This window comes from Endozoicomonas sp. (assembly GCF_051008435.1).
Lineage (GTDB): Bacteria > Pseudomonadota > Gammaproteobacteria > Pseudomonadales > Endozoicomonadaceae > Endozoicomonas_A.
Genome location: NZ_JBPCXO010000024.1, coordinates 1 through 44202 on the forward strand (window position 1 = coordinate 1; position 44202 = coordinate 44202).

Genomic DNA, 44202 nt, shown 5'->3' on the forward strand with positions numbered 1-44202 from the left:
GATTAAATAGGTCAACTATTCTCACGAATCCATCGAAGCTGTCTAGAACGCTCAAGACTGTCGACTCGTTCTACTGACTCTTCAATAGAGAGTATGCTCGAAAGCATAAGTCCGACAGGCTCCTAGCGGCCAATAGCACATATGTTCTAACCATTTTGGATATTTTTAAGGCAAATTCAGGTTATCTATTGGCAGATTGACTGCTTAAATAGCATACTCTAGAGGTTGCAAAGCCTATACAGTGATTACGGAGTGGCAAATGGAAAAAACCCAAACCCGTCTTTATCCTGAAGATCAGGCCAAGGTTGACCGCTTTCTCAGTACCGGTATCAATGCTAATGAGCGCAACCGCTTTAGACCTTTAAAACTGATGTTCTGGCTGGCACTGACTATTGTCATTCTCGGCGTTTTGAGTCGCCTGATAGGCGTCTTTATTCTGGGCTGATTTCAGCCCGGATCGCCACAGGGTGTGTTCTCAATCAGTTTTCCCCTTCTTTAAACAGCATTTTGGTAAGAGAGTTGGGCCCCTCAGACTGATTCAGAACACTCCTTTATAAAAATAGAGAGAATAAAGTGACTGATCAGCCTCATAAAATTGTGATTGTTGGAGGAGGTGCCGGAGGGCTCGGGTTAGCAACCAAACTGGGAAAGAAACTGGGTAAGAAAAAGAAAGCCCATATCACCCTGGTGGATGCTCGAAAGACGCATTTCTGGAAACCTCTTTTGCATGAAGTAGCCGCCGGCTCTCTGAATGCTTTTGAAGATGAACTCAGCTATCTGGCCCAGGCCAAGTGGAATCATTTCCACTTTTTGCCCGGTAGAATGTCCGGATTAGACAGAGACAACAAATCCATTACCCTCGCCCCCATCAATGATGAAACCGGTGAAGAGGTCGTTCCCGAGCGCAATCTGGAATACGATGATCTGGTAATCTGTGTAGGCAGCACCGCCAACGATTTTAACACCCCCGGCGCCGTCGACCATTGCCTTTTCCTGGATAACCGGGAAGAAGCCGAAAGAGTCCACACCACCCTTTTGAATCACTACCTCCATGCCCAGGCCTCCAGCGAAGAATCTCCTGAGTTAAATATTGCAATCATTGGGGCTGGTGCAACCGGTGTTGAATTGGCTGCAGAGCTTCACCATGCGGCAATTGAGCTGGCTCGATATGGTCTGGACGCCATCAAACCCAACAAAGTTAAAATAACCCTCATTGAGGGCAGTGATCGTATACTCCCAGTCTTGCCCATCCGTATAAGCAGCAGTGTTCATAAACAACTGCAAAAAATTGGCGTCGTGATTCAAACCAATCAACTGGTCAGTGAAATCACTCACAAAGGTTTGAATACTAAAAGCGGTGACTTCATTGCTTCTGATTTAAGTATCTGGGCGGCCGGCATCAAAGCTCCGGCCTTTCTGAAAGGCATTTCAGGCCTTGAAACCAACCGAATTAATCAGCTTCTGGTCAGACCCACATTGCAGACCACTCTGGACGACCACATCTACGCCCTGGGTGACTGCGCCAGCTGCACGCTGAAGGATAATAACGACGAGCCTATAACTATCCCACCCAGAGCCCAGGCAGCTCACCAGCAAGCCGAGCTGCTGGCTAAGAGCCTCATAGGAAATGTTCAGGAGGGTCAAGCGCCTTTAACCTTCACCTACAAGGATTATGGCTCTCTGATTTCCCTGAGCCGCTTTAGTGCAGTAGGCAATCTGATGGGAGCTATTACAGGAGGCGATATGATGGTGGAAGGTATGATGGCCAAAATGTTCTACATCAGCCTTTACCGAATGCATCAAGTAGCGCTGTTTGGACGATTCAAGACAGGTGCTCTTATTCTGAAAGACTTTATCGGGAAAACCACACGTCCCCATTTAAAGCTGCATTAATCCAGTTTCAGAAAGCAGAATGCAAAAAAGCCGGTTCAATGAACCGGCTTTTTTGTTGATATGGTGGGTCGTGTAGGATTCGAACCTACGACCAATTGGTTAAAAGCCAACTGCTCTACCAACTGAGCTAACGACCCGCTGCTTATTCAGACATTCAATCTGATCAAGCTTTACTCTTTTGAGCTTTCAAATTTTAATGGTGGGTCGTGTAGGATTCGAACCTACGACCAATTGGTTAAAAGCCAACTGCTCTACCAACTGAGCTAACGACCCACAATGCTTTAAGAACACGCAGTTCAAAAAACAGACTCTTGCTTAAGAGTCAGAAGATGGCTCCCTGAGCTGGACTCGAACCAGCGACCCAATGATTAACAGTCATTTGCTCTACCAACTGAGCTATCAGGGAATAAAGAATGGTGGGTCGTGTAGGATTCGAACCTACGACCAATTGGTTAAAAGCCAACTGCTCTACCAACTGAGCTAACGACCCACTGTGCTTGTCTGGATACGCGATCCAGAAAGCAAACTCTTGTTTAAGAGTTTAAATTGGCTCCCCGTTCACAACTCACTGCGAACCAGAGCGGCGCTAATATTACCCATACCTCACCACCTTGTAAAGCCTTCTAAAAAGCCTTTTTCATCAGTAAATACCGCATAACAGTGACAGGTCGCTCCCTTTATATGTCGCCCCTCATCGTGAAACCATGACCCAATGAAACCAGTGCCTGTTGAGCCAGCGGGATCGGTTACTTTTCGCTGTGCTGATTGTGAACATACTTTCGACGCCAAACCGACACGCACGGAATCTGCTCCGGAGCGTGCGCATCCTTTTCGCTATTTTTCAGACTGTCCGCATTGTGAATCAGAATGCTCTCAGGTTCCCTGGCAAGTAGGTTTGTTTAATGCTCACCTGAAAGCCACTGGCCCCAAAACAGCTGCCGGAAAAGCAGCATCAGCCTCAAATCTGGCTGGGCACCCCACGCCAGAAGAAGCCAGAATTACCCGTTTTAATGCCATGAAGCATGGCGCGTCAGCAAAAACAGCCATGTATTTTCCTGCGCGTCCTGACAAGTATCCGCACTGCAAAACCTGCGATATAGATCGGGATTATTGCGCTGCCCAGGTTGCGTGTTTGAAGCGTTCGGATTTAATGCTCCGCTGTCTGGTGGCTATTGAATCTGGAGACCCAACAGCCCTTCAGGATCTGCATGCTATTAACCAGGCCAACTTCATGGCCATCATGCAAGACATGATGCAGGCTTTGATTTCTGATGGTGTCACCCTGCGCAGTCCAGTTTATGGGTTTGATAAAGAGGGCGGCTTCAATATTGGTCGTTATGTCGACCCTGAAACAGGGGAATGGATCACGGTTGAAGATGTCAAAGCTCACCCATTACTAAAACCCATGATGGATATGATCAGTCGCAACAACCTCTCTCTGGCTGATCTGAACATGACACCAAAAATTCAGGTAGACCAGGGAATACAGCAAGGACAGCTGCAGCAGGAAGAGGAAGAAAAAGAATCGGCGATTGAATACCGCGATCAAATGCAAAAGCAAGTCTCTGACCTGCGCTCCATGATCGGGCGCTCTCAGTTACGGGCAAAGCAGGACCCTGTATTGATAGAACATCAGCAGGAAGACGGTGACGAAGAACCCGAGGATATAGAAGCCGAGGTGCTGGATGAAAAATAAAAAAACGCAGTTGAAAGATTCCAGATTAGAAAGTTATACTGAAAATGCACTGGCAAAATCCAGTGTCGGGATTGGTACCCCGGTTTACTCAAAGGAGCACAAGTCGCTCTATCTCATTGCGGCTTTTTTTGTGCACAGCACCTGTATTTGCCTTTTTATGGTGGGTCGGGTGGGGCAGCCTTTTGGCTGGCCGGTATCCTTTGAGGCCGGTAGTACCAACCCCAGCCGATCCGCCTCCATCATGAGATTGGTACCTCTGGGAGGCGGTTTAGAAACCGACTCAAAGGAGGCCATGATGGCTAACAATATCCTCTCTCTAACCGGTATTCCTGTTGATACCTGCCCTCCTGATTACATACGAGATGCTGATGATATAGATGTCATCAATCAACTCTCTCAACAAGTGATCTCATTTCAAAGTGAAGTTGGCAACCTACATCAGTTCAGCCAGCTAATGGATGAGCATGGTGATGACGTTCTACAAGGCGTAGCTCAACAAATAGCCGTGTATATGCGCCACTTCGATACACGCCTGAATGAAATCGAATCGCTCGTAACAGAAGTGCGGGGAAGGCTGAATGGCTGAGCTTACCCGATTTGAAAAGCGTGCTTTGGAGAAGGACCGAGAGGTCCTTCGTATTCTTGACACGGGTCGTTATCGAGTAATGGCAGATGGAACGATCATTGATACCAATTGGCGATTAACTGGGAAAGAAAAAGCTATTGCGGTTCGAACGAGCGTGAGCGGTTACTTAATAACCAATCTGTCAACAGGGCTTGAAAAACCAAGACAGATAACAGTCTCTGTGCACAGAATAGTAGCATTAGCACTACTCCCCAAGCCAAAGGGTTACCGCCAAGTAAATCATAAAAATTGTAACAAACTAGACAACAGACTTTTGAATCTAGAGTGGGTTGATCGTTCTCAAAACATGAAGCATGCCTCTGCGGAAGGGAGGCTAAATATCTACCAAGGTCAAGAACATATCAATTCAAAGTTAGAAGTGTCTGACGTTATCCAGATAAAGAAACTTTTGGTAGATGGAATTAGCCCTACAAAAATTGCCGCAGAATTTCATGTTAGCAGGGCAACAATTCGAAGCATCAGATCTGGTAAAAACTGGAAACATGTAAGGGTTGAGTCAGATGGCTAACCGAATTTCAGCCTCCCAAAGACTGGAACTGCAAGCCGTCGCTGAACGTGAAATAAGACGGTATGAAGATGATCATGCCATGTGGCACAAGCATGTACATAACGTTGAACTGGACGCTATGCAGCTGCTCAAGTGCCAGGTGATGGATGAAGACTGGAATACCATAGACTTCTCCTGCCGACGAACAGGCAAGACCGCGATTAAAGAACTGTATCTTTTAAAATTTCTCGCAACCCACGAAGATCAGGAGTTGGGTATTGTTGCGCCTAGAGAAGCACAGAGTCTGGTTAATCTGTCCTATCACACCGATGCTATAAGGCGTTCTTCCATACTGGAAAACCATATTCTCTATAAGTCAGGCAGACGTCAGCTTTCTGATACCAGTTATCAATTTGCTAATAGAAGCCGAGCGGGTGCCTATGGAATCATGGCACAAATTGATGGCTCAGATTTAACTGCTGCTTCCATTGAAGAGTTGGATGATTTGCCTCCAGAGCGTATCTATTCCCGCTTTCTACTCACCATGGGTTCTACTCGTCGTCTAGGTGCTAAAAAGAATGCTCTGAACAAACCACAAATCCGTATCACCGGAGTGTTCAAAGGGGCAGACACTCTTTCCGAAATGGTGGACTCCGGTAAATACTGCATTTTGCCTATTGTGGACTGTTACCTGGGCATAGAGCTCGGCATTCTCAACGAGCAATTCATCATGGACATGCGCGACCAGCTGGCCCCCGAAGAGTTTATCCGGCAGCTGCTCTGCAAAAATGTCGCGGCCCGTAACCTGATCTGGGATAAATGGCTGCAAAAAGCCAAGGTTCGGGGCGTGGCTGCCCAAATCAAGATCGAAGAAGCCATACCAGGCATTCAATACAAAAAACGGGGCCTGATCAGTTTTGGTTACGATGCGTCTGGTCATGGTGAAGATCCGGCTGCTTCAAAACATGCCCTGGTCGTGGGTGAAGAAATTTCCGGTTTTGTGGTACCCATTTTCTGCCGTACCTGGGCACCGGGTACCGATGAAGCCACTGTAATGCAGGATCTTGTCACACTCTGGAAATACTTTATGCCTGACTACGGGCTGGGGGATGCCTACGGCGTCGGCATGCTGACCGCACTCTGTGACCGTCTTTTCTTTGAGGGCTTAACACCGGTAGATCGCCGTGCCATCGGCGAAGGTGAATCAACCGCCAGCACTTGGCCCGAGTGGCCTTTCTCTCCCATTCGCTTTGAAGGCATGACCAAACACCAGATGGCCTCAGCGGTTCGCAGTTTGTTCAACAATGGTCGGGTAGCTATTCCCATGGTGGACGACGAACCCAGTTCAGATCCGGTAATGGCCGATATGCAGCTGCTGTGCCGACAATTGACCAACATCAAATCAGTTCCGACTAAAGGGGCTTATGCCAGTTACAAAATGGTGAAACGCTCAATAGGGGATGACCTGTTTGATGCTTTCATGGCCATGATCTGGGGCTTTGTCACCCGGGGTGAGTGTCATGTGCAAACGGTGATATCAAACCGCACACAAACACGGGAGCAACTGCTGGGGCAGTCGCCTCTTGGAATCATTGGAGGCCTGCAATGAAGCTGCCCAAACTGTTCAAACGCCAGCAAAACGAAGAGAGCGCCCTGTACCAGGAAGCTCTGGCCATGAATGCAGAAATAGACCGGCACAGGAACGTACAGGGCCGAATTGCAACACCTGAAAACAGTATCAAACATGTTTATAACCAGATGCATGTGGACCCTGATTTGCGTCAGGCCATTCTGCACCTGCGCTATATGGACAAGGTGGATGGCCGTATCAAGCAGATTCACAAGCGCATGGCCCGCGATGTCACCAAAGGCGGCCTGATGCTGAAGTGGAAAGGCTCACAAAATAAAAAAGTGACACAACTCTGGAGCCAGTTCTGCCAGCGTTTGCAACTGAATAACCGCAACAAACTGTTTTCCGATGCCCGTGGAGCCGCGATGGAGGGCAACCTGCCCTTACAATGGGTGTTGAGTGATGAGCGGCATGTTTGCGGTGGAATCCGTATGCCCACCGAAACCATTGTGCCCCGAGTAGACGCGAATGGTCGTTTCAAAAGCATGGCCGAAGCCTATAAACAAGTAGACCCTTTAACCTGGAGGGAGCTGACCCGCTTCTCTCGCTGGCAGCTGACATTGGTGAGGCTAGAACCAGACAACTTTGATGATGTAGGGTGCTTGGGTCGTCCGTACTTAGATGCAACCCGTACCATCTGGCAAAAACTCACCATGACCGAAGAAGACCTGGTGATTCGTCGTCGACATCGAGCCCCGCAAAAGCTGGCTCATATTCTCGAAGGCTATACCAAAGAAGAGATGCAGGCGTATGAAGCCAATGTGAACAATAATGCAGGCCAGATACAGACCGACTTCTTTATGAACAAAAAGGGAGCGATCAATGCTATCCAGGGTGACGCTGCTCTGGATCAGATTGCCGACGTTTCCTACCTGCTAGATACTTTTTTCTCAGGTTCTCCCGCCCCGAAAGGGCTGTTCGGTTATGTAGAAGGCCTGAGTCGTGATGTGCTGGAAGACCTGAAAGGTGATTACTTCCAGGAGATTGACAGCCTTCAGGATATGATCAGCCAGGCGTATCAGGAAGGCTTCAGGCTGGAGCTTTTGCTGCAAGGCATGAACCCTGATGCCTATGACTTCACTATCGAGTTTGCCGAACGCAACACTGAAACCAAAAACCAGAGAGCGGATCGGGCACTGAAACTTCAGGCTCTAGGTATTCCTCAGGAATTGGTCTGGGAAGAAGCCGGGCAGGACGTATCCAGAGTCAAAGCCAAGCGGGATGAAGAGGCTAACAGCAACGACCCTTACCCAACGTTTGAGGAAGAAGGTAGCAATAAAAAGCCAAAAGTCAGTGTCACACCCAGCAACGCTCCCAAAGGTGAAAGTGCCACCTCCATCTCGACCAGGAGCGGTGGGTAATGTCGCCAGAGGAAAGAAAACGCGCCATTAAACGCGCCAGTGCTATAGCACGAAAAGAAGCAAACAGACTGGACGGTCGGGCACTCAAAGAGCTGCAGGGCATTTATAGACAAACCTCTGAAGAAGTACGTCTGCGTATTACCATGATGGCCGGATCGGATGGCACGATCAGGCTGGATAATCTGCGTCTATTGCGCACTCAGATAGATGAAGTGCTGGCGCAACTGGCACAATTGGAAGAACAACTGTTAGCCCGCTATCAGAATCATGCCAGTATATTGGCCACAGACGCCTTTTCAGCCAGTTTTCTGGCAGACCAATTAAAAGACCTGGCGGGTGAGGCCGTAAGAACAGCCAGAGCCTTCCAGGCGGCCGACGGCCTGCAACTGTCCGATAGATTGTGGCGAGTCAATAACCATGCTCGCGAAGTCGTAGGCCGTGCCATCGAGTCAGCCATTATTCAGGGTCATAGCGCTAGCCAGGCAGCTGAAGATTTTATCCGTCGTGGTGCGCCTGTTCCGGCAGAGTTGCAGAAGAAAATAAAAATGGCCAATGCCTCCGGTATTGGCAGGGCGACAACCAGCGAACTGATGACCGGTAACGGCTCCCCCTATCACAATGCCCGGAGACTCTTCAGAACAGAGATCAACCGAGCTCATGGCCTGGCCTATCAGACCACAGCCTTTGAGGACAGGGATGTCATCGGTACCCGTTTTCTCCTCTCTCCGGGGCACCCCGAGCCCGACATCTGTGACATGCACGCCAAGGTTAACAAATACGGCCTGGGCAAAGGCGTCTACCCCAAAGGAAAAAGCCCCTGGCCTGCACACCCCAACACCCTGAGTTATGAAGAAGTTGTGTTTGCTGATGAGGTCAGTCAGGAAGATAAAAAAGATAAAGAAAGCTCTGTTGATTGGCTGAATAACCAACCGGGTACGGTACAATATCAGGTACTGGGCAGTCAGAAGAAAGCGCAGGCACTCAACGCAGGTCTGCTTCAAGAAAAAGATATCGAGCGTCCATGGAAGGACATCCGGCATAAATATGAGGATGGAATTTCATGAGCTCAGTGATCAGTGAAAAGTTGTCAGTGGACAGTAAGAAGGATGTTGATACAGTGACCTGCACCTGTGGTCATAAGATCTTCGATGGGGTCGTGATTCGCTCACGGTGTGTAAAAGTGTTTGAGGGTAAAGCATTGTGTCGATGTAAGGTTTGGGTGACGGTACCGGTTTGCTTCTTGCCTTATTAGATGAGTAGCCCGATTACTGGGCTACTTACAATAGTCGAAAATATTTAGTACCACTTTGACGACTGCATCTTATTACTTTCCCGTTTTGAGGTAACAACCTCTTTAATGGGCTTGGGTACGTTATCTGTTGGACTATCAAGTATTTTGGTTACATACTTAGCTGACAGGAGAGCATCTGTCTCGCTTCGATAGTTGGTTTCTTTAAGGTGTCCAGATACTTTGGATACATTATTTAACGCCAGATAAGCTCTATGTATATAATCTTCCATACCTGAACAAGGGCTTTTCAAAGCTTCTAGTAATGTCGTTTGACCCTTTATCTCTGCCTCAAGAACGACTATCAGCTCATCCCAAATCATCTTATTTACTCCATTCATTGACTGATATTTGTTGAATTGGATTTTACAGGTTTGGAGGAAAAAGCGCAGTTGAAATTAAAATCAATTTGCCGCTATACTGACCATGCGCTGGCAAAATCCAGCGCCGGGCGTGGAAACCCGAATTGAGATACCAGACGCACAAGTCGCCCTGCGGCTTTTTTTGTGCTTGAACGACCTGTTACCCTCTTTATGGCAGCCGGTCGGGGCCAGCTTCGGCTGGGCCAGTAATCCTGGTATCGCTGGTTTTCCACCCCCGTCCGGTCTGCCTCCAGTAGCGTGGAAACTCCTGATGGCAGATAGAACAATCTGATACCAGGAGCACTGCCATGAAAGGCCATACCCCCGCTCAAGACCTAGCTGCCCAAACAGCCCTCGAACTGATTCAACTCTATAACCTGATCCAGACCGAACAGGACAACGTCCGCCGCCTCGCCCTGCTATCCTGTTGGCGCATGAAGGTGCAGCACCTGGCACACAGACAGCCTCGCCTTTATTTAATGCATACACTGCCTGAAGAGTTTCAGGCGGTGTTGGATGATTTGTAAGGGGGCGGTGAAATACCGCCCCCCTCTAAGCTGGACACCAAAACTGTCACGAAAGGTGACGTTTTTGGCAGAATAGGGGTGGACAAGAAGGTAATAAATATGAAGCCAGTTCAGTTATTCGAGCATGAAGAGTTTGGGAAAATCAGGGTTGTAGGAGAGAAGGATGGTGAACCTTGGTTTGTTGCAAAGGATATTGCTGTTAGCCTGGGATTTAAGAACATTAGTGATGCTCTCAAAAGACATTGTAGGGGGGTCGTGAAACACGACCTCCCCTCCTCAAGTGGAAATCAACAATATTCCATAATTCCTGAGGCTGACGTTTACCGTCTAATTATGCGTTCAAATCTTCCAAGTGCTGAACGATTCCAGGATTGGGTCTGTGAGGAGGTATTACCCAGCATCCGCAAACACGGCTCCTACTCCATGAAGCCGACACCAGGCGAAAAACAATTAAAAGCCTATGCCCTGTTTGAAAAAGCTATGTCGGCGGCCAAGAAGCTTGGACTACCTACTCATGAGGCTGGCTGGCGAGCTATTCACTCTGTGAAAGAAGCGGAAGGGATAGACCTGCACGATACTTTGGGCTTTGGTCCCGTCGGCAAACTGGAGACCTTTATCGACGGCAGAGCCAACCCGACCATGAAAGCCCTGCTCACGTTCTACCAGGACCTCAAGGCCGGGCAGGTGTCTTTTCCAAAGTACCCGGCCTTTATGGATGACGAACGTATTTACTTCAGCTCGACAGCGATCCGCCAGTACCTGAAGGTGAATCACAAAATGGGGACCCCGCACAAAATCAACAGCGAGCTGGTGAGTCTGGGCGTGGTGGAAGAACAGGATAAAGAGCGAGCCTATCAGGGCAGGCGCTGCGCTCACCTGACCATTATTCTCAGAAGTCAGCTGGATAAATTACTGCCTTGATTCAACGACACCCTGCCCCCTTTAGATGTCGCCCCGAACCTGAGATTCTGATACCTACCCACGAAGGCATTTGAAGCCCGGTAAACCTCCACTCCCTTGAGATGAGTGCAGGTTTACCGGGCTTTTTTTATTACCGGCAGAAAGGGCTTGAACGTGTGATTTGCCAACCCAGACGCATCCAGCTCAGTGAACAGAACGAACTCAGTAAGCGCATACGGATTCTGACCGATGCGCTTTCGCTGCCAGAGCCAAAAGAGTCTGCAGAAGATAGTCCTCAATCCTGGGTCACACTGACCCGTACCGGCAGCTTTTATCACCCTCAATACGGCCGTTTTGAACACACTCGGCAGCTGCTGGAAGACCTGATCAACAATTTTAACGGCAACGTCTACGGGCAGGACATCGCTATTGATGTAGCGCACAAGCCTGAAGACGGTGCCGCTGGCTATGTACGCAAACTGTCGCTGGATGGCGGCAAGCTGCGGGCTCTGGTCGAGTGGACCCCCTTCGGCGTGGACGCGGTGAAGAACAAGGGTTATCGCTACCTCTCGGTGGATTACACCGAAAACTACATCGACAACGAACAACGGAACGAACATGGCCCCCTGCTGTTTGGTGCTGGCCTGGTGGTTCGTCCTCATGTGAAAAATCTGGACCGGGTGGTGCTGGCGGAAGATGCCGACAGTGATATTCCCACCATTGTTCCGGAACGAATCGCCAAAAAGCTCCAGGAGGAGAACACCATGAAATTTGCACAGCTCATCACCGCTATGATGGCGGTCTTTTCAGACAAAAAACTGGCTGAAACCATCCAGACTCAATTCAAACAACTGGCTGAAGCTATGCTGGCCGGTGTGGAAGAAGAAGCCAAAGCCAAGCTTATTATTGATACGCTACAAACTGGCGCTATCAAACTGGCGGAAGAACACTCTCAATCAGGTAAGGGCGGTGATTTCACCATCAAACTTGATGAGGCTTTCCTGAAAGCTGCAGGTTCAGGTGGTGCTGATAACCCCGATGATAAAGACAAAACAAAAACACTATCGGAAGCAGACGTTAAACGTATTCTGAAAGAAGCCTCCGACGCTGAAGCGGAAAAGACCAGGAAGCTTCAGGAAAGCAAAGCCAATAAACAGAAGATTCTCAACGAAGCCGTTGACGGGGCTGAAGGTCTGGACGACGACGTCAAAACCACACTCAAAAAAGAACTGTCGGAACTGATCACCTCAGAAATGTCTGACGATCAGATCCGCACTCTGGCTGAGCGTGAAATCAAACACGCCAATGACCAGGCGGCAGCCCGTAAACTCAGTGAAATGGGTTTCCCTGTGAATACTCCTGCAGGCCGTGTGCAAGTATCCAATGCTCACTCAACTGAAGCCGCTCGCCTACAGTCTCTGCAACATGAACACTTGCGTAGCACCAGTGCTTACCTTAACGGTGATATTCGACTGTCGGAAGATAAAGATCTGCCAGCCTTCACTCAGGAAGTACTGAAAGTTTTTGACTCTCAGCATGGCACTCAGATCAGCAGTGCAGTTCGCACTCTGTCCGAAGGTGGTCCCACCAATGTGAATCACGTGGATCTGCCAGTAGGCTTCCAGCGTGAAGTCATTCGGGAGTCATTGTCTGACCTGAACGTTCTGAGCCTGGTCAGTACTTTTGTGGACCCTTCGGCCACTGTTGCCACCCAGATTCCTTACGAACAGCGTATGACGGGCGGTGTCCGCCACGATGGCATTGTCTTCGAACGTGGTGCCATTCCTAAAGCCGGTGTCCGCCAGAAAATGTACACCGCTTATATCAATGCCGTGAAACTGGCTATTGATGTCTCCAACGAAGTCATGCACTTCAGTAAAAGTTCCGGCATCAACTGGGACGCATGGGCTCGCAACCTGGCCAGCGCCTCCCGTCTGATGCGTGAAATCCTCTGCCGTCGCATCGCCAACGAAATGCAGAGAGCAGCCGATGCCTTTAATGCCCAAAACGTTGCTGATGAAACGGTCACTCTGACTAACGGTGTCTACAAGACAGCCCAGTTCCCCATCGTGCGTGAAAAGCAGGTGTTTGACCTTCAGGGTAATAGCATTGGCGATGCTCAAAACCCCATTGTGGTCAAAGATGGCAGTAGCCCTCTGAAGCCTTTCGACGGTTCCGGTAAACAGGAACCTGGCACGTATTACGCGATTGCGAATTACAACCTGGGCTACCTGGTTCTGGTTGATCAGCTGGGTGCAGCTAAAGCGGCAGCCGGTACAGTCACTATCAGTTACAGCTCGGCTACTAACGTTAAGAAAGTAGACGCTGACGTCCCTGATGGAATGAGTCAGGAAGTCCACCTGAACAAGCTGATTCAGGCCATTGGCAGCCGCAAAGCCATTATGTCGGGCGAGCGTTTTGTTCAGCCTAACTTCTTGCTGATGAGCCCAACCCTCAACGACACCTGCACCAATGCTGAGCAGTTCACGTACCAGGCCAAACGCAACGGTTCAGACACCAGCAGCGAAGGCGATCTGACCACAGTGAAGGCTATTACTGCCTTTGGTACCAATGCCCCCGGCATTGATCTGGGTGACGAGCGCATTCTCATGGGCCAGCGGGGTATCACCAGTTACACCGTCGCCAAGCCCTGGATGATGTCCGAACCCGTAGAAGCCCGTGACGAAAATGGCAACCTGACCGGTGCCAAAGAGAGCTATGGCGAAGAGTACAACGCCATTGATACACCGCCAGCACTCTACGAGCGTTTTACGTCGGTGCTCTTCTACAGCTTCAGTAATCGTTAACTACCCCAACACCAACGGACTGGTTTGATCACCCAACCCTGTCTCCCTGCAGGGTTGGGCATTCTCTGAACGCATAAGGAGCCCGAGCTGCATGAACCCTAAAATCCCTTTTCACAATAAAGAAAAAAATCCTGTTCATATCGGAGCTGTCACTGTGCCTGCCGGTGAAACCCGCATGGTTGAAGCAGCTTATGTTCTGGCCCGTGCCGATCAGCAAGGCCGACAGCCTCAGTCATCAGAATCCACTGAATGGAGTCTGGAAGCTTTCGTCAAACTCAAGCAGGACGAAGAAATCAAACAGCTACCCGAACTGACGGATGATCAGTTTGCTGCTGTCGCTGAGTATTACGAAAACAACCAACCACCTAAGAAGCTTGAGAAAGCTTTGCCTATCGAAGCCGGCGCCCGTGCCGCCCAGAAAGAAGCCGATGACTATGTGGCTGCATTGGATGCAATGAGCAAGGAAGAGTTGCAGGCAGAACTGCTGGTTCAAGCGGAAGACGAAGGTCGTCTGGCTCTGGCTCAGGCTGAGCTGAGCAAAAGACAGTCCGCTGAAGAAGGCGAGGAGTAATCAGAATGAGTATTTCGCCCTGGCCTAACTTCACCTTCCGCGAGCTGGCTTGCAAATGCGGTCAATGCTCTGCTGTCAGTGGCAGACACATCAGTCCGGAGTTGATGGGCCAGGTGCAGATCCTCAGAGATGCATGCGGATTCCCCTTTGAAATCAGTTCAGCTTATCGCTGTAAAAACCACCCTGCAGAAGCAAGAAAAAAACAGCCAGGTACCCATGCAAAGGGATTGGCGGTAGATATCCTGGTGAATGGCTCCCAGGCTCACCATCTTCTGAGTCAAGCCTTAAAACTGGGAACTTTTACCGGCATTGGTATCAGCCAGAAAGGCGATCACCACAGACGTTTCATTCATCTGGATATTTCCCGTGCCGGTAATCGACCCTGGGTATGGAGCTATTAAAGGAACGAGTGATGGACTGGAAAGGTATCTCTCAATTAGTGGGCAAAGCGGCACCTGTTCTCGGGACGGCCCTCGGTGGCCCAGGTGGTGCCATGCTGGGCAGTATGGTGGCTACTGTTCTGGGTGTTGAGGAAACCCCGGCAGCCGTTGCGCAGGCCGTTAAAAATAATCCTGAAGCCCTGATCAAGCTCAAACAATTTGAGCTGAAAAATGAACAGCAAATCAGAGAAGTGGCTTTCAAAACATTGCAGACTGAACTGTCTGACAAAGCCAATGCCAGAGCTAGCCATAAAGACAGTAAGATGCCAGCCATTATTGTCTGGCTACTGACGGCCATTGTCGCCGGTTTGCTTTTTGCCCTGTTCAAGTTTGAGATCCCTGAAAGTAACCAGGACGTGGCATTTTATCTATTTGGCCAGGCTGTCACTCTCTGGGCTGCATCCATTACCTATTGGGTAGGAACCACCCGCTCCAGCGCTGACAAAAACCGATTAATGACGGGGCCGCGCTGATGGATTTATGGGACGCTCTGAAAGCTTTAATGCCTCTGATTCTCTTTCTTATGGGTTGGTTGATGATCTGGAACATCTTTCTGTTCACTCAACTCAACAACCTGAAAATGAAAGTGGCGGAAGAGTACATCCCCGAAAAGAAAATACGGGCCATGCTCAGTGATATGGAAAGCAGGATCGAAGCCAAAGCTGGATCTGGTGTTGAAAACACTGGGGGCCCGGCATGAGTGATATGAGCCTGGCTGCTTTGAAAAAGGATCTGATCCTGTCATTAACCGACAGTGCAGAATATCTGGATGATCAGCTGGATCAGCTTTTAAACATTGCCGCCATTGAACTGGCACGATTTAAACGGCGTCCAAGAAATGTGCGCTTGATGCTCCAGGCTGATGAGAGTGTTTATGACGCTCCTGCGGATCTGGTGGAATTCAAGGCTCATGCCTGGGGCAGAAAACAGAGGTCAATGAGTCAGCCCTGGGAGCCTGGTTATCCTCGTATGCTGCCAACGGTTTCTGTCACCGATGGCAACCCAAAACAGCTTCACCTGTCTTTTGCTCCCACGGCTCAGTTGATTGCCCAGCTGGGGAGTGTATTCAGTTTTACTTATTACGCCCGTCACACCCTGGGGGATACATCAGAAGACACGACAGTTCACCCATCAGACAGAGACCTGCTGTTGCTCCGGGCTCAGGCAGAAGCCATGAAAGTGCTGTCGATCCGATATGCGGATAAAACCATTAGCAGTAAACAGATGATCTCAGGTGCAGCCCGGATCGGAACCCCAGCCGCTTTGTATAAAGAATTCCTCTCTGAGTTTGAGCGGAGGGCAGCATGCTAAAAAAGCTGGATATCCAACTGACCGGTGACAAAGCTCTAATGAGGGCTCTGGAAAAAGCCCCCGGCGCTTTGTTCAAGCATCTGAAAAAATCGGTATCCCGTGGCGGTTCAGAAGCTGCCCGGGAAGCAAAACGCAGAGCACCCAAAGCACACAGCACATTGGTCAACAGTATTCGCAGTGTTCGGGACGGTGATCTTTCCGCTCTGGTCGCACCTCATACTGATTACGCCGGGTTTGTGAACGATGGGACTGAACCCGGAGGCTTTCCTTCTCTCCAGGCCATCAAAGATTGGCTCAGCGTCAAGAACATTTCTCCTCGTAACCCAAAACACGACCTGGATGACCTGGCCTATATGGTCAGCCGTTCCATTGCTCGAAAGGGTACCCCACCACAACCGTTTATTGACGACACTGCCGACAAGATCAAGCCCCGTGTTGAACAGCTGATGCGTCAGGCAGTGACTAACAGTTTGGCGGAGGTCGGGCTATGAGTGTTTCTGATCAGATCATGAATGAGCTGCGTCAGGCTTTTCAGGAATATGTAAAAGTCAGTCACCCCAAAAGAACAGTGACACGGCAGTGGCGAGAGCGGGACGACTATTCAAAACAGGATCGAGACAACGGTATTCACGCCCTGCTTTATCGGGGAGAAATGCCCACAGATAACCCTTGCATGGGCATTGTCCGGGTATTGTTTTTAGGCCTGATTCGGGTTCATTCCCGCAGCGGTAACGGGTTGGAATTAGAACAAAAAGAACTGGAAATGCTGGAACAGCTCAAAGGCTTCAGCCAGACCAACGAAGGCGCTTTATTGCATGTGAACAACATTGTCACCAGCCTGCAGGTGGAATGCCCGGAAGGCTGGTACATGGCTGAATGTGAATACGGCCCGGTGGATCTCACTATAGAGCCGAATCGCTGGGACGATGGGCGACAGTTCACCGGCGATATCTACATAGGATGTGCTCCTGAAATCGGAGCAGATCACCAGGACGACTATACAAAGCTTTCTATTAATGAAGAGGGTCTGGAGGATGAGGATGCTTGATCTGGCCAGCCTGAACCATTTATTGCAGAAGTTACTCCAGACAGGAACGGTTGAAGAAGTTCAGCTGAGCCCTTTGCGCTACCGGGTGAAGTTTTCAGAAGACAGAACCAGTTACTGGCTGCGTCATGGTTATGCCCGCATGGCGGATTCGGCCAGCTGGGACCCCTATCAAGTAGGAGAGCAAGTACTTTGTGCACTGCCCGGTGGCGGTCGTCAAGGGGTGGTGGTTTGTGCCATAGACTCCAGTCAACATCAACAACGCAGCAGCAGTGCAGATGTGTATCGTCGTGATATGCCTGACGGTGCTGTGTTTGAGTACAACAGCAAAACCCATCAACTTTTGGTTTCTTTGCCATCCAGTGCAAAAACAACGGTGGATAGCCAGGGGGGGAGCACACTGATCGGTGATCTTGCTGTCATTGGCGGCATTACTGCCACTGAAAACATCAGTGCCACCAAGAACGTAACCGCTGGACAAAATGTGTCAGACAAGACCGGCAGCATGGACAAAATGCGTGACACCTATAACAACCATGCCCAGAGTCGTCATTCACCCCCAGCTCCGGAGATGAACTAATGGGCATAGGCACCCACGAAATCACGGGCAAAAGACTGGAAGGCTTACCCGAGCTGCAACAGCGCATCCAGCGTCTGTTTCGGACTCGCAAAGTCGCCCTGGTGATTCGTCGTGCTTATGGATCCAACCTGCCGGAACTGATTGATAAAAAAACGGTGCCAGGCTTCCGGCTGGATGTGTACGCAGAAACAGCGGAGACATTGGCAAACCCTGCCAATGAAATTCATGACGAATTCAAACTGCACCAAACCCTGATGAATGTTGACCATGAAAGCGGTGAGATTGAGTTGACCCTGTTGGGAGAATACCTGGTGGATGGTGACGTGGTGAAACTGGAGGGCATTACCTTATGACGACTTACACGGTAAGCACCCTGTCCCAACTGACACCGCCGGAGTTTGTCGAAGACTATTCGGTAGAGGCTATTTTTGCACAGCGGCTGGCCGAGCTGCGCAAGCTGGATCCTGAGCTGGCTGATAGCTTGCGGGTGGGCGATCCCACATATAACAACCTGCTCCAGGGCTCAATCAGGGAAGCCAAACTTCGCCAGAGAATCAACGAGGCCGGCAAGGCGATCTTGCCCGCCTACGCCAAAAACTCAGATCTGGATCAATTAGGTGCCCGGTATAAAGTGTTCCGGCAAGTCATTGATGCCGGTGACCCAAACGCTACGCCGCCCATTGATCCGGTCATGGAAGAGGACGACCGTTTCCTGGAACGCATTATGCTGTCCATGGAAGGCCAGACCAACGCCGGTACCGAAGGCTTTTACCGCTTTCATGCCCTGTCATCGGATCCTGAGGTGCTCAATTCAGCAGAGAAAAGCCCTGCAGCAGGTCAGGTATTGATCAGCATTCTATCCCGTACAGGAGATGGGAGTGCCAGCCCGGAACTGTTGGGGCGGGTCAGGTCTTACTTGATGAGCCCCGAACGAAGGCAAATGACCGATGAGCTGACTATCCAAAGTATCAGTGTCTCAACCTACCGTATCGAAGCCGTACTGACTGTTGAAGCAGGTCCTACAGCCGGGCTGGCGCTGGAAGAAGCCAGAACCGAAGCTCAGGAATACGTCAATTTGATGCATCGCAAAAAAGCCGTTGTTTCTCTGTCTGGTGTTTATGCAGCGCTTCAACAACCCGGTGTTGTGAGCGTCAATCTGATTTCACCCTCCACCAATATCAACCCAGGTGATACCGGTGCGGCCTATTGCTCCGCCATTGAACTGAGTTCGGAGGTGGCTAATGGCTGACCTGCTGCCTTCATCGGCGACCCCGCAGGAAAGAGCGATTGCCAGTCTGGACGACCGGCTGGATAACTTACCCGTGCCCTTTCGTGATTTCTGGGATCCTTACCAATGCCCATTACCATTGTTGCCCTATCTGGCGCTCCATTATTCAGTGGATCAGTGGAACGACCACTGGCCCGAGCATATCAAGCGCCAGACGATTGAAGACGCCCTCTACCAGCACCGAATCAAAGGCAGTCGCCTGGCAGTTGAAAATGCCATTGCCAGCTTCGGAACGACAGCCAATATTCTGGAGTGGTGGGAGAAAAGCCCGAAGGGAAATCCTCATACCTTCAGTGTGACGATATCGGCTCAGGATAATGAGCGGCAGTTGCCGGTTTATGAATTATCAGAAGATAAGAGCATTCATACCAGTGAAGCAATCCCAGTAAACACCAGTCGTGTCTATCGCATTCGATTTAAGGTCAGGGCGCTTTCAGCTACTTCTGAGAATAATGAAGTAGTGGCGGGTGTAGCTTGTCTGAATAGCAATTTCGGGAGCGCGTTACATAGACAGGCTGCTATCAATGGAGGGGCGGAAGGAAGACCTAAGCCAGAAAATGGATGGTTGGTTTTTGAGGGGGAAATTACTGGTTACGGAAGTACATCGGACACTTTCACAGAAACAACCCAGTACATCCGGCCCTATTTCAGAGTGAACAGAACAGGTGGCAATAACAAGATTCAAGTAGCCGAACTGGAATGTTGGGATCTGTTCGAAAATAGACAGCTGATAGAAAACCCTCACTTTGAACAGGGTCTGAAGGGTTGGTCAACATCGCTTGTTGGTGAAGATATTTCAGACAACGCCCCCGGCACAATAACCACCGCTGCTTTCAGGCCCGACGCTGATCTGCAAACCGATATCATCAAGGCCATTGAACAGGCTAAACCCTTGCGCTCACACTTTGATTTTACGGTGGGCACAATTCATCCAGGAACACTTCACCTTCGGTCAGATATGCACCAGGTGATCATGAGCAGGGAGACATGGGAATGAGTCTGACGATTCATCAATCGGGCATTGATGCAGCTATTAATGCCCAGGCCAATGGCTTTGATGGGGTGAAACTTAACAGAGTGGATCTCTACAACGGCTCCACGAAAATCAAAAGTTTGAATCTGACTGGGGTGCAGGTAATAGAACCGGGTCGTATTTATGTTGTGGCTCAGGATTCCACTACCGACGCGTACGACGTGCAGAAAATGGAATTCTACACCGATGGTAATGTGAAGTTTGCCACAGCTCAAAATGCTGACAGCTCTATCGTACAAAGCAAAGCGGTCAACTCTACCCTGCTGCTGGCTCATCAATTAGTACTCAGTGTGGCACCGGGAACGGTGGCACCTTCGGGTGATGTTTCTATTTTCATGCCCCAGGCCACTGAGGCGTTATTGGGTGGTGCTGAGATTGCGACTCAGTCCGAAGTCAACACCGGTACTGATCACACCCGATTCGTTACCCCTAAAACATTGAAAAGCCGCCTTTCTTCTTTTGTTCGAAACGCCACCGAGACCGTCAAAGGCTTTCTGGAAATTGCCACCCAGTCAGAAGTGAATGCAGGCACCGACCACACCAGGGCAGTGACCCCGAAAACATTAAAAAGCCGCTTAATGTCATTTACGATGACGGGCGATTTAACCATGGCATCGGGTGCTGATATTGTATTCGAAGATGGTCATCACCGAATTACCAATAATGATGGCTTGGGTAATTTCAACCTGAGGGTAGGGCATGACTCAGGCGAAAAATATACCCACACAAGCGGTGCTATCCATGTTGAATTCAGTCATGAAACGGCTAGCCCTGCTGTTTTGTTCCATCTTTCCAGTGGAGGGCAGGAAAAAGTTGTAGGCGATCCTGTCAGTTGGGCAGCAAAGTTTGAATTCAAACAAGATGGGCACATCGAAACCAACGGTAAAAAACTGTTTGGTGAACACCATTATCCGGATTGGTCTGAAATTGCGAACAAGCCAAATGCTTCAACCACAGTTTATGGACAGACAAAGCTCAACAGCGCCATTAATAGCACCAGTGAAGTCTTAGCCGCTAATTCCAAAGCCGTAAAAACCGCTTACGATGCGGGCACTCGTTCAGCCACGGAAAGCCAGAAAGGTCAGGTGGAGCGGGCGACACAGTCAGAAGTGAATACAGGTACTGACGACATTCGTTATGTGTCGCCCAAGAAACTGAAAGCCTGGGGGGCGGCTTTTGTTCGTAATGCTTCTGAATCCATTAAAGGGTTTATTGAAATTGCGACTCAGGCTGAAGTGGATGCCGGGACGGATGATGTTCGGGCTGTGACACCGAAAAAAATGCGGTTTGGTTTGTCATATTTGTTTGCACAGAATGGCTTTATTATTTTTCCTGGCTGGTTAGGCAGCTGGGTTGTTCAGTGGGGGGCGTTCAATTTTTCCGGTAATGCACAAATCCAAGTGTTCTTCCCTACCTCATTTATACAGAAATGCTATGGGGTTGTAGCAACTCAACATTCTAACTCGGTGCCGCAGATTTGTTATTTATCTGAACCCGGTGGAACGGCTCTGCCACGACTCACTGATTTCAAAATAAGTTCAGATTCACCAACAGCCAACAGTGCGTTTTGGATCTCATGGGGTAAATAATATGCAATTTTTTGTTTTGCACGAAAATAATAGATTACTTGGATTCAGTAACAGTGCTCAGGGCACCATTCCCGCTGATGCAATATTGTTGTCAGCAGAAGAGCACCAAAATGCACTGATTGCTTTGAGTAAAGGTGAGGAACCTTATTTAGATAATGGGCAACTCTTATTTAAGTCAAAAATAATTCCGGCTACTGAGCGTCGTCTAACAGCCTGCATCACAATAGACAACACTGCAGGCCAAGCCCGCGCCCGATTCGCCACCGACAGCCCGTTCATAGAACCCGAATACGAACTGTCCTACAAAGAAGCCGTCGCCTTTATCGAGGCGAACTATCAAGGCGAATGCCCCGAAACAGTCAAAGCCCATGCAGAAGCCTATAGTGTCACAGACCAGGCGGCAGCGGATGAAATAAAGCTCATGGGGGATCAGTGGTACAACGTCCTCAGAGCCGTTCGCAGAATCCGACTGGCTGGTAAACGAGCCGTAGAAACAGCAGCGGACGACGCAGATTTTATGGCCGTGGCCCAGCCGTTTATTGACCAACTCAACGCTTTACAGCCTTAAAGCTCTTAAAACCTGAACCCCAGAGAAAAAGAATGGACGCATTGCAAAAATACTTCTGGAATCTGCTGATTGCTATCGACCAGTTAGGCAACACGATCCTGGCGGGTGACCCTGACGAAACTATTTCCAGCCGAGCTGCTAAAGCAGCTCGATCTGGAAAGCGCTGGGGTTGTGTGCTTTGCAAGGTGCTGGATGCGATCGATAAAGATCATTGCAAAAAATCAGTAGAGGAAGACGAAGGGAGTCGGGCTCTCTAGCCCTCAAGCTTTCCAGCCTTCAAGCCTTTGAAACAAGCCGTAGCAGTAACCACCATGACTAAATCATGGTAAATTAAACCAAACCCGCAGAAGCCGCCGAAGGTATTGCGATTTTCATTTCCAACAGGAAAAGGAGAATCACAATGCCACAATTTCGACACGGCATTTATGGAGCGACCAGCGAAGCCGGTCCCCGCCCCGTTCCCATTGCCCCTACAGGCACTATCTGTATTGTCGGTACTGCCAAGGATGCTGATCCTGCGGTCTTTCCGCTGAACACTCCAGTACTGATTGCCGGCTCTCCACTCAAGGCGGCCAAGCTGGACACTAAAGGAGATCGTGCCGGCACACTCTTGCCAGCGGTTGAAATGATCCTGGCCATCACCGGTGCCATTGTGGTGGTCATTCGGGTCGATGAAGGGGCTGATGCTGCTGCCACAGTCACTAATGTTTTGGGCGCTACCTCCGCAGAAGGTGCCCGTTCTGGATTGGATGCTGTTTACAATGTCCAGGCCATGCTGGGTCATAAACCTCGCATTCTGATTACTCCCGGTTTTTCCGATCAGCAGACCGTAGCCACCAAACTGCAAACCATTGCTGAACGTCTCAGAGCTTTTGCCTATGTTGATGCGCCCGGCACCACGGAGACAGCCGCCAACACCTATCGGCAACTGTTTGGTTCTCGTCGTGTAGAGGTCTGCTGGCCCCGCTCCATCAACACTAAAGCAGAACTGGTGCCCACCTCAGCCGTGGCCGCTGGCCTTCGGGCAAAAATGGACAACACGCCCTGGCAGGAGTATTCCGCCAGTATTTCCAATCAGCTGGTACTGCCCATTATCGGTACCGAATTTCCGGTGGATTTTCAGGACGGTGATAGCAGCTGTCTGGCCTACATTCTCAACAGCAACCAGATCAGCACCATCATCAATGATGGTGGTCTGCGTTACTGGGGCAACCTGAACTGTTCGGATGATCCAAAGTGGCAGTTCTCTACCCATGTGCGAATCAACGACATCATTCTGGACAGCTCAACCGCTGCCCTGAAATGGGCCCGGGATCGCAAGATCAACAAAACCTTTGTGGAAGACGTGCTGGAAACTCAGAACAACTTCCTGGCTCGTGAAACACGCGCCCAGAATCTTCTGGGTGGTCAAGCCTGGGCCGATCTGGAGCTGAACAGTCCTGACGTTATTCTGGCTGGTGAATTCTATATGGATTACGACTTCACTTCGCCCGGAATTGCTCAGGCCATCACGGTCACCAGTCATTTTGTTAATGACTACGCCAAAGCCATTTTCAGCTGAAGCCTTTTAACGCTGAAAGCCATTACTAAGCAAAAAAGGAGAAAGCAACTATGGCAACCCCAAAAGTCTTAGTGGATTACAACTGGTCAGCTGATGGTGTCGGCAAGATCGGTCTGGTCCCGAAAATCAAACTGCCCGATTTCACCAAAGTCATGGAAGAGTATCAGGCTGGCGGTATGGCTGCGGCCATTGAAATCTTCATGGGCATGATCGAGCTGCAAACCATGACCGTCACACTGGCCGAGCCCGATCCCCAGGTACTAAAGCTGTTCAAATTCACCAACGGTGCTGAAAAGCAATTTACCTTCCGTTCGGCATTGGCCGGGCGTGGCAGTGCCGAAGGCTTTGTCGTTCGCTGCCAGGCTCAGCTGAAGAGTTTCAGCATGGAAGAGATCGAACGCAAAAAACCATCCACCTGTGACTTTGAGCTGTCTCTGGTCACTTACAAGCTGGAGCGAAACGGCGAAGTGCTTTTCGACATCGATGCCGAAGGCGGGACACTGATTGTTGATGGTGTTGATCTACGGTCAGATATCAACGGACTGATCGGTAACTGACGGGGGCTTGCTCCCGTTTTTTTACTTCATAACAAAAACAAACCATTAGAAAGCAGAGCCAGATATGAACTCTAAAAAAGAAATTAACCTCCATTTCCCCATCCAACTGGATGGAAAAAAAATTAATAAGCTGACTATGCGCCGACCAACCGTTCGTGACCGTCTGCTTGCCGCTAAAGACGAGGGAGCCAGCCCGGATGAAGTGGAAGTCAAAATGTTTGCCATTTTGATGGATATTCCTGAAGAAAACCTTCACGACATGGACCTTCTTGATTATGAGCAGTGTGCCAGGGCTGTGAATGATTTTTTAAAGAAACCCGGCTCTCAGTCCGGGACCTGAAAAAGGGGATCTACCTCCTTTCAAAAGACTCTGGTTGGTCGAGAGACGACATCATGAACATGAGTGAAGTTGAACTTTTGGACTGGCTGGAAATTGCTTGCAGTATTCGTAAAGAAGCCCAGAGGAAAGGCTGATGTCAGAGAACAAAGAACTGGGAATACGCATTACTGCACAGCTTGACCCAGCGGTAAAAAAATCTCTGGGCATTATGGCCCGCGATACCAAAAAAGCGGCCAAAGAGAATAAAAAAGCGGGGAGAATTGTTGGCAGCCTGGGCAGAACGTTCAAGACCAACCAGAAGATTACCGATCGCCTCAGAACGTCTACCTCAAGATTTCAAAACTCATTAAAGCGAACCACCCGAGCCACCGGTGATTTAAAAAGAGAACAGGATTCACTGGGGCGTTCGATCCGCAATAACGAAAGACGGATGAAACGCTTTGCTGCCACCAGAACCCGGCTGCAGAACAGTGGCCAGGCTTTGTCCGATCTCAGGGGAGAGGCAGGCGGAGTCATTGCCGGGGCAGTGACTGCAGTCGCCCCCATTATTTCTGCAGCCAGGAATGAAGAGCAGGAAGTACGACTGCGTACCGTGATCAACAGCAAGGATGTGGACGATGCCATGAAGAGCTCCAGAGATAAGGCTCGCACCATGGCGAAAGAAGGGGTCAGTACCATCGCCGAAAGCTTCCAGATTCAATACGCCCTCAACTCTGCCGGCTTAAATGCCAGAACCGCTTCTGCAGGTTCTTCAGTGGTAGCTCAAGTAGCCAGAGTAACAGCCGGTGATGCCGAGAGTGTAGGCGAAGTTATGGCTACAACGTTCAATAACCTGGGTTCAACCCTTCAAGGAACAACAGAAGAACGCTTTAGCAGGATTGGGGATCTACTGACCAAGACACAGCTCAAATTCCAGATCCGAAACTTCCATCAACTGGGCGAATCCATGAAGAATGCTGCAGGTCCAATGTCAGCATTTAAAGTACCCATTGAACAAGGCTTGACGTTGCTGGGTCAGATGAATAACGCCGGTACCACAGGCGCAGAAGCTGGTACGGCCTTTCGAATGATCATGAACCAGATGAACAAGGCTTCTCAGTCACTGGATTTTGACATGGTCAGGGACTCAAACGGCCAGCTGGATCTGGTAACCACCCTGAACAACCTTGATAAGTCATTACAAGGGATGGATACCGATGAGCGAGCAGTCACCCTGCAGAATGTTTTTGGGGATGATGCTTCCAGCCCAATTACTTTGATTCTGGGCAGACTGGAAATGCTGGAACCTGCTGTAAAAGATGTCGATGAAGGCAGTAAAGGCTTGGTGAAAGACAGTTACCAATACTTTGAACAATCCACTTCAGGCCAGTGGCGAAAGCTTATGTCCAGCTTTGGCACCCTGGCAGACTCGATTGGCCGTGTACTGTTGCCGGGTGTCAATGCCGTGATTGGCCCTCTGTCTGTTATGGCAGGCTATGTTGCTGACCTCGCTGAAAAGTACCCGGAACTGACCACATTGATGGCCGGGGCTGCCGTAACACTCATGGCCTTTAAAACGGCTGTACTGGCTGCAAAGGTAGCCACCCTGCTGTTCGGGAAAAGCATGAAACTTACAGGGGCTAACCCAACCGCTCAAAAAGCATCAAAATCCAGCTGGTTATCCATGAAAGGTATGGGGGGGCTGTTGGTAGCCACTGGCGCTTTATCCATTGGCTCAACGCTGATGGATAACCAACTCAGCAAAAAAGAGAAAACCCAGTCCATCGCAACGGATGCTGGCGGTATTACCGGTGCATTGTCGGGAGCGGCTGTCGGCGCGGCATTAGGTTCTGTGGTTCCCATTATTGGCACCACCATTGGCGGTATTGTTGGCTCCATAGTGGGCGGTATGGGAGGCAGTTGGCTGGGAGGTAAAACCGGTGAATGGCTGGTTGAAGAGAATGATAATAAAACCGTCTCACCCGACGCGTCTGCAGGCCCCATGCAAACCTTGATTGAACGAATGCACGAAAAAGAAACCCTGGTTCAGGAAAAGGCCGCCGCCAGTGCCGCTCCCATCAAAGTTGAAATGGGTGATATCGTTTTGCAGCAACAGCAGGGTGAACGGGACGAAGATTTTCTGGTGAGAACCCGGTCGATCATTCGTGAAGAAATGGAGCGAGCCGCCGAGAAACTTCGCCGACAGCAGGAACGCTCACTGACAGACAATACCGGAGGCGCTTATGGTTGAGCCACAACTGGCTTTAGGGGAATACCGGTTCAGTGTGGCAACGGCAGCACTTCAGGAGCTGGAGAGAACCTCTGAATGGCGCTGGGCTGACAAGGATGTGATTCAGGGTAAACCCCAGTCTGACTTTATAGGCCCAGGGCTGGACACGCTGGAACTGAATGGCGTGATCTTTCCCCATTTTCGGGGAGGCCTGGGACAAGTAGACGCCATGAGGGCAGAAGCCAATAAAGGGGCTCCTCTGCGATTGGTTTTAGGCACCGGGCAAGATATGGGCCTGTGGACCATTCGACGGATTCAGGAAACCCAGCGCCGACTCTACGACCGGGGGATTCCCCTGAAAGTGGAATTCAGGCTGTCACTGAAAGAGTACCGGGGGAGGTAAGGCAATGGCTAAATACACCACCAAAGACGGCGACATGCTCGATGCTATTTGTTACCGCCACTACGGCAACCTCAACGGCACGGTTGAGCGTGTTCTGAATGCCAACCCAGGACTGTGTGAAAAGCCGTTGGTGATGCCTGCCGGTATAGTGATCGACCTGCCTGTTCTGGACTCTGCCGAAGTGAACGATGCCATTGATTTATTTGAGTGATCTCTTTGAGTAATCAACATGACTCCTGACTTCAAAGTAACGATTGGCGGCAAAGACAAAACGGCAGCAATCCGCGAGCGCCTGATCAGCCTTTCTATCACCGATGAAGCCGGGCACCGATCCGACAGCCTGATTCTGGAGCTGAACGACGACGGCAAGCTGTCATTCCCTTCCAAAGAGCAGGACATCAAAATATGGACCGGATACCAGAACCCCGCAACCGGCAAAAGTAACCTGGTCTTCCGGGGCAATTACCGGCTTGATGGTGTTGAGTTCCCCTTTCCTGAAGCCCGAATGATCATCTCGGCATCCGGTGCCCGGTTGAGAGGTTCCTTCACAACGCCAAAAGATGACGTATGGATCGAAACCACTCTGGGTGATATGGCTCTGACCATCGCCCGTCGCCACGGCTTTGACCTGGCTATGTCGGATCGTCTAAAGGCCATAGAGATTTTTTATGAAGACCAGCAGGCCCAAAGTGACTCCGACCTATTGACTCGGCTGGCGAGGCGCTACGACGCCACCATGAAACCTGTGGGGCATAAGCTGGTGTTCTTTGAAAAAGGGGATGGCCGATCCGTCTCGGGGCAGGCTTCAAAGCCAGAACCCATTCCCATTACCGAAGAAACACGAGGCACTGTAAAACTCAGCGGCCGTATTCGACAAAAATCGGTCCGGGCCAATTACCGGGATCTGGATGCAGGTTCCATAGGTTATGTCGAAACATCCAGCGAGCAACCTCAAACAGTGCTGGGCACTTTGCACGATTTTGAAGTGGATGCTCGTCAGGCAGCCTTTGCCGAGTTGCACGAGATCCAGCGGCAGCAATTTGAATTTATCATGAGCCGGATGCCGGCTAACTCTGCCCTGAGAGCAGAAGGCCTGGTGAATATCACCGGGCACCCCCGCCCCCAGGCCAATGGTGAATGGGTGATCAAGAGTCTGACAGAAACTCTGGATGAGCAGGGGCTCTGGCAGAGTTTTACGGCCAGCTATCCCAAGCAGAGAGTGAATAGCTTGCCTGACCCGGTAGCCAGTTGATTGAACTTTTGCTTTATTTGCCCCTCTATCTATGCTTGTAATATACTCAGCTGCCTGCCGATAACTGCAATGTTATAGGTTGTCAATCATGCCAATATAGGAGGAGTTTTTGAGCAAGACTACCGCTAAAAACGTTGCTGATTTTTTTCTGCACAAGATCCATGCCCATGGCGACGTGATCACCAATAAAAAAATTCAAAAAATGGTTTTTTACGCCCAGGCTTGGTATCTGGCTTGCTACGATGAACCCCTCATTCCAGAAGATTGCGAGGCCTGGGTTCATGGCCCCGTGTATCCGAAGCAGTATCACCGTTTCAAGTCTTATACCTGGAACCCTATTTCATTGAATCCGGATAAGCCTGATTTACCGGAAATCGTCGAGCAACATCTCATCGAAATCTATGACACTTTTGCCAGCTTCACCAGCTACCAGCTGGAAATGATGACTCATCAAGAGGCGCCCTGGCAGGATGCCAGAAAAGGACTGGCTTCAGATGATTTCTCTACCGCCATCATAAGCAAAGAATCCATGAAGCACTTTTATCGAAAGATGTCAGAAGACAATGCCGAAGAAACACAACATACGACCCACTAAAACGCCACGAAAAACACCAATCCCGACAACTCCAATCAAAGAGAAACATGTCAGCTTTTCATTCAAGCACCTGGATCTAAGTAATAATAAGTTTTCCATCTCGGGTAAAAATGCCCAGTATTTTTACAAGGTGTTGGAACGTTTAAAGAACCTGTCTGAACTGCTTCCCGGAGAGATACAACAAAACCGCTCTAATGCACTTAGAGCTCACCCTATAGAATGGAAACAAACCAGCGAACGTAAAGGATTTACAACGCTGAATACACAGCTTCAGGGGCAAAAGCCCTATCAATTTCAAGTTAGCGCCAACGAGCATGGACGTATACATGGGTTCTTCATTGGCCCTGTTTTCCATGTGGTGTGGCTCGATCCAGATCATAAACTTTACTCCTAGCCTTTGGGGTAAAGAGTTTGCCGAACCCAGTTACTTAAGTGTCTCAATAAAATCCGCTAAGGCATCCAGTTGTTGGGAATTCAACCGGGCTACGGCTTCTATCACGGTGACCAGCTTATCCGAGAGGGGTGCATCGTTGCGAAACATCGGCTCCCGTCCCTCCAGATACCAGTCAGTGGTAATGCCATACAGGCGGCACAGTTGAATCAGATCAACCTGTGTTTTCGGTCCTGCGCCACCATCCGTTTCCCAGTTTCTCACGGTACTTAATCCTTTACCCAGTGCCTGGGCTACTGTCTGAAGCGACAGTCCGGAAATAGATCGGGCCATTTTGCATCGTCGGTTTCGGTCTGCTGGGTGACTTGGCTTTTTCAACGACATTAACAGGTCATCCAGAGCTCTATTGATAGCGGTCAAGACTAGGTAGGGTTGGTATTGTCTACCCACGTAATCCTCAGTAAAAGATTACGTGGCACTCTTGCAGTTGCCAGACAATAGCCTTATTAATATACTGTATTTATATACAGTAAAAATCAGGGAAGTCAGAGGTCACCATGGCAGAAGAAGTCAAAGAACCAGCCAGAGTGCAAAGCAAGCAGTACATCTTGATCGATGCGGCAGAGCTCGAAAAACTGAAGCGGGCGCGTCAGTTGATATTAAGAAGGGTAGAGGCCGAGCAGGAATCCAGACCCGAGGCCAGGCTGAAAAAGCTGGCCATCATCCGGCTGGATACGTTGGAGTGGTGTAAGCAGGAAAGCGCCTGAATCAGTTCCGGGCTTGGGGGATCAGCTGGCGGATCAGCAGTTCCAGCTGGTCAAAGCGTTTGTCCACTTGGTCAAAACGGTTGTCCACCTGTTCAAACTGCTTATCCACCTGATCAAAGCGGGTTCGGTTTTCCATATCCGTCTGGTCAAACCGCTTCTCCAACTGATCAATGCGGGCATTGGTTTCTTTGTGTTGCTCATCGCAGCGCTTGAAACCTGCCATAGTGGCCTGAACCAACGCAGCAAGATCAGACTTTACGGACGAAACATCAATCTTCAGACCCGCAATATCATGCTGGTTGGTCAGCGCAATATTCTTGATATCGGCACACACCTTTGCCAACCCGTGCTGGTTGGCGTCCAGCTGCCTGTGCTGCTCTTCCAGTTTATCCAGTCTCGACTCGACCGACATAATTACACCTCATGTTGTCGTTGCGTTTCTCAGCATAGCAGAGTCACTGGGGGTTATTTCAACACTTCAAGAAGGCTTAAAATATTGGAGCTATCGAGATCCTTAGGGGCCAACCCTTTGCGTTGGGCATGGCGGTAGGCAGAGGTATAGGTTCGGGCTCTTTGGTCCACCGACAAAATAATGTTTTCAATCATTGCCGTTTCATCAACCTGGGTAATCACCGCTCGCATCAAATCCATACTGACTTCCCCTGCGGGTTCGGGCTCATAGCAAGCATCAAGAATACGAATCAAGTCGTCTTTTGTATCAAGAGACAAGGGCTCAAGCTTCCCAGGTATTTTTTTATCACCATAGAGGGAGAAAGGACCCAGAAAGCCAATCCGTAATACATCCAGATACTCTGAATTAAGGTAACTTTCTTGCCAGCGATCAGGGTTCTGCTGGTATTTATCTAACAGCAGATTTCTTGTTGCATTGCCTACAGGCCCTGTCAGGTACTCTCGATACATGAATTTAACAGGCTTGTCTTTGTGCAGATATTCAACAGGATGACTCAACTCAACAACCAGCCTGGGACCATCATGGATCAGGTTGATGATACTGCCCTCAATATTAATATGAGCCTCTAGATGCTCGGCCAGCTCACTATCAGAATCGCAAGTATCTATTAGAAAAGGTGCGCCAATATCTTCCAACAGCCAGTTCAGGCTAACGTTCTCGGTCCGGCAAATAGCTATAAGAACCTCAGATCCAGGAACACTTCCTTTATTGATATGTTCGGTTACACCTCTTGAAAAGCCTAAAACCCTGATAAATGGAGTAATTTTTCTACCATTCAGCAGATAGTTAAGTCTTTCTTGAAATTTCTGCATAAAAAAATAACGTGATATTATTGACTATCATAAATATATGACTTAATTTGAATATCAATCGCTAAATAATCACATATTAATGACATTTTGTCGATTGTTAACAAATCACCCAAAAGAGGATTAAACCATATGAGGGAAAGCAAAAGCACCAAAATCATCGGCATTCGTCCTACTGACAATATTTTGAGCAGACAGATAGAGCGCCTGGCAACGTTAGAACGCCGTACATTCTCACAGATGGGTCGAATTCTGTTGGAAGACAGGGTGACTGAGATGGAAAAGGAGCTGGGTTTGCCCCCCATTGAAGAGGCAGAAGAAGGTGGTAACGAGACAGGTCATGCGGCCTGAAAAAGAAAACCCCGCTGTTGGTAGCAGCAGGGCTGATATATGAAATCAATTATCGAACAAGGCTAAGAATATGAAATCATTGATCGAATTGCAAATCGCTGTACTGGGTGAAGATCAAGCAGGCATTCAGGATTATCTATGCGAAATCGACCGTAAAACAGAATCAGAACTGTTTCAGCGTGCTGGTGAACATTTTGGGTTTAAGACTGTGGTCGTTGAAGGGCGAGCTTGCGCAAACCGGGCGACTATTTCTTCAGTCTTAGGGTATCAGAATGAGTCTGGAGTGCGGATGGCCTGCCAAAGACATGAAATCAGGTCCGAAAAAATTACAGCCTACGCACAAAATGTGCGCAAGCTCATTACTGAAGAGCTTGAACTACATGTAAATGATGTCAAAGCCAATCTCATTAATTGGGATGGCTTTCTGATTGCTGCAATGCATTCAACCACTAAAGAAGGGAAACTTGTACAAAAATACCTCCTTGAATGTGAACGCTCAGTTCGCATTGCTAACGGCATTGACCTGGATCTTCACAAGGTTCGTGAAAACCAAATCAAAGAGCTGGATCAAGTTTCCAGAATCTTGGCAAGAGTTGATCGGATCAAAGATCCTGTAATGAAGAAAGCTGCGCTTGCAGAGCTAAATGATGTATTGGGCGGCACCCTGAAACAGCATGGAATGCAGTTTGATCTATTGAATGGAGAAAGCCAGTAAGACCATTCGTACATTATGTACGCGTTAATTCGGACAAAATGTCCGGTCTGAAAAAAAGCTCGAACACGCCTGTGGCAGCAGGCATTAAAAAGCCCCCTGGCAGGGGGCTTAGGTTGGGGCAGAGCTGGCAGGCTCTTACCCCCTTGTGGCGCTGGTCACCCAGATAGCTCGAACACTTTCACCACACAGCGATGTTAACACACCGCTATGGGTATGAAGATAGACCAGCGCCTCCTTTTTATCTACGTGATAACCATGGAGGCATTACGTGAACCCCATCAACCCAACCACAGGACTGGCCGACACCACACTGGTCGAACAGGCCATGAAGGCCACAGTCCGAAGCTATAAAGGCGGTGCCCATGCTCTGGGTATCCACCTCAATAAATCACCCGGTGTGCTCTCCAACGAGATCAACCCCTCCCAGCCCCATCATAAACTGGGTCTGCTGGATGCCGTGGCCATTATGCACCTCTCTCAGGACTTTCAAATCCTGAAAGCGATAGCGGCCTGTGTGAATCACTCCATTGTTCATCTTGGCGATTTCGCCGCCACCTGCGACACCGAATTGCTCGACATCTATGCCCAGTGGCATGCCGAAATCGGCGATGTTTCCCGAGAAGTGTCCGCCGCCCTGGCGGACGGGCGCATTACCCGGGATGAATTTCATCGGATCCGCAAAGAAGGCATGGAGCAGATTCATTTTTTCTTTGAGTTCCTGGCCCGTGTAGAGGCGCTGATTGATGAGTGATATTCCGCCAGCCCTTCGCAAGCTGGGGATCACCACCGTCAGCGACAACCTGGAACCCGAGCAGGTCATCGACCCTAAAAAGGCCTCGGCCTATGCCCGGATCTATTTTCGACAGGAGTTAATGGAGTTCCTACAGAAGTACCAGGAACGGCAGGAGAACGACTCATGCCAGTACGACCCGAACACCAGTGGCGACGCACTCGACGACAGTATCGTTTCGTAATGCCGGTGGAACCCACTCAAACCATGTTGCAGGAAGCCTGGGAACGCTCAGGCATGAATACGCCCTTTCAGGAAGCCATGAACAACCCCACCCTGGCCCGACTGATTCGGATGATCGCGGTGCAGGGCTACAAGAAGAAAGCCGTTAGCTCATAAAAAAGCCCTTAGCTAATAAAAAGCCGTTGGAGGCGAAACCGTATGAAGTTTTTTACCACCTATTTCACCGCGAGCGAAGAAAAGAAGTTGCTCGCTACCATCAAACAACAATCGGCAGATATTTATGCCGAACGTGATTACTGGTGGATGGTGCTGGCCCGCCATACCGCTGTCCGGGTGTGTGTGCTCTCAGGCCTGACCGTGGGCGATGCACAACAGGCTATCAGCCGTGAACGCCTGCTCATTCGCCCCCAGATCAACAAGCGCCAGAAAGAGCAGGAACTGTTCGGCAAGAAGATCATTATCGAGGCGCTGCGCAACCTGGTGCGTATTCATAAAAAGATGGCCCGGCCTGAAGACTTTGCCAACCTCACCTTTGAACAACGGCCCCTGATCCTTTCCCGTAAACACAAGGCTATGAGTGTTCGCAGCTTCCAGGATCGTATGAGCCTGTGGTGTGAGAAAGCCGGGTTGGAAGCGGGTTCACCCCATTGGTGGCGACACACCTGGGCCAAGCGACAAATTAAGGCCAGTGATGACGTAGCCCGCACTTTGATGAAAGTACAGGTTTGGCTCGGCCACGAAGACCCCAAAACCACCGCTATCTACACCCAGCCTGACAAAGAAGAAATGACGGATTTCGGGCGGTATGCGGTATGAGCGTTCAACACAACAACATCAAGAAAGGAGAACACCGATGCTGATTCTGGCTCGCAGAAACGGAGAGAGCATCCGGATTAATAACACCGTCCGGCTGACGCTGCAGTCCCATAACGAACATCAGGTAAAGGTGCTGCTGGAGTCCCCAAAGGGCAAAGCCATTCTGGTGCGTCCGGTGGGTAAAAAGCTGTTCAGTGAAAACGGTGTGCATATCAGCACTACCCGCACTCACCAGGGCATGTTGCGCTTTGCTTTCCGGGCTCCCCGTCATATCTCCATCTGGCGTGAAGAGATCTGGCTGAAGATGCATCAGGAAGCGCATAAGCCGCAAAAAAACAAGGAGGTCGCCTGATGGACGCTGCTTTTAAAGCCCAGGGCCAGAAGGTCGTCCAGCCGCTGGTTGATCTGGCCTTCACTGATACGGGGGCGGCAGAAGCCGCTGCCCAGGTGCTGCTGAGTTGTTACGACGGCTCCCGCTATCACCTCTGCGTCAGGGATCTTTGCCTGCTGGATGACAAACATTACCAGGCAGCACTGCTGGTCATTCGTCTCAGGATTGAGAAAGGCATTGAGCCCCATGAGCTGTTTGACGACACAGAGCTCTTTTCAAAACTCTGCAAGCGCTGGGATACACAGCTGAATGTGATTTCCCGGGGAGAACAGTATGAATGCTGAAACAGTCCTGAACTCTGAAAAAGCCCTGAACTCTGAAACCGTCTACGACTTTGAGATGGAGCCTCTGGAGATCACCACAGAAGAAGCCAACGTAATGGGCAAACTGGTCAGCCATGTCCGACAACAGCACCTGACGCTAAACGGCTCACTGGAAGACCACGAAGCCCGCATGGTGTTGAGACTCTTAAACGAGATCAATAACAGTATTTATCACGTGGGCGCTCCTGAGAACATCCAGGAAAACAAGGAGGCCGCCAATGGATAAGGATCTGCTGGGGTTTCGCTGTGAGTTTGTGCCGGGCTGCTGTTTTCCGAAGTACCGTCAGGCCGCCCGATGCAGACCCGCAAAGAGAGAAGACCTTCACCGCTGCCCTGGCTCTGAACAGTGCAGCAAGCCGGAAGCCTGCCGGGTACGGCAGATGAATAACATTAAGAAAGACTACTGAAACGCAAACTGTTGGCAGGCAGTTTTTCAGTGTCTACAGCGCCTATAAAAGGTCAGGAAAGACAAAAATGGCTCGAACCCGAAAAAAAATAAACCTCTCCCGCATGGCCCGGGAAGAGAAGCAGAAAACCTGGAAGCGGCTTAAACAGGTCAACCCGGATATGGCCGCTCTGCTCCAGGATGCCAGCTTTCAATCCTTGCGTGATCACTTCAATGCAGAAGTACTAATCGATGCCTCTTCGCTCAATGACTCGCTCAATGAAGAGATGGAGGCCTCGATCCATGGCTAGCATTGATCAGTTGAAAGAACGCATTGACCTGAACGAGTTGTGCGAACTCCTGAATATGAAGCGGGATGGCAAACTGAAGCAAAGTGGTGAGGCGCTGTATCACTCCCCCTTACGGGATGACAAGAACGCCAGCTTTTCGGTTTATCGTCGAAACGGTGAACTGCGCTGGAAAGACCACGCTACCGATGAAGGCGGCAGCATCATTGACCTGGTCATCTACACCGGCCAGGCTCCTGATACTTCCGAGGCAATCAAGTGGCTGCATCAGGAATTTAATATCCCTTTTGACAAGTCTGACGCCCCACAGGAAAAGCGCAGCCGTGAAGCCTGGCTGGCGGATCAGGTGATGCAGCAGCCAGAGGAGTCCATCGGTTACCTGGTCGATGAACGTCGTCTGTCTAAGGAAGTGATCGAACAAGCCATTTCAGCCAAAACCCTGGGGTACTCTGACTACACCCGCACCGATAAAAAGCCCGGTGAAAAGTTTTATGGCGGCCCTGCCGTCGCCTTTATCTGCAAAGATTTTGCCAGCCGAAAAGTGACAACGGTTGAATACCGTTATTTTGACAAAGCACTCAATGGTGGCGTGAAAAGCCACTGTCACGGCGAAAAAGGCCCCGCCTTCTGGTGCCTGAGCCACAGCCATATCAAGCAGGCCCACACCGTTGTTCTGGTGGAGTCGCCTATTAATGCCCTTTCGATGCACTGCACCAGTCTGGCCAACAAAGGCTGGGCTGCCCTGGCCGTTATGGGCGCCAGTAATCTACACGAAAAGGACTGGAGCATTCTGGAAGGCAAACGAATCATCTGTGCCTTTGACAACGATGAACCGGACGAGAAAACCGGCTATCGCCCCGGTGCCCGTGCTGCCTGGTCAGTGCACGAAAAACTGACAGCGCTGAACATGCCCTGCCAGTTTGTAGATCATCTGTCCGGTAATCGTTGGGAAGGTGTGAATGATCTGAACGACTTTCTGGTGAAGTACGGGCTGGAAGCTGGCAAAGGCACCTTAACCTCTGCCCTTCAGGAACTGGAGCCCTGGCTGATACCGGGTCTGCCCGGAAAAATTGATAAGGACATGGTCAGCAATCCGGGCAAGCCCCGTCTTTTTCTGCCTGATCACGATTACAGTATTTACTGGAAATTTCGGGTCAGGCCCGACTTTACCCAGCTGCTGAAGATCGGCAAGGACGAAGACGGTAACGATAAAATAGAACATCAGGATCTGTGCGGTTTTCGTATTGCTGGCTTAAGTCGTGTATCCATTCAAAGCGCTACGGCCACCATGAGTGGTGAGAAAGATGCTCAGCCCAATACTATTTTTGCTGCAACGGTTCAGACAGCTCGGCACGGTGATCTTTTACAGCGTCGTGTCTTACAGGATGATCAGCTGCACAATCCGGAACAATGGAAAAAGTTTGGTCCTATCTTCTCCCCGGCCAAATTCTCCCGAATGCTCAATATCATGGAACGGGCTACGGACATTGGCGCCAGAGACGCCATTAATTTTGTCGGACTGGCTTGGCGCAATGGCCGTCCGGTATTGAACGAAGGCCCGGACTGCTATTTCACAGAACCTGACAAGCAGTGCCCTTATCACAACCTGAAGTTTCCCAGCGGCCCTGTGCATCAAGGTCGCAGAGTGATCGACGCTTACCAGACTTCCTTTACTCATAACGCCTCGCTCATTCCTCTGGTTTGGTCTTTGGGTGCCCACTTGAAAGCTTTTTTAGGTTTCTGGCCCCACTTCATCCTCCAGGCAGGTAAAGCTGCAGGCAAATCAACCCTGGTCAAGCGAATGGAAAGAACCATTGGCATGACCATGTTCGGTGGCCAGAGCCTGCAGACTGAGTTCCGTTTACTGACGTCCATATCCCATACCAACCACCCGGTAGGCTGGGAGGAACTGTCCGCTCGCAGACAGGACATCATTGATAAGGCCGTGGCCATGCTGCAGGAGTGCTACCAGTTCACCGTGACACGACGTGGTACGGATATGACAGAGTACGTACAGTCAGCTCCTGTTTTGCTGGCGGGTGAGGACGTGCCCGTCAACACGCTGCTGGGTAAGGTGGTGCGCTCTGACCTGACCAAGAAACAGAATGGTGAGATGCCTGAAGACCTGCCGCGTTTCCCTGTACGTGAGTGGGTTAAATGGCTCTCTACTCTGGATCGTAAACGAGTGCGGGAATTGCACGGTAAATGCCGCCAGTTCCTCATGAGTAAAAGTGCCACCAGTGGTGAAGACGACGGTGCTAACCGGATGGTTGGCAACTACGCAGCTATTTATTGCGCCTGGAAGCTGTTGTGTGAATTTCTGGAACTGCCCAGTAACCAGGGCAACTTTCCCATGGATCTGCTCAGCACCATGAACCACCACGTCACCGAAAGTAGTTCGGATCGTGAGCCTTGGGTCTGGATCATGGAAATCGTGCTGGGCGAGATCGACGCTGGCAACTTCAAGTTCCCTTATCTCTTTGAAAAGAGTCCCAACGATCCGGACGAGTCGCTGCTGTTTATTCGCTTCACCCACATCATGCAGCACCTCTCTACCAACAACAGCTTAAGAGCCAAGTTTGACGCCATGCCGGTAAAAAGTGCCACCGTCTTTTCCCGGCAGGTCAAAGACGCCGGAGTCTGCCCAGAGCCGTTCCGGGACAAAGAGCGCTCCATCGGTACCAAACGAGTTGCCCACCTCTACGGCCTGTCCCTGACAGAGCTGGAACGATACGGGTTGAGCGTGAGTGTGCCGGAGGTGCAGGGGAATGGATACGAAGAGAACAAACAAGAAGCCTGAGAGGTGAATCATGAAAAATAAACTGACCGATTTGAACAACCATCTTTTTGCCCAGCTGGAGCGTGGGAAGAACAACACGGACCAGTGTCCAAAGGGCATCTTGTCGCGTTCATTGATGGTGACCGGTCCAACGTGACGCTGGAAAACCTGGAACTGATCACCCGTCGTGAAAGTGCGCAGATTAATAAACTGCGCTGTTATGCCCAACCAACAGATATTCAGCCTACGGTGCGCCTGATCGGCAAACTGAAGGCCCGGTTAGGTGAGTTGGAAGAATCAAAAGAGGGCTGATTATGAGCGTTTACGGAAAATGCACTGTTTGCAGATTCGAAGGATTTAACGACAGAACTGAAGGCGGTTCTGTCTGTGAAGACTGTCGTGATTATTGGTTGTTTGGTGAAGACAATTGCGATGAGTGCGGCGGCCATGGGTTGGTGATGCCTGGTGATGAATGCCCTGACTGTGATGGCTCAGGAGTAGAGAAAGAACTGCCGGGTTACATAGCGTTCAAAGTTGATTTTGGCTATGACCTGACTCCCAAGGAAAAAGCGCTTGTTAAGAAGTATGAGTACGTTGCAGATGATCCCAGCGTATGGGGTCTCGAAGCATAACTCAAACTCGTTCCCATGCTCTGCGTGGGAATGCATATCAGATCGAATAATCAGGAGATAGAAGATGCCGATATTTGCGAACGTCAGACCCGAATCCAAGTACTTTGCCGGCCAGGCTCAAGAAGAGCCATTCCCCGTCACTCTGGTTCCAGATGGTGGCGGCTATCACTGGCAAGGCGGTGTCGGTGGGAAATATCGAACCATGGACTTGTTTTTCTTTATTAAACAAGAAGACCGGTTCCGTGAATTCAACTTACCCAACCTGTCTGAGATTCCGCAGCTGGAAATAACCAAGAACGCCATCCTGAACGGGGTTGGTAATCATTGGGGTTCAGGTTATTGGGAAAAGGTGAGTGAACTGGCGGAAGAGCTTCTTTCAGCTGCCAGGGAGGAATATCAGATTCAGGCAAATCGGGAGGCTGAAGAACGAGAGCGGGAACTCATACCAAAACCGTAACAAAACGCGACGTTTTTGGTTCACGAGATCGAAAGAAAACCATTGCCACTATCTCTGAATGGGATCTGTACCAGCTGATTATGCTCTGCCGTGATTGGCAAGAAACCTGAGGTGAGAAGAGAGCTTTTTGTGGGGCATTTGAAAGAAAATCGCTTGATTCCACAGGTTTTTCCGGGCTTCCACAGCAGTCAAAAATAAAGAAAAAGGATACATATCAACACGTTGAGTTAAAAACAGTGAATTTCTCACGCCCACAGTTTGCACTGCCCCCGCCTGGGTCAATGCGAACACTTTTTTATCGCATCCAGAAACCCTTGAGGTGAATTGTGAAACAAGCAGTGAAAGGGGTCGGTAAAATATCGACTCCTTACACCCGATCAGGCTGCAATAGTCAGCCTGACACCCAGCGCTTTCAGCAGGCGATGCACGGTATCCCAACGGGGTTGAGCTTTGCCATTAAAAGCTTTGTAGAGGCTTTCCCGGTTAAGGCCGGTCTGCCGGGCCAGTTCGGTGACGCCTTTGTGCTTGACCACATCGCCCAGGGCGATAATGAACACGGCAGGATCATCGTCCAGATAAGCCTCGGTCAGGAACTCAGCAATTTCATTGTCCTGCAGCATTTCTACAGGGTTCATGGGGGTCAGTTTCAGAGCCATGAGTCAATCCTCCAATTGTTGCAACAGGTCTTTGGCTTTTTTAATGTCCCGGTTCTGGCTGGATTTGTCGCCACCACACAGCAGTATCACCATCTGCTGGTTGCGGAGCGTGTAGTAAAGGCGGTAGCCCTTGCCCACAAACAGGCGCATTTCACTGACGCCATCGCCTACCGGTTTGGTGTCGCCCAGGTTGCCCGCCTTCGCCCGTTCAATCCGCAGGGCAACGGCCTTGGCGGCCTGCCGGTCCCGCAACTGCCGGAACCACTGATTAAATATTTCGGTCGAGACCACTTCGTATTTCATGGCTTAATCGTAGCTTACAGGCTACGAATTAGCAAGCAAATAAAAGACTTGTTAACAAATCTAACAGAATGTTATGGTTGTTACGTGCTGGCCAAATCCAGCACCGGGATTGGAACCCCGAATACCTCAACGGCGCACAAGTCGCCCCTTATGATTGCGGCTTTTTTTGTGCGTAGCGCCCGTGCTTGCCTGTTTATGGCGGGTCGGGTGGGGCAGCCTCACGGCTGGCCGGTTCCCGTTGAGGCCGGTAGTTCCAACTCCACTCGATCCGCCTCCATCATGAGATTGGAACCTCTGGGAGGTGGTTTAAAAACCGACTCAACGGAGGCTGTCCATGACTGCCAAAATCATCGCCTTGCCCGTACGCGAGCGTGCCGACGCTGGTGCCGCTGCCCTCAAACTGCTTCAGGACTACATCCTCATCAATCGGGAAACCGACCCCGTGCGCCGCCTCGGTCTTATGGTCGCCTGGAAGCTCAACGTCGTCAGTATGGCTAAACAACAGCCGCTGCACTTCCAGGGCAATACGCTGTCTGCCGATTTGCTGGCGATGGCGGACGATCTCGAAAGCTGAAACCACTCACGACACGTTAACAATAAGACTGAAGCCGACGGAGGCTATAAAAATGACTCGTTACGAAAACGCCGTAGAGAAAGACTTTAATGCCTCACCCGTGCAGATGATTCCCCATGAGGATGAGCTCTGGATGACCATGGAGAGCATTGGGGCTGGGCTGGAATATGAGCAACCAAAAAGATATATAGAGCAGTTATACAACAGAAATAAAGAAGAACTGAATGAATACAGTTGTGTGGTAAAAGTCAGAGCAATACCTGCACCCTTCAATACGAGGGTATCAGGTGCACCTGCACCCCTCAATATGATGGGTGCAGACCCTACCTGCACCCGTCAATCTGACTCCGCAGGTCAGCGCCGATCGGTTCGTGTCTTTAACGAGAAAGGTGTGATGATACTGACCATGCTGTCCGGACAGCCCAAAGCCAGAGAGTTTCGCTCCTGGGCCGTTAAGGTGCTGACAGCGTACCGCAACCAGGAACTGGCACTCAGCCAGAAGCTGCCGCCCGACCATGACAAGTTCCTTGAGAAAATGGTGATCGAAGCTGGCAAGGGGAACGCCATGGCTTATCAAGTCTTGCAGAAGAAATACGGCATGGAGCGTGAAATCCCACCCTACGTCGTTTGCGAGCACTGCGATGGCCTGGTGAATGTTGACAAGGCAAGGCGACCAACGGCTGAGACACTTCGTTTAAGAGGTATTCTGAATTGATGACTTACTCAACGCAATTTTGCACTGAGTAGATTTAACGGGCTCAAAACTGAGCTCGTTAAACTCAGCTCACCTTAAAATTCAGGCGAGCTATTTATCCCTCCAGACTGCCCCGCCTGCCCTACTGCATTTAAAAAACCACCTTCCTATTGTTGTCGGACTCCCCCGTACCCCCTGCGAATAGCCTGCGGCGCTGCCCTTGTGGGCGCAATGCGCCAGACCAGGAATGAGGCAAGGCGTCCGGGTCTGTTTCTCGATGGGGGTCACGGGCGTACTGCTGAAAACCCGTCAATCCGTGGTGCTCGAATGCTAACTGCTTGTTTTATTTCGATTCCTGATTTTTCGCTGTCCACGCTGACCGGCTTTTTCTCCACGCTGACCGCCATTTTCTCCACACTGCCGTTTTTATCGCCTCTCTCTTTATATTTATTTATTCCTTTGAAATAGAAGAAGAAAGAAGAGAAAAGAGAAGGAAAAAGAGAGGGGAATGTAACCACGAATTATGAACTGCGCTTTTTTCCCTCCCACGCATTATTTTTCACCCGTGGGCGTATTTGTGGAACAAAAAAGGCTGTAATATCAATAAGATATGGTAAAATTAAAATTAACCACGCTCCCACGCTGCGCTACGCCCCTGGGGGGGTTATGAAAAATAAAAACGCTCCCAATAATGCCCGTGCAGATAAAGAATTACTGCTGATTGAAGACTGGCTTACTTTTCTGATCACCAGTAAAGGCCGTTCTCTCTCAACGATTAATAAATACCGTGGCTATCTAAAACAGCTTCAGCTCTATCTGTTAGAAGAACATAAAGCCCTGTTACTGACGGCCAGCTCTGAACACCTGGAAAACTACACGGGGCTTTGGCTGCATAAAAAGGGGGTTGCCCCAAAAAGTCGTCATGTCACTGTAGCGGCCTGCAAAGGTTTTTATCACTGGCTTCAGGATAAAAGCCATATCATCTCTGACCCTGCTGCCCAGCTTGAATACCCTAAGACTGGTCGTAAGCTGCCGAAGCAGTTAGGTCTTTCCAATGCTGAAAAACTGTTAATGCAACCTGATATCAATTCATTCACTGGTTTGCGTGATGCTGCAATGCTGGCTCTTTTGATGAGTTGCGGCATGCGCGTATCCGGTCTGGTCAATCTGAATCAGGAGCAATTGTTCTGGTATCAGTATCAAGATAAACAGCGTCTGGCTCTGCTGGTGACAGAGAAAGGGGGCCACGAGAGAGAACTGCCTGTCCCCCATGAAGCCATGTTGTTACTTCAGGCCTACCTGGGACATGATGAGCTGCAAGATATTGACAGGACACTGCCCAGTGGTGAGCAGGTTCTGTTTGTCAGTGTTCGCAATCGAAGAGTGCCTGAACATGAGTACAGAGGTGAAGCCAGGCGACTGACCGAGAAGTCAGTCTGGAGTTTCATGCAGAAATACGGAGAAACTGCCGGACTGCCAGAAGAGCTCTGTCATCCCCACGCCTTACGCCACATGTTGGGCGCTGAAATGATGGAGGAAGACATTACTACCCTCCAGATTCAGGCCATTCTGGGCCATTCCGATCCTAAAACCTCTGAGATCTATGCCCGGATCGCCCGGGGCAAACTGACTGAAGTCGTAGATAAAGCCAATCCATTAAGAAAGATCAAGACAGCAGTATCCCCCCTGGTTCAGGAAATGAAAAAGCGAGGAGCGCTATGACCCAACCCAAACCACTCAATAATCTGGTGCTGGTTGACCGGGCCAGTAACCCAACAACATCCGAGGGAGGTATTGTTCTACCCAGCAAAGACGAACCTCAGCAGTGCCATGGCATTGTTCTGGGAACAGGAGCCAAGGTTACTGAGCCAATTAATGAGGGCGATACTGTGTTGTTCAGTCGCTATTCAGGAACAGAGCTGACCTTCCAGGGAAAAACTTATGTACTCATTCGAGAAGAAGAGCTGCTGGCCACGGTTTAGATATCCGATCCAGCCACAGGCTTCCATTCTTGAACCGGCAGGGTAATAGAACTGGTATAGCCTAGACCTGAGTATTTCTTTAAACCCAGTAATACCGGAGGTTTCCGAACGATGTTGGATGTACTGGAAACTTCCCTTTAGAACGGCCAATAACGTCTCTGGCAGGAGATGGCCCCAACTGCGTACTATCCCATTATGCGCAGTTCAACAGCTCGAACACTACGGGAGATCAATAACTTATGGACGCTCATCAAGGAGAAAAGCGCAGTACAAATCAAAAATATCGGGATGATCACCTGCAGATAGACCTACTACAGGAGGGGGTGGGGGCTCGGCAAGAAAGAACACTCCTCCCCCAAGGGCTATCTCTTTATCACAAATCCCAAACTTGACTTATCCTTTTCAGCGATGAGTCAAGGTTATGTTGCCATTACCTCCTGAACAATGGGCGGAACTTACTTTTGGGTGTGCAGATTTGGGTGATA

The 44202-nt window shown here is 50.0% G+C and carries 61 protein-coding genes, 4 tRNA genes and 3 pseudogenes; 57 read left to right on the top strand and 11 right to left on the bottom strand.

Annotated features, from left to right (window positions below):
- Nucleotides 1-259 precede the first annotated feature (259 nt).
- On the top strand, nt 260-445 hold the full coding sequence (locus tag ACR2PX_RS00850; protein ID WP_433997474.1) for a DUF3094 family protein: 186 nt from the start codon (nt 260-262) through the stop codon (nt 443-445).
- A gap of 128 nt (nt 446-573) precedes the next feature.
- Nucleotides 574-1893 (top strand): NAD(P)/FAD-dependent oxidoreductase, encoded by a 1320-nt coding sequence (locus tag ACR2PX_RS00855; protein WP_433997475.1) that lies wholly within the window; start codon nt 574-576, stop codon nt 1891-1893.
- A 61-nt stretch (nt 1894-1954) separates the two neighbouring features.
- On the opposite strand, the gene ACR2PX_RS00860 is transcribed toward ACR2PX_RS00855, so the two are convergent.
- The 4 genes from ACR2PX_RS00860 to ACR2PX_RS00875 all read right to left on the bottom strand — a co-directional run bounded on the left by ACR2PX_RS00860 (nt 1955) and on the right by ACR2PX_RS00875 (nt 2383).
- Nucleotides 1955-2030: transfer RNA gene (locus ACR2PX_RS00860), tRNA-Lys, on the bottom strand.
- Nucleotides 2031-2090: 60 nt separating this feature from the next.
- A tRNA-Lys gene (locus ACR2PX_RS00865) sits at nt 2091-2166 on the bottom strand.
- 57 nt (nt 2167-2223) lie between these two features.
- A tRNA-Asn gene (locus ACR2PX_RS00870) sits at nt 2224-2299 on the bottom strand.
- An 8-nt stretch (nt 2300-2307) separates the two neighbouring features.
- Nucleotides 2308-2383, bottom strand: a tRNA-Lys gene (locus tag ACR2PX_RS00875).
- Nucleotides 2384-2605: 222 nt separating this feature from the next.
- On the opposite strand from ACR2PX_RS00875, the gene ACR2PX_RS00880 reads away from it, so the two are divergent.
- The 7 genes from ACR2PX_RS00880 to ACR2PX_RS00910 are packed head-to-tail and all read left to right on the top strand — an operon-like array spanning nt 2606 to nt 8965.
- Nucleotides 2606-3589 (top strand): hypothetical protein, encoded by a 984-nt coding sequence (locus ACR2PX_RS00880; RefSeq protein ID WP_433997476.1) that lies wholly within the window; start codon nt 2606-2608, stop codon nt 3587-3589.
- Nucleotides 3579-4175: an ash family protein gene (locus ACR2PX_RS00885; RefSeq protein WP_433997477.1), complete on the top strand. Its 597-nt coding sequence runs from the start codon at nt 3579-3581 to the stop codon at nt 4173-4175. Before ACR2PX_RS00880 ends, ACR2PX_RS00885 begins: the two co-directional genes overlap by 11 nt.
- The gene (locus ACR2PX_RS00890) at nt 4168-4743 is read left to right on the top strand and encodes an HNH endonuclease (protein WP_433997478.1); all 576 of its coding nucleotides are present in this window, start codon (nt 4168-4170) and stop codon (nt 4741-4743) included. The genes ACR2PX_RS00885 and ACR2PX_RS00890 overlap by 8 nt, the downstream gene beginning before the upstream one ends.
- Nucleotides 4736-6331 (top strand): hypothetical protein, encoded by a 1596-nt coding sequence (locus ACR2PX_RS00895; RefSeq protein ID WP_433997479.1) that lies wholly within the window; start codon nt 4736-4738, stop codon nt 6329-6331. Before ACR2PX_RS00890 ends, ACR2PX_RS00895 begins: the two co-directional genes overlap by 8 nt.
- Nucleotides 6328-7713, top strand: coding sequence for a hypothetical protein (locus ACR2PX_RS00900; RefSeq protein ID WP_433997480.1), 1386 nt, complete (start codon nt 6328-6330; stop codon nt 7711-7713). Before ACR2PX_RS00895 ends, ACR2PX_RS00900 begins: the two co-directional genes overlap by 4 nt.
- Nucleotides 7713-8777, top strand: coding sequence for a hypothetical protein (locus ACR2PX_RS00905; protein ID WP_433997481.1), 1065 nt, complete (start codon nt 7713-7715; stop codon nt 8775-8777). The genes ACR2PX_RS00900 and ACR2PX_RS00905 overlap by 1 nt, the downstream gene beginning before the upstream one ends.
- Nucleotides 8774-8965 (top strand): hypothetical protein, encoded by a 192-nt coding sequence (locus ACR2PX_RS00910; RefSeq protein ID WP_433997482.1) that lies wholly within the window; start codon nt 8774-8776, stop codon nt 8963-8965. Before ACR2PX_RS00905 ends, ACR2PX_RS00910 begins: the two co-directional genes overlap by 4 nt.
- A 44-nt stretch (nt 8966-9009) precedes the next feature.
- On the opposite strand, the gene ACR2PX_RS00915 is transcribed toward ACR2PX_RS00910, so the two are convergent.
- Nucleotides 9010-9324 carry a hypothetical protein gene (locus ACR2PX_RS00915; protein WP_433997483.1) on the bottom strand — a complete coding sequence of 105 codons (315 nt, stop codon included), beginning with the start codon at nt 9322-9324 and terminating at the stop codon, nt 9010-9012.
- Nucleotides 9325-9671: 347 nt separating this feature from the next.
- Here ACR2PX_RS00915 and ACR2PX_RS00920 point away from each other — a divergent pair, with 347 nt between their 5' ends.
- The 27 genes and pseudogenes from ACR2PX_RS00920 to ACR2PX_RS01050 all read left to right on the top strand — a co-directional run bounded on the left by ACR2PX_RS00920 (nt 9672) and on the right by ACR2PX_RS01050 (nt 29333).
- Nucleotides 9672-9890 carry a hypothetical protein gene (locus ACR2PX_RS00920; RefSeq protein ID WP_433997484.1) on the top strand — a complete coding sequence of 73 codons (219 nt, stop codon included), beginning with the start codon at nt 9672-9674 and terminating at the stop codon, nt 9888-9890.
- Between the two features lie 99 nt (nt 9891-9989).
- A pseudogene (locus ACR2PX_RS00925) lies at nt 9990-10274 on the top strand (BRO-N domain-containing protein); the annotation flags it as partial.
- 39 nt (nt 10275-10313) lie between these two features.
- Nucleotides 10314-10811, top strand: a complete 498-nt coding sequence (locus tag ACR2PX_RS00930) for a hypothetical protein (RefSeq protein WP_433997533.1) — start codon at nt 10314-10316, stop codon at nt 10809-10811.
- A 101-nt stretch (nt 10812-10912) separates the two neighbouring features.
- On the top strand, nt 10913-13597 hold the full coding sequence (locus ACR2PX_RS00935) for a phage protease (protein ID WP_433997485.1): 2685 nt from the start codon (nt 10913-10915) through the stop codon (nt 13595-13597).
- 91 nt (nt 13598-13688) lie between these two features.
- Nucleotides 13689-14168 (top strand): hypothetical protein, encoded by a 480-nt coding sequence (locus ACR2PX_RS00940; protein ID WP_433997486.1) that lies wholly within the window; start codon nt 13689-13691, stop codon nt 14166-14168.
- A gap of 5 nt (nt 14169-14173) precedes the next feature.
- On the top strand, nt 14174-14569 hold the full coding sequence (locus ACR2PX_RS00945; RefSeq protein WP_433997487.1) for a D-Ala-D-Ala carboxypeptidase family metallohydrolase: 396 nt from the start codon (nt 14174-14176) through the stop codon (nt 14567-14569).
- 11 nt (nt 14570-14580) lie between these two features.
- The gene (locus tag ACR2PX_RS00950; protein ID WP_433997488.1) at nt 14581-15081 is read left to right on the top strand and encodes a hypothetical protein; all 501 of its coding nucleotides are present in this window, start codon (nt 14581-14583) and stop codon (nt 15079-15081) included.
- Nucleotides 15081-15308, top strand: coding sequence for a hypothetical protein (locus ACR2PX_RS00955; protein ID WP_433997489.1), 228 nt, complete (start codon nt 15081-15083; stop codon nt 15306-15308). The genes ACR2PX_RS00950 and ACR2PX_RS00955 overlap by 1 nt, the downstream gene beginning before the upstream one ends.
- Nucleotides 15305-15919: a hypothetical protein gene (locus ACR2PX_RS00960; protein WP_433997490.1), complete on the top strand. Its 615-nt coding sequence runs from the start codon at nt 15305-15307 to the stop codon at nt 15917-15919. The genes ACR2PX_RS00955 and ACR2PX_RS00960 overlap by 4 nt, the downstream gene beginning before the upstream one ends.
- Nucleotides 15913-16410, top strand: a complete 498-nt coding sequence (locus ACR2PX_RS00965) for an HK97-gp10 family putative phage morphogenesis protein (RefSeq protein ID WP_433997491.1) — start codon at nt 15913-15915, stop codon at nt 16408-16410. Before ACR2PX_RS00960 ends, ACR2PX_RS00965 begins: the two co-directional genes overlap by 7 nt.
- Entirely contained in the window at nt 16407-16967 is a 561-nt protein-coding gene (locus ACR2PX_RS00970) for a hypothetical protein (protein ID WP_433997492.1), read from the top strand. Before ACR2PX_RS00965 ends, ACR2PX_RS00970 begins: the two co-directional genes overlap by 4 nt.
- The gene (locus ACR2PX_RS00975) at nt 16960-17544 is read left to right on the top strand and encodes a phage baseplate assembly protein V (protein WP_433997493.1); all 585 of its coding nucleotides are present in this window, start codon (nt 16960-16962) and stop codon (nt 17542-17544) included. The genes ACR2PX_RS00970 and ACR2PX_RS00975 overlap by 8 nt, the downstream gene beginning before the upstream one ends.
- The gene (locus tag ACR2PX_RS00980) at nt 17544-17897 is read left to right on the top strand and encodes a hypothetical protein (protein ID WP_433997494.1); all 354 of its coding nucleotides are present in this window, start codon (nt 17544-17546) and stop codon (nt 17895-17897) included. Before ACR2PX_RS00975 ends, ACR2PX_RS00980 begins: the two co-directional genes overlap by 1 nt.
- Nucleotides 17894-18793 carry a baseplate assembly protein gene (locus ACR2PX_RS00985; RefSeq protein WP_433997495.1) on the top strand — a complete coding sequence of 300 codons (900 nt, stop codon included), beginning with the start codon at nt 17894-17896 and terminating at the stop codon, nt 18791-18793. Before ACR2PX_RS00980 ends, ACR2PX_RS00985 begins: the two co-directional genes overlap by 4 nt.
- On the top strand, nt 18786-19829 hold the full coding sequence (locus ACR2PX_RS00990; protein WP_433997496.1) for a phage tail protein I: 1044 nt from the start codon (nt 18786-18788) through the stop codon (nt 19827-19829). The genes ACR2PX_RS00985 and ACR2PX_RS00990 overlap by 8 nt, the downstream gene beginning before the upstream one ends.
- Nucleotides 19826-21454: a tail fiber protein gene (locus ACR2PX_RS00995; RefSeq protein ID WP_433997497.1), complete on the top strand. Its 1629-nt coding sequence runs from the start codon at nt 19826-19828 to the stop codon at nt 21452-21454. The genes ACR2PX_RS00990 and ACR2PX_RS00995 overlap by 4 nt, the downstream gene beginning before the upstream one ends.
- Before the next feature lies 1 nt (nt 21455).
- The gene (locus ACR2PX_RS01000) at nt 21456-22022 is read left to right on the top strand and encodes a hypothetical protein (RefSeq protein ID WP_433997498.1); all 567 of its coding nucleotides are present in this window, start codon (nt 21456-21458) and stop codon (nt 22020-22022) included.
- Between the two features lie 32 nt (nt 22023-22054).
- Nucleotides 22055-22279, top strand: a complete 225-nt coding sequence (locus tag ACR2PX_RS01005; protein WP_433997499.1) for a hypothetical protein — start codon at nt 22055-22057, stop codon at nt 22277-22279.
- 143 nt (nt 22280-22422) lie between these two features.
- A complete protein-coding gene (locus ACR2PX_RS01010) occupies nt 22423-23583 on the top strand; it encodes a phage tail sheath subtilisin-like domain-containing protein (protein WP_433997500.1) in 1161 nt (386 codons plus the stop codon).
- A 50-nt stretch (nt 23584-23633) separates the two neighbouring features.
- Nucleotides 23634-24140, top strand: a complete 507-nt coding sequence (locus ACR2PX_RS01015) for a phage major tail tube protein (RefSeq protein ID WP_433997501.1) — start codon at nt 23634-23636, stop codon at nt 24138-24140.
- Between the two features lie 64 nt (nt 24141-24204).
- Complete coding sequence (locus tag ACR2PX_RS01020; protein ID WP_433997502.1) at nt 24205-24480, top strand: phage tail assembly protein; 276 nt, start codon at nt 24205-24207, stop codon at nt 24478-24480.
- 133 nt (nt 24481-24613) lie between these two features.
- On the top strand, nt 24614-26710 hold the full coding sequence (locus ACR2PX_RS01025; RefSeq protein WP_433997503.1) for a phage tail tape measure protein: 2097 nt from the start codon (nt 24614-24616) through the stop codon (nt 26708-26710).
- Nucleotides 26703-27092: a phage tail protein gene (locus ACR2PX_RS01030; protein WP_433997504.1), complete on the top strand. Its 390-nt coding sequence runs from the start codon at nt 26703-26705 to the stop codon at nt 27090-27092. Before ACR2PX_RS01025 ends, ACR2PX_RS01030 begins: the two co-directional genes overlap by 8 nt.
- 4 nt (nt 27093-27096) lie before the next feature.
- Complete coding sequence (locus ACR2PX_RS01035; RefSeq protein WP_433997505.1) at nt 27097-27303, top strand: tail protein X; 207 nt, start codon at nt 27097-27099, stop codon at nt 27301-27303.
- 18 nt (nt 27304-27321) lie between these two features.
- On the top strand, nt 27322-28344 hold the full coding sequence (locus ACR2PX_RS01040; RefSeq protein WP_433997506.1) for a contractile injection system protein, VgrG/Pvc8 family: 1023 nt from the start codon (nt 27322-27324) through the stop codon (nt 28342-28344).
- A 109-nt stretch (nt 28345-28453) separates the two neighbouring features.
- Nucleotides 28454-28939: a Panacea domain-containing protein gene (locus tag ACR2PX_RS01045; protein WP_433997507.1), complete on the top strand. Its 486-nt coding sequence runs from the start codon at nt 28454-28456 to the stop codon at nt 28937-28939.
- A complete protein-coding gene (locus ACR2PX_RS01050; RefSeq protein WP_433997508.1) occupies nt 28908-29333 on the top strand; it encodes a hypothetical protein in 426 nt (141 codons plus the stop codon). The genes ACR2PX_RS01045 and ACR2PX_RS01050 overlap by 32 nt, the downstream gene beginning before the upstream one ends.
- Before the next feature lie 30 nt (nt 29334-29363).
- Here the strand turns inward: ACR2PX_RS01050 and ACR2PX_RS01055 are convergent, their stop codons facing one another.
- Nucleotides 29364-29780 carry a helix-turn-helix domain-containing protein gene (locus ACR2PX_RS01055; protein ID WP_433997509.1) on the bottom strand — a complete coding sequence of 139 codons (417 nt, stop codon included), beginning with the start codon at nt 29778-29780 and terminating at the stop codon, nt 29364-29366.
- Nucleotides 29781-29887: 107 nt separating this feature from the next.
- Here ACR2PX_RS01055 and ACR2PX_RS01060 point away from each other — a divergent pair, with 107 nt between their 5' ends.
- Nucleotides 29888-30097, top strand: a complete 210-nt coding sequence (locus ACR2PX_RS01060; RefSeq protein ID WP_433997510.1) for a hypothetical protein — start codon at nt 29888-29890, stop codon at nt 30095-30097.
- Between the two features lies 1 nt (nt 30098).
- Here the strand turns inward: ACR2PX_RS01060 and ACR2PX_RS01065 are convergent, their stop codons facing one another.
- Together ACR2PX_RS01065 and ACR2PX_RS01070 are read right to left on the bottom strand one after the other, a co-directional pair.
- A complete protein-coding gene (locus ACR2PX_RS01065) occupies nt 30099-30509 on the bottom strand; it encodes a hypothetical protein (protein ID WP_433997511.1) in 411 nt (136 codons plus the stop codon).
- A gap of 53 nt (nt 30510-30562) precedes the next feature.
- Complete coding sequence (locus ACR2PX_RS01070) at nt 30563-31381, bottom strand: hypothetical protein (RefSeq protein ID WP_433997512.1); 819 nt, start codon at nt 31379-31381, stop codon at nt 30563-30565.
- A gap of 129 nt (nt 31382-31510) precedes the next feature.
- On the opposite strand from ACR2PX_RS01070, the gene ACR2PX_RS01075 reads away from it, so the two are divergent.
- The 15 genes and pseudogenes from ACR2PX_RS01075 (at nt 31511) to ACR2PX_RS01145 (ending at nt 39508) form a co-directional block, all read left to right on the top strand.
- Nucleotides 31511-31729 (top strand): hypothetical protein, encoded by a 219-nt coding sequence (locus tag ACR2PX_RS01075; protein WP_433997513.1) that lies wholly within the window; start codon nt 31511-31513, stop codon nt 31727-31729.
- Between the two features lie 79 nt (nt 31730-31808).
- Nucleotides 31809-32444 (top strand): hypothetical protein, encoded by a 636-nt coding sequence (locus tag ACR2PX_RS01080; protein WP_433997514.1) that lies wholly within the window; start codon nt 31809-31811, stop codon nt 32442-32444.
- 268 nt (nt 32445-32712) lie between these two features.
- Nucleotides 32713-33195: a phage regulatory CII family protein gene (locus ACR2PX_RS01085; RefSeq protein ID WP_433997515.1), complete on the top strand. Its 483-nt coding sequence runs from the start codon at nt 32713-32715 to the stop codon at nt 33193-33195.
- Nucleotides 33188-33418 (top strand): hypothetical protein, encoded by a 231-nt coding sequence (locus ACR2PX_RS01090; protein ID WP_433997516.1) that lies wholly within the window; start codon nt 33188-33190, stop codon nt 33416-33418. Before ACR2PX_RS01085 ends, ACR2PX_RS01090 begins: the two co-directional genes overlap by 8 nt.
- Nucleotides 33418-33573, top strand: coding sequence for a hypothetical protein (locus ACR2PX_RS01095; RefSeq protein WP_433997517.1), 156 nt, complete (start codon nt 33418-33420; stop codon nt 33571-33573). Before ACR2PX_RS01090 ends, ACR2PX_RS01095 begins: the two co-directional genes overlap by 1 nt.
- Before the next feature lie 42 nt (nt 33574-33615).
- Nucleotides 33616-34233: a tyrosine-type recombinase/integrase gene (locus ACR2PX_RS01100; protein ID WP_433997518.1), complete on the top strand. Its 618-nt coding sequence runs from the start codon at nt 33616-33618 to the stop codon at nt 34231-34233.
- Between the two features lie 37 nt (nt 34234-34270).
- Nucleotides 34271-34585, top strand: coding sequence for a carbon storage regulator (locus tag ACR2PX_RS01105; protein WP_433997519.1), 315 nt, complete (start codon nt 34271-34273; stop codon nt 34583-34585).
- The gene (locus ACR2PX_RS01110) at nt 34585-34908 is read left to right on the top strand and encodes a DUF7673 family protein (RefSeq protein ID WP_433997520.1); all 324 of its coding nucleotides are present in this window, start codon (nt 34585-34587) and stop codon (nt 34906-34908) included. Before ACR2PX_RS01105 ends, ACR2PX_RS01110 begins: the two co-directional genes overlap by 1 nt.
- Nucleotides 34898-35173 carry a hypothetical protein gene (locus tag ACR2PX_RS01115; protein ID WP_433997521.1) on the top strand — a complete coding sequence of 92 codons (276 nt, stop codon included), beginning with the start codon at nt 34898-34900 and terminating at the stop codon, nt 35171-35173. Before ACR2PX_RS01110 ends, ACR2PX_RS01115 begins: the two co-directional genes overlap by 11 nt.
- Nucleotides 35166-35354 (top strand): hypothetical protein, encoded by a 189-nt coding sequence (locus tag ACR2PX_RS01120; protein ID WP_433997522.1) that lies wholly within the window; start codon nt 35166-35168, stop codon nt 35352-35354. Before ACR2PX_RS01115 ends, ACR2PX_RS01120 begins: the two co-directional genes overlap by 8 nt.
- Nucleotides 35355-35421: 67 nt before the next feature.
- Entirely contained in the window at nt 35422-35643 is a 222-nt protein-coding gene (locus tag ACR2PX_RS01125) for a hypothetical protein (RefSeq protein WP_433997523.1), read from the top strand.
- Nucleotides 35636-38440: a toprim domain-containing protein gene (locus ACR2PX_RS01130; protein WP_433997524.1), complete on the top strand. Its 2805-nt coding sequence runs from the start codon at nt 35636-35638 to the stop codon at nt 38438-38440. Before ACR2PX_RS01125 ends, ACR2PX_RS01130 begins: the two co-directional genes overlap by 8 nt.
- 72 nt (nt 38441-38512) lie before the next feature.
- A pseudogene (locus tag ACR2PX_RS01135) lies at nt 38513-38731 on the top strand (HNH endonuclease signature motif containing protein); the annotation flags it as partial.
- Nucleotides 38732-38733: 2 nt separating this feature from the next.
- A complete protein-coding gene (locus ACR2PX_RS01140; protein ID WP_433997525.1) occupies nt 38734-39051 on the top strand; it encodes a hypothetical protein in 318 nt (105 codons plus the stop codon).
- 64 nt (nt 39052-39115) lie between these two features.
- Nucleotides 39116-39508: a hypothetical protein gene (locus ACR2PX_RS01145; RefSeq protein ID WP_433997526.1), complete on the top strand. Its 393-nt coding sequence runs from the start codon at nt 39116-39118 to the stop codon at nt 39506-39508.
- Between the two features lie 377 nt (nt 39509-39885).
- On the opposite strand, the gene ACR2PX_RS01150 is transcribed toward ACR2PX_RS01145, so the two are convergent.
- Both ACR2PX_RS01150 and ACR2PX_RS01155 read right to left on the bottom strand, forming a co-directional pair.
- The gene (locus ACR2PX_RS01150; protein WP_433997527.1) at nt 39886-40164 is read right to left on the bottom strand and encodes an addiction module antidote protein; all 279 of its coding nucleotides are present in this window, start codon (nt 40162-40164) and stop codon (nt 39886-39888) included.
- A 3-nt stretch (nt 40165-40167) separates the two neighbouring features.
- The gene (locus ACR2PX_RS01155) at nt 40168-40467 is read right to left on the bottom strand and encodes a type II toxin-antitoxin system RelE/ParE family toxin (RefSeq protein ID WP_433997528.1); all 300 of its coding nucleotides are present in this window, start codon (nt 40465-40467) and stop codon (nt 40168-40170) included.
- 84 nt (nt 40468-40551) lie between these two features.
- Here ACR2PX_RS01155 and ACR2PX_RS01160 point away from each other — a divergent pair.
- The 3 genes and pseudogenes from ACR2PX_RS01160 to ACR2PX_RS01170 all read left to right on the top strand — a co-directional run.
- A pseudogene (locus ACR2PX_RS01160) lies at nt 40552-40785 on the top strand (ash family protein); the annotation flags it as partial.
- 16 nt (nt 40786-40801) lie between these two features.
- Complete coding sequence (locus ACR2PX_RS01165) at nt 40802-41041, top strand: hypothetical protein (RefSeq protein WP_433997534.1); 240 nt, start codon at nt 40802-40804, stop codon at nt 41039-41041.
- Nucleotides 41042-41093: 52 nt separating this feature from the next.
- Nucleotides 41094-41756, top strand: a complete 663-nt coding sequence (locus ACR2PX_RS01170; RefSeq protein ID WP_433997529.1) for a BRO family protein — start codon at nt 41094-41096, stop codon at nt 41754-41756.
- Nucleotides 41757-42019: 263 nt separating this feature from the next.
- Here the strand turns inward: ACR2PX_RS01170 and ACR2PX_RS01175 are convergent, their stop codons facing one another.
- On the bottom strand, nt 42020-42253 hold the full coding sequence (locus ACR2PX_RS01175) for a hypothetical protein (RefSeq protein ID WP_433997530.1): 234 nt from the start codon (nt 42251-42253) through the stop codon (nt 42020-42022).
- A 148-nt stretch (nt 42254-42401) separates the two neighbouring features.
- Here ACR2PX_RS01175 and ACR2PX_RS01180 point away from each other — a divergent pair, with 148 nt between their 5' ends.
- Both ACR2PX_RS01180 and ACR2PX_RS01185 read left to right on the top strand, forming a co-directional pair.
- On the top strand, nt 42402-43457 hold the full coding sequence (locus ACR2PX_RS01180; protein ID WP_433997531.1) for a tyrosine-type recombinase/integrase: 1056 nt from the start codon (nt 42402-42404) through the stop codon (nt 43455-43457).
- Nucleotides 43454-43717 (top strand): co-chaperone GroES, encoded by a 264-nt coding sequence (locus ACR2PX_RS01185; protein ID WP_433997532.1) that lies wholly within the window; start codon nt 43454-43456, stop codon nt 43715-43717. The genes ACR2PX_RS01180 and ACR2PX_RS01185 overlap by 4 nt, the downstream gene beginning before the upstream one ends.
- Nucleotides 43718-44202: the final 485 nt, after the last annotated feature.

Excerpts from the sequence above, each read along its gene's own strand:
- ACR2PX_RS00850 (WP_433997474.1), top strand. The coding sequence starts at position 260 with ATGGAAAAAACCCAAACCCGTCTTTATCCTGAAGATCAGGCCAAGGTT.
- ACR2PX_RS00880 (WP_433997476.1), top strand. The coding sequence starts at position 2,606 with ATGAAACCAGTGCCTGTTGAGCCAGCGGGATCGGTTACTTTTCGCTGT.
- ACR2PX_RS00885 (WP_433997477.1), top strand. The coding sequence starts at position 3,579 with ATGAAAAATAAAAAAACGCAGTTGAAAGATTCCAGATTAGAAAGTTAT.
- ACR2PX_RS00890 (WP_433997478.1), top strand. The coding sequence starts at position 4,168 with ATGGCTGAGCTTACCCGATTTGAAAAGCGTGCTTTGGAGAAGGACCGA.
- ACR2PX_RS00895 (WP_433997479.1), top strand. The coding sequence starts at position 4,736 with ATGGCTAACCGAATTTCAGCCTCCCAAAGACTGGAACTGCAAGCCGTC.
- ACR2PX_RS00900 (WP_433997480.1), top strand. The coding sequence starts at position 6,328 with ATGAAGCTGCCCAAACTGTTCAAACGCCAGCAAAACGAAGAGAGCGCC.
- ACR2PX_RS00905 (WP_433997481.1), top strand. The coding sequence starts at position 7,713 with ATGTCGCCAGAGGAAAGAAAACGCGCCATTAAACGCGCCAGTGCTATA.
- ACR2PX_RS00910 (WP_433997482.1), top strand. The coding sequence starts at position 8,774 with ATGAGCTCAGTGATCAGTGAAAAGTTGTCAGTGGACAGTAAGAAGGAT.
- ACR2PX_RS00915 (WP_433997483.1), bottom strand. The coding sequence starts at position 9,324 with ATGATTTGGGATGAGCTGATAGTCGTTCTTGAGGCAGAGATAAAGGGT.
- ACR2PX_RS00920 (WP_433997484.1), top strand. The coding sequence starts at position 9,672 with ATGAAAGGCCATACCCCCGCTCAAGACCTAGCTGCCCAAACAGCCCTC.
- ACR2PX_RS00930 (WP_433997533.1), top strand. The coding sequence starts at position 10,314 with ATGAAGCCGACACCAGGCGAAAAACAATTAAAAGCCTATGCCCTGTTT.
- ACR2PX_RS00935 (WP_433997485.1), top strand. The coding sequence starts at position 10,913 with ATGAGTGCAGGTTTACCGGGCTTTTTTTATTACCGGCAGAAAGGGCTT.
- ACR2PX_RS00940 (WP_433997486.1), top strand. The coding sequence starts at position 13,689 with ATGAACCCTAAAATCCCTTTTCACAATAAAGAAAAAAATCCTGTTCAT.
- ACR2PX_RS00945 (WP_433997487.1), top strand. The coding sequence starts at position 14,174 with ATGAGTATTTCGCCCTGGCCTAACTTCACCTTCCGCGAGCTGGCTTGC.
- ACR2PX_RS00950 (WP_433997488.1), top strand. The coding sequence starts at position 14,581 with ATGGACTGGAAAGGTATCTCTCAATTAGTGGGCAAAGCGGCACCTGTT.
- ACR2PX_RS00955 (WP_433997489.1), top strand. The coding sequence starts at position 15,081 with ATGGATTTATGGGACGCTCTGAAAGCTTTAATGCCTCTGATTCTCTTT.
- ACR2PX_RS00960 (WP_433997490.1), top strand. The coding sequence starts at position 15,305 with ATGAGTGATATGAGCCTGGCTGCTTTGAAAAAGGATCTGATCCTGTCA.
- ACR2PX_RS00965 (WP_433997491.1), top strand. The coding sequence starts at position 15,913 with ATGCTAAAAAAGCTGGATATCCAACTGACCGGTGACAAAGCTCTAATG.
- ACR2PX_RS00970 (WP_433997492.1), top strand. The coding sequence starts at position 16,407 with ATGAGTGTTTCTGATCAGATCATGAATGAGCTGCGTCAGGCTTTTCAG.
- ACR2PX_RS00975 (WP_433997493.1), top strand. The coding sequence starts at position 16,960 with ATGCTTGATCTGGCCAGCCTGAACCATTTATTGCAGAAGTTACTCCAG.
- ACR2PX_RS00980 (WP_433997494.1), top strand. The coding sequence starts at position 17,544 with ATGGGCATAGGCACCCACGAAATCACGGGCAAAAGACTGGAAGGCTTA.
- ACR2PX_RS00985 (WP_433997495.1), top strand. The coding sequence starts at position 17,894 with ATGACGACTTACACGGTAAGCACCCTGTCCCAACTGACACCGCCGGAG.
- ACR2PX_RS00990 (WP_433997496.1), top strand. The coding sequence starts at position 18,786 with ATGGCTGACCTGCTGCCTTCATCGGCGACCCCGCAGGAAAGAGCGATT.
- ACR2PX_RS00995 (WP_433997497.1), top strand. The coding sequence starts at position 19,826 with ATGAGTCTGACGATTCATCAATCGGGCATTGATGCAGCTATTAATGCC.
- ACR2PX_RS01000 (WP_433997498.1), top strand. The coding sequence starts at position 21,456 with ATGCAATTTTTTGTTTTGCACGAAAATAATAGATTACTTGGATTCAGT.
- ACR2PX_RS01005 (WP_433997499.1), top strand. The coding sequence starts at position 22,055 with ATGGACGCATTGCAAAAATACTTCTGGAATCTGCTGATTGCTATCGAC.
- ACR2PX_RS01010 (WP_433997500.1), top strand. The coding sequence starts at position 22,423 with ATGCCACAATTTCGACACGGCATTTATGGAGCGACCAGCGAAGCCGGT.
- ACR2PX_RS01015 (WP_433997501.1), top strand. The coding sequence starts at position 23,634 with ATGGCAACCCCAAAAGTCTTAGTGGATTACAACTGGTCAGCTGATGGT.
- ACR2PX_RS01020 (WP_433997502.1), top strand. The coding sequence starts at position 24,205 with ATGAACTCTAAAAAAGAAATTAACCTCCATTTCCCCATCCAACTGGAT.
- ACR2PX_RS01025 (WP_433997503.1), top strand. The coding sequence starts at position 24,614 with ATGTCAGAGAACAAAGAACTGGGAATACGCATTACTGCACAGCTTGAC.
- ACR2PX_RS01030 (WP_433997504.1), top strand. The coding sequence starts at position 26,703 with ATGGTTGAGCCACAACTGGCTTTAGGGGAATACCGGTTCAGTGTGGCA.
- ACR2PX_RS01035 (WP_433997505.1), top strand. The coding sequence starts at position 27,097 with ATGGCTAAATACACCACCAAAGACGGCGACATGCTCGATGCTATTTGT.
- ACR2PX_RS01040 (WP_433997506.1), top strand. The coding sequence starts at position 27,322 with ATGACTCCTGACTTCAAAGTAACGATTGGCGGCAAAGACAAAACGGCA.
- ACR2PX_RS01050 (WP_433997508.1), top strand. The coding sequence starts at position 28,908 with ATGCCGAAGAAACACAACATACGACCCACTAAAACGCCACGAAAAACA.
- ACR2PX_RS01060 (WP_433997510.1), top strand. The coding sequence starts at position 29,888 with ATGGCAGAAGAAGTCAAAGAACCAGCCAGAGTGCAAAGCAAGCAGTAC.
- ACR2PX_RS01065 (WP_433997511.1), bottom strand. The coding sequence starts at position 30,509 with ATGTCGGTCGAGTCGAGACTGGATAAACTGGAAGAGCAGCACAGGCAG.
- ACR2PX_RS01070 (WP_433997512.1), bottom strand. The coding sequence starts at position 31,381 with ATGCAGAAATTTCAAGAAAGACTTAACTATCTGCTGAATGGTAGAAAA.
- ACR2PX_RS01075 (WP_433997513.1), top strand. The coding sequence starts at position 31,511 with ATGAGGGAAAGCAAAAGCACCAAAATCATCGGCATTCGTCCTACTGAC.
- ACR2PX_RS01090 (WP_433997516.1), top strand. The coding sequence starts at position 33,188 with ATGAGTGATATTCCGCCAGCCCTTCGCAAGCTGGGGATCACCACCGTC.
- ACR2PX_RS01095 (WP_433997517.1), top strand. The coding sequence starts at position 33,418 with ATGCCGGTGGAACCCACTCAAACCATGTTGCAGGAAGCCTGGGAACGC.
- ACR2PX_RS01100 (WP_433997518.1), top strand. The coding sequence starts at position 33,616 with ATGAAGTTTTTTACCACCTATTTCACCGCGAGCGAAGAAAAGAAGTTG.
- ACR2PX_RS01105 (WP_433997519.1), top strand. The coding sequence starts at position 34,271 with ATGCTGATTCTGGCTCGCAGAAACGGAGAGAGCATCCGGATTAATAAC.
- ACR2PX_RS01110 (WP_433997520.1), top strand. The coding sequence starts at position 34,585 with ATGGACGCTGCTTTTAAAGCCCAGGGCCAGAAGGTCGTCCAGCCGCTG.
- ACR2PX_RS01115 (WP_433997521.1), top strand. The coding sequence starts at position 34,898 with ATGAATGCTGAAACAGTCCTGAACTCTGAAAAAGCCCTGAACTCTGAA.
- ACR2PX_RS01120 (WP_433997522.1), top strand. The coding sequence starts at position 35,166 with ATGGATAAGGATCTGCTGGGGTTTCGCTGTGAGTTTGTGCCGGGCTGC.
- ACR2PX_RS01125 (WP_433997523.1), top strand. The coding sequence starts at position 35,422 with ATGGCTCGAACCCGAAAAAAAATAAACCTCTCCCGCATGGCCCGGGAA.
- ACR2PX_RS01130 (WP_433997524.1), top strand. The coding sequence starts at position 35,636 with ATGGCTAGCATTGATCAGTTGAAAGAACGCATTGACCTGAACGAGTTG.
- ACR2PX_RS01140 (WP_433997525.1), top strand. The coding sequence starts at position 38,734 with ATGAGCGTTTACGGAAAATGCACTGTTTGCAGATTCGAAGGATTTAAC.
- ACR2PX_RS01145 (WP_433997526.1), top strand. The coding sequence starts at position 39,116 with ATGCCGATATTTGCGAACGTCAGACCCGAATCCAAGTACTTTGCCGGC.
- ACR2PX_RS01150 (WP_433997527.1), bottom strand. The coding sequence starts at position 40,164 with ATGGCTCTGAAACTGACCCCCATGAACCCTGTAGAAATGCTGCAGGAC.
- ACR2PX_RS01155 (WP_433997528.1), bottom strand. The coding sequence starts at position 40,467 with ATGAAATACGAAGTGGTCTCGACCGAAATATTTAATCAGTGGTTCCGG.
- ACR2PX_RS01165 (WP_433997534.1), top strand. The coding sequence starts at position 40,802 with ATGACTGCCAAAATCATCGCCTTGCCCGTACGCGAGCGTGCCGACGCT.
- ACR2PX_RS01170 (WP_433997529.1), top strand. The coding sequence starts at position 41,094 with ATGACTCGTTACGAAAACGCCGTAGAGAAAGACTTTAATGCCTCACCC.
- ACR2PX_RS01180 (WP_433997531.1), top strand. The coding sequence starts at position 42,402 with ATGAAAAATAAAAACGCTCCCAATAATGCCCGTGCAGATAAAGAATTA.
- ACR2PX_RS01185 (WP_433997532.1), top strand. The coding sequence starts at position 43,454 with ATGACCCAACCCAAACCACTCAATAATCTGGTGCTGGTTGACCGGGCC.